Annotated in this window: 54 protein-coding genes and 1 tRNA gene (2 of these 55 only partly in view); 23 read left to right on the top strand and 32 right to left on the bottom strand. The window is 66.7% G+C overall.

Annotation, left to right across the window (positions count from 1 at the left end; genetic code table 11):
• The 3 genes from J3367_RS18865 to J3367_RS18855 all read right to left on the bottom strand — a co-directional run.
• Positions 1-572: the 5' portion of an alpha-E domain-containing protein gene (locus J3367_RS18865; RefSeq protein WP_024351324.1), read on the bottom strand. The gene continues 379 nt to the left of window position 1, outside the view; only the first 572 of its 951 coding nucleotides appear in the window; the start codon lies at positions 570-572; its stop codon lies beyond the left edge, outside the window.
• A gap of 10 nt (positions 573-582) precedes the next feature.
• Positions 583-1,977, bottom strand: a complete 1,395-nt coding sequence (locus tag J3367_RS18860) for a circularly permuted type 2 ATP-grasp protein (protein ID WP_024351323.1) — start codon at positions 1,975-1,977, stop codon at positions 583-585.
• Between the two features lie 157 nt (positions 1,978-2,134).
• On the bottom strand, positions 2,135-3,526 hold the full coding sequence (locus J3367_RS18855; protein ID WP_421462115.1) for a PLP-dependent aminotransferase family protein: 1,392 nt from the start codon (positions 3,524-3,526) through the stop codon (positions 2,135-2,137).
• A gap of 347 nt (positions 3,527-3,873) precedes the next feature.
• Here J3367_RS18855 and J3367_RS18850 point away from each other — a divergent pair, with 347 nt between their 5' ends.
• On the top strand, positions 3,874-4,635 hold the full coding sequence (locus J3367_RS18850) for an SDR family NAD(P)-dependent oxidoreductase (protein ID WP_421462113.1): 762 nt from the start codon (positions 3,874-3,876) through the stop codon (positions 4,633-4,635).
• 175 nt (positions 4,636-4,810) lie between these two features.
• Complete coding sequence (locus tag J3367_RS18845; protein ID WP_024351320.1) at positions 4,811-5,677, top strand: DMT family transporter; 867 nt, start codon at positions 4,811-4,813, stop codon at positions 5,675-5,677.
• A gap of 15 nt (positions 5,678-5,692) precedes the next feature.
• Here J3367_RS18845 and J3367_RS18840 read toward each other — a convergent pair whose 3' ends face one another.
• Positions 5,693-6,262 carry a TadE/TadG family type IV pilus assembly protein gene (locus tag J3367_RS18840; protein ID WP_024351319.1) on the bottom strand — a complete coding sequence of 190 codons (570 nt, stop codon included), beginning with the start codon at positions 6,260-6,262 and terminating at the stop codon, positions 5,693-5,695.
• Positions 6,263-6,269: 7 nt separating this feature from the next.
• On the bottom strand, positions 6,270-6,836 hold the full coding sequence (locus tag J3367_RS18835; RefSeq protein WP_421462110.1) for a TadE/TadG family type IV pilus assembly protein: 567 nt from the start codon (positions 6,834-6,836) through the stop codon (positions 6,270-6,272).
• Positions 6,837-7,042: 206 nt separating this feature from the next.
• On the opposite strand from J3367_RS18835, the gene J3367_RS18830 reads away from it, so the two are divergent.
• Positions 7,043-7,861, top strand: a complete 819-nt coding sequence (locus J3367_RS18830) for a 3'(2'),5'-bisphosphate nucleotidase CysQ family protein (protein WP_024351317.1) — start codon at positions 7,043-7,045, stop codon at positions 7,859-7,861.
• On the opposite strand, the gene J3367_RS18825 is transcribed toward J3367_RS18830, so the two are convergent.
• Positions 7,855-9,384, bottom strand: a complete 1,530-nt coding sequence (locus J3367_RS18825) for an undecaprenyl-phosphate glucose phosphotransferase (RefSeq protein WP_421462108.1) — start codon at positions 9,382-9,384, stop codon at positions 7,855-7,857. The genes J3367_RS18830 and J3367_RS18825 overlap by 7 nt on opposite strands.
• A 297-nt stretch (positions 9,385-9,681) precedes the next feature.
• Positions 9,682-10,242: a polysaccharide biosynthesis/export family protein gene (locus J3367_RS18820; protein WP_024351315.1), complete on the bottom strand. Its 561-nt coding sequence runs from the start codon at positions 10,240-10,242 to the stop codon at positions 9,682-9,684.
• 86 nt (positions 10,243-10,328) lie between these two features.
• On the opposite strand from J3367_RS18820, the gene J3367_RS18815 reads away from it, so the two are divergent.
• Complete coding sequence (locus J3367_RS18815) at positions 10,329-11,297, top strand: hypothetical protein (RefSeq protein ID WP_187390632.1); 969 nt, start codon at positions 10,329-10,331, stop codon at positions 11,295-11,297.
• Between the two features lie 10 nt (positions 11,298-11,307).
• Here the strand turns inward: J3367_RS18815 and J3367_RS18810 are convergent, their stop codons facing one another.
• Positions 11,308-11,547, bottom strand: coding sequence for a DUF2842 domain-containing protein (locus tag J3367_RS18810; protein WP_024351313.1), 240 nt, complete (start codon positions 11,545-11,547; stop codon positions 11,308-11,310).
• A 164-nt stretch (positions 11,548-11,711) separates the two neighbouring features.
• Here J3367_RS18810 and J3367_RS18805 point away from each other — a divergent pair, with 164 nt between their 5' ends.
• Positions 11,712-12,812, top strand: coding sequence for a COX15/CtaA family protein (locus J3367_RS18805; RefSeq protein WP_373279295.1), 1,101 nt, complete (start codon positions 11,712-11,714; stop codon positions 12,810-12,812).
• Between the two features lie 86 nt (positions 12,813-12,898).
• A complete protein-coding gene (locus tag J3367_RS18800; RefSeq protein ID WP_024351311.1) occupies positions 12,899-14,269 on the top strand; it encodes an HD-GYP domain-containing protein in 1,371 nt (456 codons plus the stop codon).
• A 24-nt stretch (positions 14,270-14,293) separates the two neighbouring features.
• Here J3367_RS18800 and argC read toward each other — a convergent pair whose 3' ends face one another.
• From argC to J3367_RS18770, 6 genes are all read right to left on the bottom strand, one after another.
• Positions 14,294-15,349 (bottom strand): N-acetyl-gamma-glutamyl-phosphate reductase, encoded by a 1,056-nt coding sequence (argC, locus tag J3367_RS18795; protein ID WP_421462104.1) that lies wholly within the window; start codon positions 15,347-15,349, stop codon positions 14,294-14,296.
• A 121-nt stretch (positions 15,350-15,470) separates the two neighbouring features.
• Positions 15,471-16,613 carry a DegT/DnrJ/EryC1/StrS family aminotransferase gene (locus J3367_RS18790; protein WP_421462102.1) on the bottom strand — a complete coding sequence of 381 codons (1,143 nt, stop codon included), beginning with the start codon at positions 16,611-16,613 and terminating at the stop codon, positions 15,471-15,473.
• A gap of 185 nt (positions 16,614-16,798) precedes the next feature.
• On the bottom strand, positions 16,799-17,761 hold the full coding sequence (speB, locus tag J3367_RS18785) for an agmatinase (protein WP_421462100.1): 963 nt from the start codon (positions 17,759-17,761) through the stop codon (positions 16,799-16,801).
• A 178-nt stretch (positions 17,762-17,939) separates the two neighbouring features.
• Entirely contained in the window at positions 17,940-18,416 is a 477-nt protein-coding gene (gene rpsI, locus J3367_RS18780) for a 30S ribosomal protein S9 (RefSeq protein ID WP_024351307.1), read from the bottom strand.
• Complete coding sequence (gene rplM / locus J3367_RS18775) at positions 18,416-18,880, bottom strand: 50S ribosomal protein L13 (RefSeq protein ID WP_024351306.1); 465 nt, start codon at positions 18,878-18,880, stop codon at positions 18,416-18,418. Before rplM ends, rpsI begins: the two co-directional genes overlap by 1 nt.
• A gap of 212 nt (positions 18,881-19,092) precedes the next feature.
• The gene (locus J3367_RS18770) at positions 19,093-19,518 is read right to left on the bottom strand and encodes a PaaI family thioesterase (protein WP_421462097.1); all 426 of its coding nucleotides are present in this window, start codon (positions 19,516-19,518) and stop codon (positions 19,093-19,095) included.
• 205 nt (positions 19,519-19,723) lie between these two features.
• On the opposite strand from J3367_RS18770, the gene J3367_RS18765 reads away from it, so the two are divergent.
• Both J3367_RS18765 and J3367_RS18760 read left to right on the top strand, forming a co-directional pair.
• Complete coding sequence (locus J3367_RS18765) at positions 19,724-20,542, top strand: enoyl-CoA hydratase (RefSeq protein WP_421462096.1); 819 nt, start codon at positions 19,724-19,726, stop codon at positions 20,540-20,542.
• 62 nt (positions 20,543-20,604) lie between these two features.
• Positions 20,605-21,099: a CoA-binding protein gene (locus J3367_RS18760; RefSeq protein WP_421462146.1), complete on the top strand. Its 495-nt coding sequence runs from the start codon at positions 20,605-20,607 to the stop codon at positions 21,097-21,099.
• A gap of 40 nt (positions 21,100-21,139) precedes the next feature.
• Here J3367_RS18760 and J3367_RS18755 read toward each other — a convergent pair whose 3' ends face one another.
• A complete protein-coding gene (locus J3367_RS18755; protein ID WP_187390638.1) occupies positions 21,140-21,643 on the bottom strand; it encodes a GNAT family N-acetyltransferase in 504 nt (167 codons plus the stop codon).
• Positions 21,644-21,700: 57 nt separating this feature from the next.
• Positions 21,701-22,807, bottom strand: coding sequence for a Gfo/Idh/MocA family protein (locus J3367_RS18750; protein ID WP_421462094.1), 1,107 nt, complete (start codon positions 22,805-22,807; stop codon positions 21,701-21,703).
• A gap of 197 nt (positions 22,808-23,004) precedes the next feature.
• Between J3367_RS18750 and J3367_RS18745 the strand changes: the two genes are divergently transcribed.
• Together J3367_RS18745 and J3367_RS18740 are read left to right on the top strand one after the other, a co-directional pair.
• Entirely contained in the window at positions 23,005-24,282 is a 1,278-nt protein-coding gene (locus J3367_RS18745) for an O-acetylhomoserine aminocarboxypropyltransferase (RefSeq protein WP_188076185.1), read from the top strand.
• Between the two features lie 127 nt (positions 24,283-24,409).
• Positions 24,410-24,757: a cupin domain-containing protein gene (locus tag J3367_RS18740; RefSeq protein WP_009210007.1), complete on the top strand. Its 348-nt coding sequence runs from the start codon at positions 24,410-24,412 to the stop codon at positions 24,755-24,757.
• Positions 24,758-24,973: 216 nt separating this feature from the next.
• On the opposite strand, the gene J3367_RS18735 is transcribed toward J3367_RS18740, so the two are convergent.
• Complete coding sequence (locus J3367_RS18735; protein WP_421462093.1) at positions 24,974-25,696, bottom strand: hypothetical protein; 723 nt, start codon at positions 25,694-25,696, stop codon at positions 24,974-24,976.
• Between the two features lie 233 nt (positions 25,697-25,929).
• Positions 25,930-26,937: an SOUL family heme-binding protein gene (locus J3367_RS18730; RefSeq protein ID WP_210310180.1), complete on the bottom strand. Its 1,008-nt coding sequence runs from the start codon at positions 26,935-26,937 to the stop codon at positions 25,930-25,932.
• 442 nt (positions 26,938-27,379) lie between these two features.
• Between J3367_RS18730 and J3367_RS18725 the strand changes: the two genes are divergently transcribed.
• Positions 27,380-27,856, top strand: a complete 477-nt coding sequence (locus J3367_RS18725) for an SRPBCC family protein (RefSeq protein WP_187390643.1) — start codon at positions 27,380-27,382, stop codon at positions 27,854-27,856.
• Between the two features lie 148 nt (positions 27,857-28,004).
• On the opposite strand, the gene J3367_RS18720 is transcribed toward J3367_RS18725, so the two are convergent.
• Both J3367_RS18720 and trxB read right to left on the bottom strand, forming a co-directional pair.
• Positions 28,005-28,901 (bottom strand): LysR family transcriptional regulator, encoded by an 897-nt coding sequence (locus J3367_RS18720; protein WP_024351295.1) that lies wholly within the window; start codon positions 28,899-28,901, stop codon positions 28,005-28,007.
• Between the two features lie 57 nt (positions 28,902-28,958).
• Entirely contained in the window at positions 28,959-29,930 is a 972-nt protein-coding gene (gene trxB / locus J3367_RS18715; protein ID WP_421462091.1) for a thioredoxin-disulfide reductase, read from the bottom strand.
• Positions 29,931-30,190: 260 nt separating this feature from the next.
• Between trxB and J3367_RS18710 the strand changes: the two genes are divergently transcribed.
• On the top strand, positions 30,191-31,576 hold the full coding sequence (locus J3367_RS18710) for a TrkH family potassium uptake protein (protein ID WP_187390645.1): 1,386 nt from the start codon (positions 30,191-30,193) through the stop codon (positions 31,574-31,576).
• Between the two features lie 19 nt (positions 31,577-31,595).
• Entirely contained in the window at positions 31,596-32,447 is an 852-nt protein-coding gene (locus J3367_RS18705; protein WP_421462089.1) for a glycosyltransferase family 25 protein, read from the top strand.
• Here J3367_RS18705 and J3367_RS18700 read toward each other — a convergent pair.
• From J3367_RS18700 to carA, 5 genes are all read right to left on the bottom strand, one after another.
• Positions 32,423-33,469 carry a glycosyltransferase family 4 protein gene (locus J3367_RS18700; protein ID WP_228241422.1) on the bottom strand — a complete coding sequence of 349 codons (1,047 nt, stop codon included), beginning with the start codon at positions 33,467-33,469 and terminating at the stop codon, positions 32,423-32,425. The two genes, J3367_RS18705 and J3367_RS18700, sit on opposite strands and share 25 nt — an antisense overlap.
• Before the next feature lie 134 nt (positions 33,470-33,603).
• A complete protein-coding gene (gene greA / locus J3367_RS18695; RefSeq protein WP_024351290.1) occupies positions 33,604-34,077 on the bottom strand; it encodes a transcription elongation factor GreA in 474 nt (157 codons plus the stop codon).
• A gap of 185 nt (positions 34,078-34,262) precedes the next feature.
• Positions 34,263-37,694 (bottom strand): carbamoyl-phosphate synthase large subunit, encoded by a 3,432-nt coding sequence (gene carB, locus J3367_RS18690; protein WP_228241423.1) that lies wholly within the window; start codon positions 37,692-37,694, stop codon positions 34,263-34,265.
• 214 nt (positions 37,695-37,908) lie between these two features.
• Positions 37,909-38,169 carry a helix-turn-helix domain-containing protein gene (locus J3367_RS18685; RefSeq protein ID WP_187390649.1) on the bottom strand — a complete coding sequence of 87 codons (261 nt, stop codon included), beginning with the start codon at positions 38,167-38,169 and terminating at the stop codon, positions 37,909-37,911.
• Positions 38,170-38,398: 229 nt separating this feature from the next.
• A complete protein-coding gene (carA, locus tag J3367_RS18680; RefSeq protein WP_187390650.1) occupies positions 38,399-39,586 on the bottom strand; it encodes a glutamine-hydrolyzing carbamoyl-phosphate synthase small subunit in 1,188 nt (395 codons plus the stop codon).
• Between the two features lie 415 nt (positions 39,587-40,001).
• Between carA and J3367_RS18675 the strand changes: the two genes are divergently transcribed.
• Entirely contained in the window at positions 40,002-40,451 is a 450-nt protein-coding gene (locus J3367_RS18675) for a GatB/YqeY domain-containing protein (RefSeq protein ID WP_024351285.1), read from the top strand.
• Positions 40,452-40,481: 30 nt separating this feature from the next.
• Here J3367_RS18675 and J3367_RS18670 read toward each other — a convergent pair whose 3' ends face one another.
• Both J3367_RS18670 and J3367_RS18665 read right to left on the bottom strand, forming a co-directional pair.
• Positions 40,482-41,201 carry an LrgB family protein gene (locus J3367_RS18670; protein ID WP_187390651.1) on the bottom strand — a complete coding sequence of 240 codons (720 nt, stop codon included), beginning with the start codon at positions 41,199-41,201 and terminating at the stop codon, positions 40,482-40,484.
• On the bottom strand, positions 41,194-41,550 hold the full coding sequence (locus J3367_RS18665; protein ID WP_187390652.1) for a CidA/LrgA family protein: 357 nt from the start codon (positions 41,548-41,550) through the stop codon (positions 41,194-41,196). Before J3367_RS18665 ends, J3367_RS18670 begins: the two co-directional genes overlap by 8 nt.
• Before the next feature lie 159 nt (positions 41,551-41,709).
• Between J3367_RS18665 and dnaG the strand changes: the two genes are divergently transcribed.
• The 7 genes from dnaG (at position 41,710) to J3367_RS18630 (ending at position 49,150) form a co-directional block, all read left to right on the top strand.
• Positions 41,710-43,674 carry a DNA primase gene (gene dnaG, locus J3367_RS18660; RefSeq protein ID WP_187390653.1) on the top strand — a complete coding sequence of 655 codons (1,965 nt, stop codon included), beginning with the start codon at positions 41,710-41,712 and terminating at the stop codon, positions 43,672-43,674.
• 306 nt (positions 43,675-43,980) lie between these two features.
• Positions 43,981-45,978, top strand: coding sequence for an RNA polymerase sigma factor RpoD (rpoD, locus tag J3367_RS18655; protein ID WP_024351281.1), 1,998 nt, complete (start codon positions 43,981-43,983; stop codon positions 45,976-45,978).
• A 256-nt stretch (positions 45,979-46,234) separates the two neighbouring features.
• Positions 46,235-46,528, top strand: a complete 294-nt coding sequence (locus J3367_RS18650) for an HlyU family transcriptional regulator (RefSeq protein WP_187390654.1) — start codon at positions 46,235-46,237, stop codon at positions 46,526-46,528.
• Between the two features lie 135 nt (positions 46,529-46,663).
• Positions 46,664-47,533, top strand: a complete 870-nt coding sequence (locus tag J3367_RS18645; RefSeq protein WP_228241425.1) for an SDR family oxidoreductase — start codon at positions 46,664-46,666, stop codon at positions 47,531-47,533.
• Between the two features lie 47 nt (positions 47,534-47,580).
• Positions 47,581-47,988: a ketosteroid isomerase-related protein gene (locus tag J3367_RS18640; RefSeq protein WP_228241426.1), complete on the top strand. Its 408-nt coding sequence runs from the start codon at positions 47,581-47,583 to the stop codon at positions 47,986-47,988.
• A complete protein-coding gene (locus J3367_RS18635) occupies positions 47,985-48,608 on the top strand; it encodes a GNAT family N-acetyltransferase (protein ID WP_421462082.1) in 624 nt (207 codons plus the stop codon). Before J3367_RS18640 ends, J3367_RS18635 begins: the two co-directional genes overlap by 4 nt.
• A gap of 191 nt (positions 48,609-48,799) precedes the next feature.
• Positions 48,800-49,150, top strand: coding sequence for a hypothetical protein (locus J3367_RS18630; protein WP_024351276.1), 351 nt, complete (start codon positions 48,800-48,802; stop codon positions 49,148-49,150).
• A gap of 74 nt (positions 49,151-49,224) precedes the next feature.
• Here J3367_RS18630 and J3367_RS18625 read toward each other — a convergent pair whose 3' ends face one another.
• Positions 49,225-49,974 (bottom strand): SIMPL domain-containing protein, encoded by a 750-nt coding sequence (locus J3367_RS18625; RefSeq protein WP_421462080.1) that lies wholly within the window; start codon positions 49,972-49,974, stop codon positions 49,225-49,227.
• A 169-nt stretch (positions 49,975-50,143) separates the two neighbouring features.
• Here J3367_RS18625 and J3367_RS18620 point away from each other — a divergent pair.
• Positions 50,144-50,220, top strand: a tRNA-Ile gene (locus J3367_RS18620).
• Positions 50,221-50,383: 163 nt separating this feature from the next.
• On the opposite strand, the gene J3367_RS18615 is transcribed toward J3367_RS18620, so the two are convergent.
• From J3367_RS18615 to J3367_RS18605, 3 genes are all read right to left on the bottom strand, one after another.
• Positions 50,384-50,950, bottom strand: coding sequence for a DUF1993 domain-containing protein (locus J3367_RS18615; protein WP_421462078.1), 567 nt, complete (start codon positions 50,948-50,950; stop codon positions 50,384-50,386).
• 417 nt (positions 50,951-51,367) lie between these two features.
• A complete protein-coding gene (locus J3367_RS18610; protein ID WP_228241431.1) occupies positions 51,368-52,753 on the bottom strand; it encodes a sensor histidine kinase in 1,386 nt (461 codons plus the stop codon).
• The gene (locus tag J3367_RS18605; protein WP_228241436.1) at positions 52,750-53,427 is read right to left on the bottom strand and encodes a response regulator; all 678 of its coding nucleotides are present in this window, start codon (positions 53,425-53,427) and stop codon (positions 52,750-52,752) included. Before J3367_RS18605 ends, J3367_RS18610 begins: the two co-directional genes overlap by 4 nt.
• A 593-nt stretch (positions 53,428-54,020) precedes the next feature.
• Here J3367_RS18605 and J3367_RS18600 point away from each other — a divergent pair.
• Positions 54,021-54,746, top strand: a complete 726-nt coding sequence (locus tag J3367_RS18600; protein WP_187392536.1) for a phosphatase PAP2 family protein — start codon at positions 54,021-54,023, stop codon at positions 54,744-54,746.
• Between the two features lie 354 nt (positions 54,747-55,100).
• Here J3367_RS18600 and J3367_RS18595 read toward each other — a convergent pair whose 3' ends face one another.
• Positions 55,101-55,208, bottom strand: partial view of an SDR family oxidoreductase gene (locus tag J3367_RS18595; RefSeq protein WP_421462075.1) — the 3' end only. The gene runs 648 nt beyond the window's last position; 108 of the gene's 756 nt are visible here — the last part of the coding sequence; the start codon falls outside the window, past its right edge — the gene reads right to left on this strand; the stop codon is at positions 55,101-55,103.

Here is a 55,208-nt window from a genome sequence, read left to right as displayed (position 1 = left end):
GAGTGTTCCGGCAGGAGCACCCAGTATTTCACGTCGAGGATGCGGGCGGTGTTGTCGGCCCGCTCGATGAAGGCGCCGAGAGAGCAGAAGTCGAAAATCTCGTTGCGCAGCATCGTGCCGTGGAAGACGCCCCGGATCAGCGCCGTCTGGCGTTTCACCAGTTCCAGAATGGCCGTCAGTTCGAGCGGGTTCAGCGGCTTGTCGAGCCGGCTTTTGATGATCAGCCAGCTCTCGTTGATCGTCTCCCACAGGTCGCGGGTGAGGGCGGTCCGCACCATCCGCCCGTTCATCCGCGCCGTGTCGATCGACGAGCGCACGCTCGACGGATTGTCCCGGTCGCGCAGCAGGAAGTCGATGATCGAGGCGGTGTCGTATTCGGTGTATTTGGCCAGATAGGCCGCCTCGACGCCGGCCGAGACCAGCACCGACTGCCATTCGTCGGGTTCGTCCGAGGAGAGGTTGGTCATCGACAGCCGCTGTCCGGCGTCGACGAGGCGGGCCATGTTCTCGGCCCGCTCGATATAGCGGGACATCCAGAACAGGCCGTTGGCGGTGCGTCCGAGTAGTGCCATGTGCTTCGCTTCAGTCCCTCAGTACCCAGGTGTCCTTGGTGCCGCCGCCCTGGCTGGAATTGACCACGAGCGAGCCCTCCTTGAGAGCCACGCGCGTCAGTCCGCCGGGTATGATCCGGACCTTGTCGGAGACGAGGACGAAGGGGCGAAGATCGACATGCCGCGGGGCGAGGCCATGCTCCGCCAGGATCGGCACGGTCGACAGCGCCAGCGTCGGCTGGGCGATGTAGTTGCGCGGCCTGGCCCGCAGCTTCGCCGCGAAGGCCTCGCGTTCGGCCGTCGAGGCTGCCGGTCCGACCAGCATGCCGTAGCCGCCCGAGCCGTGCACTTCCTTGACGACGAGGTCCTTCAGATTGTCGAGGACGTAGGCGAGGCTGTCTTCCTCGGCGCAGCGCCAGGTCGGCACGTTCTGCAGGAGGGCCGGCTTGCCGGTATAGAACTCGACGATTTCCGGCATGTAGGAATAGATCGCCTTGTCGTCGGCGATGCCCGTGCCGGGGGCATTGGCGATGGTGATGCCGCCGTTCTTGTAGACCTCCATGATGCCGGGAATGCCGAGCATGGAATCGGGCCTGAACGCCTCGGGATCGAGATACTCGTCGTCGACCCGGCGATAGAGGACATCGATCGGCCGGTAGCCCTCGGTGGTCCGCATCTGGATGCGACCGTCGATCACCTTGGCGTCGGCGCCCTCGATCAGCTCGACACCCATCTGGTCGGCCAGGAAGGCATGTTCGTAGAAGGCGGAATTGTGGATGCCCGGCGTCAGCACGGCAATGGTCGGCGGGCCGTCGCAGGCGGGCGGCGCGACCGCGGCGAGCGAGCGGCGCAGGTGATGCGGGTAGGTTTCGACCGGCCGCACGCGGTTCTGCGCGAACAGCTCGGGAAACATCTGCATCATCGTTTCGCGGTTCTCGATCATGTACGAGACACCGGACGGCGTGCGGGCGTTGTCTTCGAGAACGTAGAATTCGTTCTCGCCGCACCGCACGATGTCGGTGCCGATGATGTGGGTGTAGACCCCGCCGGGCGGCCGGAAGCCTTCCATCTGGGGCAGATAGGCCTCGTTGCCGACGATCAGGCGTTCGGGCACCTTGCCCGCCTTCACGATCTCCTGGTCGTGGTAGATGTCGTAGAGAAACGCGTTGAGGGCCTGCACCCGCTGCTCGATGCCCTCGGCGAGAAGATCCCATTCGGCCTTGGCCATGATCCGCGGCACGAGATCGAAGGGGATCAGCCGCTCGGCCGCCTCGGCCTCGCCATAGACGTTGAAGGTGATGCCCGTGCGCCGAAAGAAATCCTCGGCCTCGTTGGTCTTGGCGGCCAGTTCCTCGATGTTCTGCTGCCGGAACCACTCGTTGAAGCGCGCATAGGGTTCCCGGACATTGTCGTCATCGAGAAGCATTTCGTCGAACGCCGTCACCTGCACCCTCCAGACCTGTCTTCTGAATAAGAGAAAGCGACAGGCCGGAAAATCAAGGGTCTCGCAGGCTGTGGCGGTCGATTGACGTGCGTTTGTGCAATCTGCCTCCGCCGCTGCCGCCCGATCGGGCAGGCGGCGCCTATCGCGCGAGGGTGGAACCGCCGGCCCACGGCAGCGCGGCGGGGCGCGCGCCGAAATCGGCAAGAATCGCCAGCGCCGTGTCGAGGTCAGCACGCGTGGGGGCGGCGGTCAGCGAGGCGCGCACGCGCGAATGGAAGGTGCGTCCTGAGGCGAAGGTTTCGGCCGGCACCACGGCAACGCCGCATTGGCGCAGCTGCGTCGCGGCCTCCTCGGCATCGCCGTCGACACCGAGCCAGACATGGGGTGCGGCCACCGCGTCGGACGGGCCCAGATGCTGCCCCATCTGCCGCCAGCGCTCGCGGACCGCGTTGGCCTGCCAGGCGGTGCGCGCGGCCGCCGTGCCATCCTCGATCCAGGCCGATCCGGCCCGGAGGGACAGCGGCGTCATCATCCAGGAGGTGAGGTGCAGGTTGCGCTTGAGGGCGGCCAGCATCGGATGGTCGCCGGCGACGAACCCGAAGCGCAGTCCCGGCATGACCGTCATGGACAGGCTGGAGACGACGATGCCACGCGAACCCAGATCTTCTGCCAGCGGCGGCCGGCCGGCTAGGGCCCCGTAGGCGTCGTCCTCGATGATCGTCAGGTCGCGGCGTTCGGCAATCTCGGCGATTGCCCGGCGCCGGTCGTCGCCCATGACCGCGCCGGTCGGGTTGTGAAGGTTGGGCATCAGCACGGCCAGCCTGGCCGTGGAACTGCGCGCAGCCGCGTCGAACCCCTCCGGGGTGACGCCTTCACCGTCCAGTTCCACCGGGATCAGCCGCAGCCGCAACTGCCGCGCCAGCGCTTTCAGGCCCGGGAATGTCAGGGATTCCACGAGGATCGCGTCGCCCTCGCGGGTGGCATGCACCAGCAGCGCCTGCAGCGCCGCATGGGCCCCGGCGCACGACACCACCGTCGCCGGTCGTCGCGTCATGCCGCGCCAGGCCATCCAGTCGCCGACCGCTACCGCGGCACGATGGACGAGGGCGCAGCCGGGATAGCCGCTCATCTGCGCCCGCTCGGTGGAACTCAGGCCGTCGATCAGCGACGCCATTGCCGTGTCGTCCGGCACGGGGACCGGCACGTTGGTGGACAGGTCCACCAGCCGCTCGGCCGACACGTCGGGTGCGAAGAGCAGCGAATCGGAGCTGGATGCCAAGACGTAGGTGCCGCGACCGATCTCGCCGCCGATCAGGCGCCGCTGCGCCGCCTCGCGATAGGCGCGGCTGATCGTGGACAGCTTGACGCCGAGCCCGTTCGCCAGCTCGCGCTGGGGCGGCAGACGGTCGCCGGGGCGCAGCACGCCGGCTTCGATGTCCTGCGCGATCCGCTCGACGATACTGGCGACGTCGTCCAGACCGTGTTCGTATTGCGCGTTCCACATGACGTTGCGAGCCTGTGCGGTGGGCAATTCAGACAGCCCGAAATCACCTTGTTATATCACATGACGAGGTTGCCTAATCCTAAGCTAGGCTTGCGGACGTGCAATAGTCCGAAAGTCGAGTGAGCACTGCAACATAGCCGCCCGGCTAAAGGCTTCCGGCTTGACCGGACGCGGCGCATTCGGCCCGCACGGCCGGAATCACCATCTGTCATCGTCAGCATCCGGCGGGCAGCTGCCGGAGGCGCGGCGCGAACGGCAGGGGCCTGCGCCGCAGTAAAGCGCGGCCGGCAGGCTCGCCCGGTCATGGCCGGCATGCTACCAGCCCCCGCAACAGTTCACTATCGAGCTTCAACCGGATTCAGAGGGGACGATCCATGCGCTTTGCCAGCTATCCCAGTCTCGAAAACGCCAGCGTCATCGTCACCGGCGGGGCCTCGGGCATCGGGGAGATCATGGTCCGGGCCTTCGCCGAACAGGGCGCCCACGTCGGTTTCGTCGATCTCGACCGCGATGCCGGCACGGCGCTGGCCGGCGAGCTGACGGGCGCCGGGCGGCAGGTCCGCTTCGAGGCCTGCGACCTGCGCGACATAGACGATCTGAAACGCGCCTTCGCGGCCCTTGCCGAGGCCAACGGGCCGGCCACGGTGCTGGTCAACAATGCCGCCCGCGACGATCGCCACGGCTGGGAAGACGTGACGCCGGACTATTTCGACGAGCGGATCGCCATCAATCTCCGCCACATGTTCTTCGCCATCCAGGCGGCCGCGCCGGGGATGATCGCGGCCGGCAAGGGCTCGATCATCAACATGGGGTCGAACTCCTGGTGGGAGGCAGCCGGCAACATGCCCGCCTACACCACCGCCAAGTCGGCCGTGCACGGCATGACCCGCTCGTTCGCGCGCGATCTCGGCCCGCACCGGATCCGCGTCAACACCGTGGTGCCGGGCTGGGTCATGACCGAGCGCCAGAAGCAGCTCTGGGCCAACCCGGAGGCGCTTGACAAGCACAAGGCGCGCCAGTGCCTGCCGGACCTGATCGAGCCGGTCTATGTGGCGCGGATGGTGCTGTTCCTGGCCTCCGACGACGCCGCCATGTGCAGCGCCAACAACTACATGGTCGAAGCCGGATCGATCTAATCGGCGTGCCGGTGTCCTCAGCCCCGGCCGCCAGTCCCGCTGCCGGCAAGGCTTCGGGACATGGCGGGGCCGATCGGCCGGGGGACAAACCGGTGGGCCTGATGCCGGCGGGCTCGCTTTCGCGCCGCCGGCAAGGCAGAAGTGATCGTATGCATCACTTATCGCGCAGCCTTCGATGACCCGGCCGAGCGGCGTTCTGGCCGGCATCCTGCTGACGATCCTGTCCGGGCTGCTGCTCGCCACGATGGATACGTTCGGCAAGTATCTCACCGGCGAGCTGCCGGTCCTCGAGATCGTCTGGGCCCGGTATTTCTTCCACACGATCCTGATGACGGCGTGGCTCGCCCGGACGCGTGGCACCAGCTTCCTGCACAGCAAGCGCCCGGGCCTGCAGCTCGCGCGCGGTGCGGCGCTCTTGTGCGCGACGACGCTGATGTATGTGTCCTTCGCCCACGTGCCGCTGGCCGACGCGACGGCGGTGCAGTTCTTCGCACCGGTCCTCGTCACGGTTCTGTCGGTGATTTTTCTCGGCGAGCGCATCGGCGTGCCGCGCATCGCGGCCGTCTTCGCCGGCTTCGTCGGCGTGCTCCTGATCGTGCGGCCGGGCTTTGCCGACACCAGCCCGTATCTCCTGCTGCCGCTTCTGTCGGCGGTGATCCTGTCGGGCTATTTCCTGATGACCCGCGCCCTGTCGGGCCCGGAGGAAAACGCCGCCACTTTGTTCAACACGACGGCGGTCGGCGCGGTGCTCCTGACCATCGCCGTGCCCTTTGTCTGGGAAACGCCGACCTGGCCGGTTTTCGCCATGATGGTGACGATCGGCACGCTGGGGGCGCTCGGCCATTTCTGCATCGTGCAGGGCTTTGCCTACGCCTCGGCCTCGGCGCTCTCGCCGTTCCTCTACGCGCAGGTCTTCTTCGCCAGCATCTACAGCGTGACGCTGCTCGGCGATCCGCTCAGCTGGAACTTCCTGGCCGGCGCGGCGATCCTGATCGCCAGCGGACTGACGATCTGGTGGCGCGAGAACCGCACCCGCCGCTGACCGGCGAGACCCGGCTCAGTTCTCCCAGACGATGCTTTTGCTGATGCGCGGCCGGAAGGTGTATTCCTTGGCCATGGTGGTGCCCGAGAAGAACCCGCCATAATCCATGACCGGCTTGTACGGGTAGCTGACGCTGACCACGACGAGATAGGTCTCGGCGCCGAAGACCAGCTCGGAGGGAACGTCGTAGCGGGCACCCTTGTCGAGCGCCGGGCCGGTATTGGCCTGCGACCAGTCGACCGTGCCCTTGCCCTCGTCGTCGACGCTGACCGTGGTGACGACGATCTTCAACCCGTCGGTGGAGAAGGGGACCATGATCGCCGAGGAGATGTTGTAGATGTTCTCGAGGCCCGTCTCGGTCATCGTGCGGTTGCGGGCGACGAGATTGCCGACCGTCTCCGCCGTCGATTCCACCTTGCGGCTTGCCTCCAGCGCCTTCGATGCTTCGAAGCCGCCGAGATAGATCAGCAGCAGGCCGGGCAGGATGATGGCGAATTCCAGAGCAGCCACGCCGCCGCGATCGCCACAAAAGGCGGCAAGGGCGTTGCGTGCGCGGCGGAGCGGGCCGAAGAATTTGGCGGTCATCGATCCCTCAGGCGCAGTTGGAATTGCTGTTCAGACGATCCCCGAAAGGCTCGTTCATGAAGGCGGCGATGGAGAACATGACGCTGTTGCCGTCGGTTTCGGCCGCCAGCTTGTGCAGGAAGGACGCGGTCCACGGCCATTCGTAATAGGCGCGCAGCACGGTGATCGAATTGGCCGCGCCGGGGTCGAAACAGAACTGGCTGTCGTCCACCTGCTTCAGCTTCATCGGCACGTCGGTGGGGATATCGGCGAAGGCCGGGATGGTGCGCAGGTCGAGTTTCACCTTGTCGCAGCTCAGGAGGAAATCGACCTTGTCGCAGATCTTCTCGCGGAACACCGACGGCTTGATGTCGGACTGCTGGATCTGGCCGGTGAAGACCTGCCGGGCGACGTCGTCGACGGCGGTGTCGAGCAGGATGCCGGCGGCCGAGATGACGAAGGTCTCGACGATGGCGAAGATCAGCATGAAGAGCGGGGCGGCGACCATGGCGAATTCCACCGCGGTCGCGCCGGACGTGTCGCGACCGAAGGTCTTGCGCTGTCTCTTCTTCGGACTGGCGGGTCGAAACGGCACGGTGATCTTGTGTCCCCGGATTGGTTCGCAAGCCGGCATCATCGCCCGCGGGGGTTACTTTTCCCTCAGGAAAGTCGCGCCAAGTGCGCCTATTCGCCCGCACGGTTAGCCAAAGGTGACCGCATGCCGAGCTGCAGGGCCTTGCGGCGGGCGGCCGAACCGGATTAGCCCGGCCGGGGCCCGAAGCACAGAAGGGACGAAAAGCGATGAGCGACGACAGGATCGACACGGCGCTGATGATAGATGCGGTCCGCGCCGGCATGGCGGCGATCCGCGCCCAGACCGGCAGCGGCGTCGACTACAAATCCGACCGGTCGCCCGTGACCGAGGCCGACAAGGCCGCCGAACGGGCCATCGTCGCGGTCATCCAGGGCGGCGGCTGCACCCTGCCGATCGTTGCCGAAGAGGCCTTCTCGGACGGCGAGATCCCGGCCGTCGGCCGGCGCTTCCTGCTGGTCGATCCGCTGGACGGCACCAAGAGCTACATCGCCGGCACGCCCGACTACACCGTCAATGTCGCGGTGATCGAGGACGGGGCCCCGGTCTTCGGCTGCGTCGGCATTCCCGAGACCGGGACGATCTACCATGGCGGGGCAGGGACGCCTGCCATGGTCGAGCGCGACGGGGCCGCGACGCCGCTGGCCTGCCGCAAGGCGGGCGCAGCGCTGGATGTCGTTGCAAGCCGCAACCACCTCGACGATGCGACCCGCGACTATATCGGCCGCCTCGACGTGGCCGAGCGGAAGTCCATCGGATCCTCGCTGAAATTCTGCCTTCTGGCCGAAGCCGAGGCAGACCTCTATCCGCGCTTCGGCCGGACGATGCAGTGGGATACGGCGGCCGGCGACGCGGTGCTGCGCGCGGCCGGCGGACTGACCATCACCCTGGACGGGGCGCCCCTGGCCTATGGCCGCACGCACGCGCCGGACGAGGACGTCTTCGGCAATCCGCACTTCATCGCGCTCGGCGATCGCGCCCTGCTCGATCGACCGGGAATCGTGCCGCAGCCGGCCGGGCGTCAGTAGGCCGACTTCGTCCGCAACAGACTGATCGGCGTCATGGCGAGGATGTAGAGGTCGAGCAGCAGTGACCAGTTCTCGATGTAGTAGAGGTCGTGCTCGAAACGCTTCTGCAGCTTGTCGGGCTGGTCGATCTCGCCGCGCCAGCCCTTGATCTGCGCCCAGCCGGTGATCCCCGGCTTGACCTTGTGACGGCCGAAATAGCCGTCGACGATGGCCACGAACGCCTCGTTGCCGCTGGAAATGGCGTGGACGGCATGGGGCCGGGGGCCGACCAGCGACAGGTCGCCGCGCAGCACGTTGAAGAGCTGCGGCAACTCGTCGAGCGAGGTCTTGCGGATGAAGCGGCCGACGCGGGTGACGCGCTTGTCGCCCTTGGTCACGATCTGCCGGGCCAGCGGATCCGACATCTCGGCATAGAGCGAGCGGAACTTGAACACGTCGACGATGTGATTGTTGAAGCCGTGCCGCTTCTGGCGGAAGATCACCGGACCCTTCGAGTCCAGCTTCACGGCGAGGGCGGTGAGAAGGAAGACCGGAGACAGAAGGACGATGGCGAGGCTGGCGAAGACCACGTCGAAGAAGCGCTTGGCGATCCAGTCCCAGTCCGCCAGCGGCCGGTCGAAGACGTCGATCAGCGGTACGTCGCCGACGAAGGAATAGGTACGCGGGCGGAACCGCAGCTCGGCCGAATGCGCCGACAGCCGGATGTCAAGCGGCAGCACCCAGAGGCGCTTCAGGAGGGACAGGACGCGCTGCTCGGCCGACAGCGGCAGGGTGACGATGAGCATGTCGATGCGGGTGCGGCGGGCGAATTCCACCAGCTCGCTGATATTGCCGAGCTTGGGATAGCCGGCGACGATGGGTGGCGAACGCCGGTCGTCGCGGTCGTCGAAGATGCCGCAGATGCGGATGTCGCTGTCGGGCTGGCCCTCGAGGCTGCGGATCAGGCTTTCGGCGCCGCGGCCACCGCCGACGATGATGGCGCGCCGCTCCATGCGGCCGTTGCGCAGCCAGCGGCGGATCTTGGCGGCCAGCGCCAGGCGGCCGAGCGACAGGAGCACCAGGCCGCAGACGAACCAGCTGCCCATCCAGAACCGGGAATAGGCCGCGTCGTTGAACAGGAAGAACAGGCCGACAGTGAGGAAGCAGAGCGTCAGGCCCCAGGCGATGGCGATCCGCCAGAGCTGGGCGGCCCGACCCTTCAGGACCGAGATCTCGTAGCCGTCGGCCAGATTGATCGCGAGGACGCCGAGCGCCGCGCCGACCAGCGACAGGACGACGTAGGATTCCCACAGATGCGTGGAAACGCCGACATAGCCGACGAAGAGAGCCAGCCCGAGCAGCGTCAGCAGCACGAACTCGACGCCGCGCCAGATGCCCGACAGCATCCGCGGGGTGATGAAATCGTCCTTGTACTGGGCCGCCGCCCGCGCCGCGAAGGCGTTCAGCTCGACCGGCGCATCGGGCTCGGGGAAGCTGACGACCGTTACGTCGTTCAAAGGCAGGCTGGACTCGATCTTCGCCATGTCTGGTCGACTCCCATTCCGCCGGCAGTTCGGGCCGCGACCGCAAGGTCGGCGGCCGACATGCCCACCTCTGTGGGCCGCGCCTGATCTCTCGGCCGCGCAGAATGGAGGCAAAGGGCTAAGATATGCTTGAGCCCTGCCTGGAAATGCGGCGAGGGGCGGGGACGCAATACCTGATCCCGCTTCTCGCGCTGAAACCGATGCCTCGGTTTCGCATGTGTGACCCGCGAACGGCGACCGCCATTAGCCTCACCGGACCGGTGCGGGATCGCCCCGCAGCGGCGCAGTCGGGTCGTGTCAGAACCAGCGCTCCCGGACATAGACCGTGTCGCCGGGCAGGATCGGATCGGAGACCAGCACCCGGCCGGTCAGGATTCGCTTGCCGACCTGGCGGGTGATGTCGACGGTGCCCTGTTCGGCCCGGGGGCTGAAGCCGCCGGCGACCGCGATCGCCTTCTGGACCGTCATCCCGGGGAAATAAGCGTACTGCCCGCCGGTCGCGACTTCGCCCATGATGAAGAAGGGCCGGTAGGTCTCGACCTGCACGGTGACGTCGGGATCGTTGAGATAGCCGTCGCGCAGGCGATTGGCGATCTCGGCTTCGAGCTGGGTGGTGGTGCGGCCGCGGGCCGGGACCGAGCCGACCAGCGGGAACGAGACGTAGCCGGCCTTGTCCACCGGATAGGCATTGGTGAGCCCGGACTGTTCGAAGACTGTGACACGCAGGACGTCGCCGCTGTCCAGGCGATAGGACTGGTTGAGCGCCGCATGGAACGCCGGCGACACCGGCTTGTAGGACGCGCAGCCGGCGAGGGCGCTGATCACGATCGCGAGGATGAAGGCCAGTCTCGGCTTCATGGTCAAGGTTCCCGTGGCACTTCGGCCCAATTGGCATCGCACCGTCATGACCTGTTGTTAGACGGTTAGGGTTAATCGACCGTAAAATGCCGGGCGCCGGGAGCGGGAATTGGCGAGCGCTGCCGAACTGTCCCTTAACGGCACAGTTACCGGCCAATGGCAGGCTGCAGGCGAAGCTCAGGCACCGGAGTGCGCATGTCGCCCTGTTTCCAGACGATCCTCCTTACGCCGCGCGCCGGCATGCCGGCCGCGATGCGTCCCGGCCGCCGTTGCCCCGGTGCGAGGACCCGGCGATGATGGGCGCCGGCATCCATGCCCTCGGCGCCTCGCTCAGCGATTTCGTCGCCCGTGGCCTTGCCCGCCCGTCGGCGCGGTTCGCGAACCGGACGGTCCCATCACGCACAGCGAGCGCTGCTCTCATGCCGCACGACATCCCTGCCGACGCTCCCGCCGCGCCGCGCCATGGCGACGAGGTAGTCACCAGCCGCGAACTCGTCATGGCCCTGCATCGCAGCGCCATCGGCCGCCTGGTGATGCTGTCGGCCGATGGCGGGGAGGGTGGGCTCGGCGGCGTCGAACTCGGCCGTGCCATCGCGCGCGCCGGCATGTCCTGCATCCTGATCGATCTGACCGGCGAGGAGCGGATCGCCGCGGAGACGGGAATTGCGCCGGGCAGTCCCGGCCTGCACGAATTTGCCGAGAACCTGGCGCCGCTCGGCGAGATCATCCATCGCGACAGCCGCGGCGGCTGCCATGTGGTGCTGGCGACGGGCGCGGCGCCGGAGCCGGATTCGCCCGACGTCACGCTGGTGCTGGCCGCCTGCGCCGAGGCCTATGACTGCACAATCGTCGCGCTCGATGCCCGGCGCATGGACGACCTGCCGTCACTCCTCGACGAGGAAACCGCCATCGTGGTGGCCGGGCAGGCGGCAACGCCGGACGGCTACGCGACGATCGCCGGTGACTTGCGGGCGCTGGGCGTCGACGACCTGATTTTCATGCAGTGCGCGGCCACGCGGCGGGCGGGGCGTCGCGCCCCGGATCAACCGGACTGAGGCGGGGCGTTCAGCCGCGCGTCCCGTCGCCGTCCGCCCGATCCTTGCGCGGCACCCGCTCCATCCAGGAGATGATGAACATCGCCGGCACCACCCAGAGAATTCCGGTGAAGAAGAAATACGCCAGATGCACCCAGCCGCTGGCGGTGGGCAGATAGAGCGTCGCCACCGCCGTCGCGACGACGGCATAGACGATGACGAGAACGATCAGCACGACCGCGCCGATGAGCTTTCTGGTTCTGACCGGCATGATCCGCCTCTCCTGTTCGCGCCTTTGCGCCGAGGGCAGGGTGTCGTCCCGCGCTGCCATCGGCCGGCCGTCGCCGTGCCCGACCTCTAGGCCGGCCGGGCCGCCAATGCCAGCCTCGCCCCTGCGACTTTCCTGCGCTTGATCGCCTGGCGCTTTCGGTGCACATGGCACGCGACATGACGACGATCTCCCATTCCGCCGCCGGCCCTGTGGCCCGATCTCCCCGTCTGCGCGACCGCGCCGCGATCCGCTGGTGGCTCTATGTCACCGCGCTCCTGATCTTCGCGCTGGTCCTCGTCGGCGGTGCCACCCGGCTGACCGAGTCCGGCCTGTCGATCACCGAATGGAAGCCGATCCACGGCATCGTCCCGCCGCTTTCTGCCGCCGAATGGGATGAGGAATTCGAGCTCTACAAGCGCATTCCGCAATATCAGCAGCTCAACCTCGGCATGAGCCTCGACGAGTTCAAGACGATCTTCTGGTGGGAGTGGGCGCATCGCTTCCTGGCCCGCGCGATCGGCTTCGTCTTCGCGATCCCGCTGGCCTTCTTCTGGCTGACCGGCCGCATCGAGCCGTTCCTGAAACCCCGTCTCGTCGGCATTCTCGCCCTTGGCGGCCTGCAGGGCGCGGTTGGCTGGTGGATGGTCGCCTCGGGCCTGACCGAACGCACCGATGTCAGCCAGTACCGGCTCGCAACGCATCTGACGATCGCCTGCGTGATCTTCGCCGCAATCATCTGGGTGGCGCGCGGGCTGGCGCCGAAACGCTTCGACATGCCGCCGTCGCGCGGGTCGGCAGGCGTTGCGGCGCTGATCGCGCTGCTGGCGCTCGTCCAGATCTACATGGGCGGCCTGGTCGCCGGCCTGAATGCCGGCCTGACCTTCAACACCTGGCCGCTGATGGACGGCGTCCTGATCCCCGGCGGCCTGTTCGTCATGGACCCGGCCTGGCGGAATTTCTTCGAGAACGTCATGACGGTGCAGTTCATGCACCGGATCGGTGCCTATGTGCTGTTCGTGGTGGTGGTGATCCACGCGGTCGCGTCCCTGCTGCAGGCGGCGGGCAGCGTTCACACCAGGCGCGCTATCTGGCTTTTCGCCGCCGTCTTCGTGCAGGCGCTGATCGGCATCACGACCCTGCTTCTGGCCGTGCCCATCGACTGGGCGCTGGCTCATCAGGCCGGCGGCGTCATCGTCCTCGGATTGGCGGTCGCCCATGCCCGCGCGCTGAAGGGCGAATATCCCGAGCCGGCGCCGGTCGCCTGAGCCGTTTCGCCGCGCGCCGGTTTCGTCGTTCCGTTAACCCGGGACTGCGATGATCCTCGCCATCGGGGCAAGGGCCAGGGCGCGGGATGAGTGTGATCACGGGTGGGGGAGGACGGCAGGCGGTCTCCAAGGCCGAACTCGTCAGCGCCCTGAGCTACGCGCTGGACCTCACCGAAGGCCAGCCCGACGGCCACGGCCTGCGCTGCTGCTGGATCGGCATGAATGTCGGCCTAGCCATCGGCCTGTCCGAGCCGGAAATGGCCGACCTCTATTACACGCTGCTCCTCAAGGACATCGGCTGCAGCTCCAACGCGGCGCGCATCTGCCAGCTCTTCCTGACCGACGACATCGCCTTCAAGCGCGACATCAAGATCGTCAGCGACAGCCTTCCGCACGTTCTGCATTTCGTTCTCAAGCATACCGGCCTGAAGGCCAGCCTCGCCGAGCGCTTCCGCGCCATGGTGGTGGCGCTGGCCAAGGGCGACACGATCTCCCGCGAGCTGATCGAGACGCGTTGCCACCGCGGCGCCGACATCGTCCGCCAGATGCGTTTTCCCGAGACCGTGGCCGCCGGCATTCTCGATCTCGACGAACACTGGAACGGCAAGGGCCAGCCCCAGGGGCTGAAGGGGGAGGCGATCGCCCTGTTCGGCCGCATCGCGCTGCTCGCCCAGGTGGTCGACGTCTTCCACACCAGCGCCGACGCCGACTTCGCCCTGCGCGAAGTGACGGCGCGCAGCGGCAGCTGGTTCGACCCGGCCCTGATCGACGCCTTTACGAAGGTCGCCGCCGCCCCCGCGTTCTGGACGACGCTCAGGGCACCGGACCTTGCTGCAACGGTGATCGGCCTTGCCCCCGACAACAATGCCGAGCTCGCCGACGAGGAGTTCCTCGACAGCCTCGCCGAGGCCTTCGCGCAGGTCGTCGATTCCAAGAGCCCCTATACGGGCGGCCACAGCGAGCGGGTGGCGCTGTTCACCGACCTGATCGCCGAGAATCTGGGCCTGGGCGATCCGCGCCGACGCTTCCTGAAGCGCGTCGCGCTGCTCCACGACATCGGCAAGCTCAGCGTCTCCAACCAGATCCTCGACAAGCCGGGCAAGCTGGATTCCGACGAATGGGCGGTGATCAAGGGGCATCCCGGCTTCAGCGAGGCGATCCTGTCGCGCATCAGCATCTTCGCCGACCTGGCGCGGATCGCCGGCGCCCATCACGAGCGGCTGGATGGTCGGGGCTATCCGAACGGACTGGCGGGTGATGAGATCTGCCTCGACACCCGCATCATCACCACGGCCGACATCTTCGATGCGCTGACCGCCGAGCGGCCCTATCGCGCGGCGATGCCGGTATCGAAGGCGCTGGCGATCATGCGGGCCGATGTGGGAACGGCGATCGACGGGCGCTGCTTCGCGGCCCTGGAAGCGGCGCTCGAGAGCATCGACCGCGCCGCCGCCTGACGCCGCGCGGTCGCTGGCCTCAGCTCAGGGGAACAGCGGCAGCTGGGCGATGCCGGTGGTTTCCTCGAGGCCATAGGCGACGTTGAAATTCTGGATGGCCTGGCCGGCCGATCCCTTCACCAGATTGTCGAGCGTCGAGATGACGATGGCGCGGCCGGGAATGCGGTCGGGCACAACGTTGATCACCACATAGTTCGAGCCGCGGACCATCTGCGTCTGGGGCAGGACGTCCTCGTCCGGAATGGTGATGAACGGGTCGTCCCGATAGGTCTCGATCAGGTGCTCGCGCAGATCCGCCGCGGACTTGCCGGCGGCCAGCCGCACATAGCTGGTGCAGAGTTCGCCGCGGCTCATCGGAATGAGATGCGGGGTGAAGTTGACCCTCAGATCGTCGATGCCGGCGGCCTTGCCGATTTCCTGCTCGATCTCGGCCGAATGCCGGTGCTTGCCGACCGCATAGGGCGACAGGCCTTCGCCGGCCTCGCAGAACAGGGTGTTCTCCTTCAGCCCGCGACCGGCACCCGACACGCCCGACTTGGCGTCGATGACAATGTCTGTGGCGTCGATCAGCGTCGCGCTGGTCAGCGGCACCAGCGACAGCAGCGCCGCCGTCGGATAGCAGCCGGGGCAGGCGATCAGCCGCGCGTCGCGGATGGCCTCGCGGTTGAGCTCGGTCAGGCCGTAGACGGCCTCGCCCTGCAACTCGGTCGCGACGTGGTCGAGCCCGTACCATTCCTTGTAGGCGGCGGGGTCCCGCAGGCGGAAATCGGCCGACATGTCGATGATCTTCGTCTGCGGATAGGTCTCGAAGATCTCCTTGGTGATCGCCTGCGTCGTGCCGTGGGGCAGCCCGCAGAACACCGCGTCGACCTCGCTCCAGGGCGCTTCCTCGATGGTCACCAGATCCGGCAGGTCGATATGGGACAGGTGGCGGAAGACCTGCCGCATGGGCTTGCCGGCGTGGCTGTTCGCCGTGAGGACGGCGATGTCCATGTTCGGGTGACGGGCGGCGAGACGGACGAGATCCGCGCCGGTATAGCCGCTGGCTCCGAGCACACCAATCCTGATCTTGTCGGCCATCAGCCATCTCCTCGCATGGGGTTTCGGGCCCGCAGCGACCTCGCGCGGCGCCCCTGTCATTGCCGGGGTTTATCGAAATCTGGCGCGACGTCCAGACCGGGGCGTCGCGCCGGGGCCGATGTCAGGCCTGCAGCGCGGCCTTCACAGCCGCCACGATGCGGTCCTGCGTCGCCTCGTCCAGATAGGCGTGCATCGGCAGGCTGATGACGTCGCAGGACAGGGCGTCCGAGACCGGCAGTTCGCCGCCCGTCACCGGGAAGTGGCGATAGGCGGTCTGCCGGTGCAGGGGCTTTGGATAATAGATCGCCGTCGGCACGCCGGCCTCGCGCAGGCTGGCGGCGAAGGCGTTGCGGTCGGTGCCCTCCGGCAGGCGGATCGTGTATTGCGCCCAGGTCGAGACGGCGTCGCGCAGGAGCTTCTGCGGCGTCACGACCCCGGCGAGCATCTCCGAATAGCGGGCGGCGACGCGGCCGCGCGTTTCGATCTCGTCCGGGAAGATCGCCAGCTTCTCCATCAGGATCGCGGCTTGCAGCGTGTCCATGCGGCCGTTCATGCCGATGCGGACATTGTCGTATTTGTCCTCGACATTCTGGCCGTGGACGCGCAGCGACGCCATGATCTCGTTGAGTTCGGCATCGTCGGTCTGGACCGCGCCGCCATCGCCGTAGCAGCCGAGCGGCTTGGCCGGGAAGAAGCTGGTGGAGACGACATGCGACCACTTGCTGGACAATTCGCCGTCGATGGTGCCGCCATAGCCCTGGGCGGCGTCAGAGATGAGCTTCAGCCCGTGCGCGTCGGCGATGCGGCGCAGCGCCGGGTAGTCTGCCGGCTGGCCGAACAGGTCGACGGCGATGATCGCCCGTGGCGTCAGCCCGTCCTTGCCGGCGACCTCGGCGATCGCGGCTTCCAGATGCGCCGGGTCCATGTTGAAGGTATCGGCATCGACATCGACGAAATACGGCGTCGCGCCGAGCCAGGCGACGACTTCCGCTGTCGAGGCGAAGGTGAAGCTCGGGCAGAACACCACGTCGCCCGGCTTGATGCCCCAGGCCATCAAGGGCAGCGCCAGCGCGTCGGTGCCCGAGGCGCAGGACAGGGTGTAGGGCATCTGGCCGAATGTGCCGAGCGCCGCCTCGAGCTCGCGGATTTCCGGGCCCATGACGAAGGCGCCATGGTCCAGCACGGTCGCGATGCGGTGATCCACCTTGTGGCGGATCCGGTCACGCTGGGTGGCGAGGTCGATGAAAGGGATGTTCTGGGTCATGGGGCTCGTCTGGGTCGGGTGAATCGCCGCCGCAAAGGCGCGATGCCGTGGTGATCGAAAAGCCGGCGTCCGGCTACTCAAGATTCGTATCAGTCGCTTACGGAGCGTCGTTTCAACGGGTTAGGCGCGTGTCCTGAATCAGGAAGGCAGCGTGTTGAATCACTTTGTCAGCGCGCCGGGCCGCATCATCCCGCCTGCTTCTGCGCCAGCAGGCCGAGCACATACATGGCGACCGTTGCGCCGGCGATCGCCGTCATGTCGCTATGGTCATAAGGCGGCGAGACTTCGACCACGTCCGCGCCGACCAGCCGGAGAGCGCCGAGCCGGCGCAGCACCGCCAGCATCTTGGCGCTGGACGGGCCGCCTGCGACCGGCGTGCCGGTGCCCGGCGCAAACGCGACGTCGAGGCAGTCGATGTCGAAGCTGAGATAGGTCGGCGCGCCGCCGGTGCGCGACAGGATCGCCTCGGCGATGGCCGCGCTGGTCATCTCCTCCACCGCTTCGCCGTCGAGGATCGCGAGGCCGCAATGCTCCGGCGCGTGGGTGCGGATGCCGACCTGGATCGAGGTCGCCGGGTCGATCAGGCCCGCATCCACGGCCGCCTTGACGAAGGAGCCGTGATCGACCCGGGGCTGGCCGTCACCGCCGGTGGCGACGGGCCAGGTGTCCTGATGGGCGTCGAACTGCACCAGCGACAGCTTGCCGTGCCGCGCCACATGCGCCTGCAAGAGCGGGAAGGTGATCGAATGGTCGCCGCCCAGCGTCATCAGGAAACCGGTCCGCGCGATCAGGGCCGCCGCCTCGGCGCGGATGGTCTGGTGCGCCGTCTCCGGCAGCCGGTAGTCGAGCAGGCAGTCGCCGTAATCGACGACGCTCAGGGTTTCGAAGAGATCCGTGTTGAAGGGGAACTGCGGATCATTGTCGAAGATCGCCGAGGCGCGGCGCAGCGCCTGCGGGCCGAAGCGCGTGCCCGGGCGGTTGGAGACCGAGGCGTCGAAGGGAATGCCCCAGACCGTCACGTCGGTGCCGTCGACCGCCTTGGTCTGGCGCCGCCGCATGAAGGAGAGGGCTCCGGCATAGGTCGGGTCGCCCGCCGCGCCGTGGGCGCTGTCGGCGGTGAAGGCATGGTCGATGGACGTGCTGGGCATGGTCACTTCCGCGAGGGAGCGTCGGGGAGGCGGCGGGCCGGAGGTGGCCGGGGCCGGGCGCAGCTCCGATGCGCCAGACCAGCCTGTCGGGCCCACATAAGCAAAAAGCCGCCGGGCGACCACCCGGCGGCTTTGAACTTCGCGGGAGAAAGGGCGGCGGCAGACGCCGCCGCGCCGATCAGCGCTTGGAGAACTGGAAGGACCGGCGGGCCTTCGCCTTGCCGTACTTCTTGCGCTCGACCGTACGCGAGTCGCGCGTCAGGAAGCCGCCCTTCTTGAGAACCGCGCGCAGGCCCGGCTCGTAATAGGTCAGCGCCTTGGAGATGCCGTGGCGAACCGCACCGGCCTGGCCGGACAGACCACCGCCGGCCACCGTGGCGACGACGTCGAACTGGCCGTCACGAGCCGCGGCGACGATCGGCTGGCGCAGCACCATCTGCAGGACCGGACGGGCGAAATAGGCCGTGAAGTCGCGGTCATTGACGGTGATCTTGCCGGTGCCCGGCTTCACCCAGACGCGGGCAACCGCATCCTTGCGCTTGCCGGTGGCATAGGCGCGACCGTACTGGTCGAGCTTCTGCACATGCACCGGGGCTTCCGGCTGTGCGGTGACTTCGGCCGTGCCGAGTTCTTCGAGCGAAGAGAGCTGGGACATTATGCGGCCCTCGAGTTCTTGGAGTTCATGGCCCGGACGTCGAGCGTCTCGGGGGACTGCGCCTCATGCGGGTGCTCGGCACCGGCGTAGACGCGGAGGTTCTTGAGCTGGCGACGGCCGAGCGGGCCGCGCGGCAGCATGCGCTCGATGGCCTTCTCGACGACGCGCTCCGGGAAGCGGCCCTCGAGGATGTGGCGCGCCTTGCGCTCCTTGATGCCGCCGGCATAACCGGTGTGCCAGTAGTACGTCTTGTTCTCGTACTTCTTGCCGGTCAGGACGATCTTGTCCGCATTGATGATGATGATGTTGTCACCATCATCGACATGCGGCGTGAAGGTCGGCTTGTGCTTGCCGCGGAGGCGAAGCGCGACGATGGAAGCGAGGCGGCCGACGACGAGCCCTTCGGCGTCGATCAGGATCCACTTCTTCTCCACCGTCTCGGTCTTCTGCGAGAAGGTTTTCATGTTCTGCCCTTGGGTGTTCGTGAGCATCGTTGCCGGCCGCTGTGGCCGTCGATCTTGGGAAGGCGGCGCGAGCCGGCTCTTCGTGGAGCGGGACATACGGGGCCGCACCGCGTCTGTCAACGTCAAAAGGCGTATCGGCACCCTTCGCGAGCCCCTGTCATGCAGGGGATCGCGGCATTAAGGTATCATGATACCGCAGTGCCGGGCGTGTCTCATCGGGGCGGGATCGAATAGGTCGCCACCGCATGGGCGACCAGCGCCTCGTCCGCGGCATTGGTCAGGGAGATGTCGACGACCGCCAACCGCTTGCCGAGCTTCAGGAGCCGTGCTTCGCCGAGGATGCCGCCGGGCTCGGGCTTGCGCAGGAAGTTGATCGACAGGTTGGTGGTGACGGCGAGCGCCACCGGCCCGATATGGGCGAGGATCGCGACATAGGCGGCGACATCGGCCAGCGCGAAGAGGCTGGGGCCGGAGACGGTGCCGCCGGGCCGCAGATGCCGGTCACTGGCGTCGAGCCGCATGGTCGCCGCGCCCGGGCTGACATCGACGATCGAAAAGCCGCCGTCGCGCCCGCCGAGCTGTGGAAAGTCGCTGTCGAGAAAGGCCTCGAGCTCGGTCAAGGTCATGATCGGCTGCATGCGCGTTCCTCCCGCTCCTGTCCGGGCCGGGCAGATGCCGCCTCCCGACCTGCACCGTCCTAGCTTCGGGGCCCTGCAATGGCCAGTCGGACTGAGGATATCGGCGGGGAGCATCTGCCGGAGCGCGGCGACGATCTTGCGGAAGGCGGGGCGATTCTGTTGAAGGTGGCGGTAACGCCTTCCTTCAGTCGACCGGAACCGATCCATGGCAGACATCTTCGAAATCGCCGATGCGGGCCAGCATCCCGTCGAAATCCAGCGTGCGACGGGCCTGACCCGGATCGTCCTGTCCAGCCCGCCGGCGAACGCCCTGTCGATGACGATGATGGACGCGATCCTCGCCGCGCTTGCCGATGCGGCGGCCGATACCGACAACCGCGTGGTGGTCATCGCGGGGGCGGGCAAGATCTTCTCGGCCGGCCATGACCTGAAGGAACTGACCGCTCATCGCGCCGACGCCGATCGCGGCCGCGCCTTCTTCGAGGCGACGATGCGCAAATGCTCCGAGGTGATGCAGGCGATCGTGCGCCACCCCGTGCCGGTGATCGCCGAGGTCAACGGGCTGGCGACGGCCGCCGGCTGCCAGCTCGTCGCCTCCTGCGATCTCGCCATCGCCTCCGAGGAAGCGCAGTTCTGCACGCCGGGCGTCAATATCGGCCTGTTCTGCTCGACGCCGATGGTGGCGTTGTCGCGCAATCTCAGCCGCAAGCACGCCATGGAGATGCTGCTGACGGGCGAGACCATCGATGCCCGTTCGGCCCGCGAGTTCGGCCTGGTCAACCGGGTCGTGCCGCCGGAATATCTCGGCACCATCGTCGGCAAATACGCCACGACCATCGCCTCCAAGTCGGCGATGACGGTGAAGACCGGCAAGGAGGCGTTCTACCGGCAGGCCGAGATGGGGCTCTCGGACGCCTATGAATATGCCGCCTCGGTGATGACCGAGAACATGCTGGCGAAGGACGCGGAAGAGGGCATCGGCGCCTTCCTGGAGAAGCGCAAGCCGGAATGGACGCACGAATGAGCCCGGCGGAGAGCGCCCCGGGTGCCGCTGCGCCGGCGCCGCTGGTCTATGACGATGCCGCCATGCGTGGCCTGCTCGACCGGGTGCAGACCATCGCCCTCGTTGGCGCCAGCGCCAAGCCGGTGCGCCCGTCCTATTTCGTCCTGAAATACCTCTTGGCCAAGGGCTACCGCGTCATTCCGGTCAATCCGGGCCTCGCCGGTAAGGACCTTCTCGGCCAGCGCTGCCATGCCGACCTCGCCAGCATTCCTGAGCCGGTCGACATGGTCGACATCTTCCGCTCCGCCGATGCCGTGCCGGGGATCGTCGAAGAGGCGCTGGCGATGGATCCGCGGCCCTCAATCATCTGGATGCAGCTCGGCATCCGCAACGATGCCGCCGCGCGAATGGCCGAGGCTGCCGGCCTGACCGTCGTCATGGATCGCTGCCCGAAGATCGAATATGCGCGCCTGTCGGGCGAGATCGGCTGGAACGGCGTCAATTCCCGCGTCCTGTCTTCGAAGAAGCCGGCCATGGGCAAGGGCTTCCAGAGCTACGGGCTGAACCGGACGAAATAGGCGAGGGGCGCCCGGCCCTGCGATCTGGGCGCCGGCCCGATCATCGCGCCGCAAAGCCGGCATGATAGGCGACGCGGCCCGCCGGGATCTCGGGACCGAAGGCAAGGCGCATGAAATACGGCGCCGGCGCATCCGGGTAGCGAAGCTGCGGATCGGCCGCAAAACCGAAGCGGCGATAATAGCCGGGATCGCCAAGCACCACGCAGCCCCTGGCGGCTTGGTTGCGCAGGCGGTCGAGACCTGCCCGCACGAGCGCGCCGCCGATCCCCTGCCGCTGGCGATCGGGCGAAACCGCCACCGGTCCGAGCCCGAACCAGCCGACATCGCGGCCCTCGATCGTCACCGGCGAGAAGGCGACATGGCCGGTGATCTTCCCGTCCGCGACCGCGACGAGCGACAATGTCAGCGCGTCATCGGCGCGCAGCGCATCGACGATGGCACCCTCGGTGCCGTCGCTGTGCGGCGCATCGGCAAAGGCTGCGGTGACGACCTGCCGGATCTCGGCGGCGTCGTCCGGTCGTTCCGGGCGGATGTCGTAGGTCATCGGGGGAGTATAGCGGCGGCGAAGCGGGGCACCACACGATGTGATGCCCCGATGGCCTTATCCGGTGGGCGTCGCCGCGTTGACGAAGTCTGGCACGTCGGCGAGCGGGAAGTCGCGGACCTGGTCCTTGCCCATCCGGCGCTGGCGATTGCGCGGCTCCAGCGCCTGCGGCTGACCCGTCTCCAGCGCCCGCTCGATTGCCTCGATGACGATCATGTCGAGAACGCCTTCCTCGCCGTTCGGCTCGGGCTCGCGGTCTTCCAGGATGCAGTCGGAGAAATAGGCCGTCTCGCCGGCGAACTGGTCGACCACCGGATGGGTCCGCTCCTCGGTCTTGCCACCCCGCGTCAGCCGGAAGTCGATGGAGACGCCCTCGCCGAAGCCGAAGGCCTGGTTGGCCTCGATGATCCCCTCGCTGCCGACCACATGCAGCCGGTCGACGCTGTCGCCGGAATAGCTGACGGTGAAGCTCGCCGCGCGGCCCTCGGTGAAGGAGAGGATGACGCTGACCGTGTCGGCGCAGCCGAGGCCGCGCTCGGGCACCTTCGACGCGACGGCCGTCACCGAGATCGGCTCGGCCTCGAAGAAATTGCGCACGGCGTTGATCGGATAGGCGCCCATGTCGGGGATCGGCCCGGCCCAGAAGCCGTTCTGCGCCCGGTGGTTCGCAGCATCGACATTCTGCGCGAAGGTCGCGGTGAAGAAGCGCGGCGTGCCGATCTCGCCGGCGCGGATCGCCGCCAGGATCGCCTGGGTGCCGGGCTCGGAATGCAGGCGATAGGCCAGCATCAGCCGGGCGCCGGAGGCGCGGGCTGCGGCTTCGATCGCCTCGGCGTCGGAAAGGCTGCCGGCCATCGGTTTTTCTAGGAGCACGTGAATGCCGGCCTTCAGCGCCGACTCGGCGAACTCCCGGTGGCGGAAGTTCGGCGTCGCCACATAGACCGCGTCGATGTCGCCGCTGGCCAGGAGCGCGTCGTATTCGTCATAGCCATAGGGCTTGATGTCGTAGCGCTCGCCGAGCGCGCCAGCCTTCTCAGGGTCGCCGGTGACGATCGCCGTCATGACCGAGTTCGATGTCTGGCCGACGCCCGGCATGAAGGCGCCCTGGGAGATCCAGCCGCCGCCGACGACGGCGTAGCGGATCTGTCCGTTGGAATTCGGCATGCGTGATGTCCCCTGGTGGTTCGTTCGATCCTCGCAGAATGGCTGGCATGCGCGGCGGTTGCATTCCCGGTCCTGCGACATTTGGAAAATCCGTGTCGGCAACTCGCCGCCCCGGGCGCGGCATGCTAGAGCGTGCCGAGCACCGGAGGGCCCGCAAGGGCTGTCCGGAACGCCATCATGGAAGGGGAGAGCGACAGATGAGCGGACCGAATTTCGAGACCTTGGCGATCCACGCCGGCGCGCAGCCGGACCCGGCGACGGGCGCCCGGGCGACGCCGATCTACCAGACCACGTCCTTCGTCTTCGAGGATGTCGACCACGCCGCTTCGCTGTTCGGCCTCCAGCAGTTCGGCAACATCTACACCCGCATCATGAACCCGACCCAGGCGGTGCTGGAAGAGCGCGTCGCCGCGCTCGAGGGCGGCACCGCGGCGCTGGCCGTGGCCTCGGGCCATGCCGCGCAGCTCATCATCTTCCAGGCGATGATGCAGCCGGGCGACGAGTTCGTCGCCTCGCGCAAGCTCTATGGCGGTTCGATCAACCAGTTCGGCCACGCCTTCAAGTCGTTCGGCTGGACCGTCAACTGGGCCGACCCGGACGACCTCGCCAGCTTCGAGGCGGCGGTCACCCCCAAGACCAAGGCGATCTTCATCGAGTCGATCGCCAATCCCGGCGGCATCGTCGTGGACATCGCCGGCATCTCGGCGATCGCCCAGAAGCACGGCATCCCGCTGATCGTCGACAACACCATGGCGACGCCGTATCTGTGCCGGCCGATCGAGCACGGGGCCGACATCGTCGTGCATTCGCTGACCAAGTTCATGGGCGGCCACGGCAATTCCATGGGCGGCGCGATCGTCGATGCCGGCACCTTCGACTGGTCGGCGAACGATCGCTACCCGATGCTGTCGCAGCCGCGGCCCGAATATAACGGCGTCGTGCTGCACGAGACCTTCGGCAATTTCGCCTTCGCCATCGCCTGTCGTGTCCTCGGCCTGCGCGATCTCGGACCGGCGATCTCGCCCTTCAACGCCTTCATGCTGCTGACCGGCATCGAGACGCTGCCGCTGCGCATGCAGCGCCACTGCGACAACGCCAAGGCCGTCGCAGCGCATCTGCAGGGCCACGAGAAAGTCAGCTGGGTGTCCTATTCGGGGCTGCCGGACCATCCGAACCACGCGATGATGCAGAAATATTCGCCCAAGGGCGCCGGCGCCGTCTTCACCTTCGGCCTGAAGGGCGGCTTCGAGGCCGGCGTCACCTTCGTGGAAGCGCTGGAGCTGTTTTCGCATCTCGCCAATATCGGCGACACCCGCTCGCTGGTGATCCACCCGGCATCGACCACCCACAAGCAGCTCGCCGACGAGCAGCGGATTGCCGCGGGCGCCGGGCCGGACGTGGTGCGCCTGTCGATCGGCATCGAGAATGTCGACGACATCATCGCCGATCTCGACCAGGCGCTCGCCAAGGTCTGATCGCCGCACTCGAACCATCCGGAAAGGGCCGGTCGCTGCGTGCGGCCGGCCCTTTTCTCTGCGGTGGCGGGAACGCCTCGCGCGCGCCGCGCTTTCTGGCCGTCGCTGATCGACGAAGGAGACCGACATGACCGAACATTTCGTCCGGTTCGACAAGGCGCTGGTGCCCGTCGAGACCGGCGCGCCCGACAAGGACAAGATCCGCAGCGGCCGCCCGAGCAACAAGACCTGGAACATGGAGGAGACCGGCGACGGTCTCTACGCCGGCATCTGGGAATCCTCCGCCGGCGAATGGGACATCGACTATGACGAGTGGGAGTTCTTCCACATACTGGAAGGTGTCTCCGTCCTGACCGAGGACGGGTGCGAGCCGGTCAAGCTCGTCGCCGGCGACAGCTTCGTCATCCGCCCCGGCTTCAAGGGGCGCTGGAAGGTCGTGGAGCCGACCAAGAAGCACTACGTCATCAAGGTCTGAGCGGTTTCCGGCAGGCCGATCGGCCGGCGGGGCAGGGGCGCGCACCGTCGCCCGCGTTGAATCGATCCGTGAAGACCGCCGGCCAGCCCTTTGGCCGGACTCGCGAATGTCCGTGGATCGCGGCCGCCCCGCATGGCGTCTGCCGCAAACGCAAACTGGCCGGACGATGCGCCCGGCCAGTTCTCATGTCGATGGTATGCGTGCGGCCGGCCTGCCTCAGCAGGAGTTGCGCAGATGCACCTGTTGCCAGCCGGAGCGGCCTTCCCGCACCTTCACCCGGCGATGGCGGGTGTCGTATTCGGCCGGAATGGTCCGTGCGACCGAACGCGCCGGTTCCAGCACCACCGTCTCGCGGACCGTCTCGTAGCGCGCGGGAATGACATGCTCGCGGGTGCGGGCCGGCTCGACCTCCACCCGGACATGCTCGACGCCGTATTCGGCCGGGATCGTCTCGGTCCAGCTGTCGCCGGGATCCACGACGACCTTGCGATACCGGGTGGCATAGCGCGCCGGCACGGCGACGCGGCAATAGACCCGGTGGCCGTTGATCACCCGCCATTCCCAGCGCTCGGTCGCCGGATGCACCATCACCGTTTCGGCAACCTTGCGATAGACGGGCGGGGAAGAGCGGTGGACGGTCCGGGCCGGATGGATGAGCACCTTGCGGGCGACGGTCTCGTAGCGGGCAGGCACGACGCTGCGCACAACGCGCTCCGGCTCGACGAGGACGTGGCGCTTCTCGGTGCCATAGACCGGCGGCACCGTCTCGTAGACGGTCTCGGCGGGCCGCACCATCACGGTTTCCGCGACCGATGCGTATTCCGCCGGCTCATGCACCGGTTGGTAGCAGGAGATGGCCCGGCTTCCGCCCGCCATGGATGGCGAGACGGCGAACAGCAGGCTGCTCCCCGCGGTCAGCAAAGCAACAAGTCGCTTCATACTCATACACTCCAGCGATTGTTCAGATGAGAACAGTCAAGACGAGCGCAGAAGAAATTGCAACATGTTCAGTGGCGGCCTGAGCGGAAAGCCGATCTCTAGTTAATGTGTCGAATTGTACGGATTTCCTGCCGGACAGCAGAAAGCCCGCGCGCGGCGGGCTTTCCGGTCTTGCTCGGGATCGGCGCGGCAACCGGGTTTCCGTAGGGTTCCGGTCACTGCTGCGATGACTGTTAGCGCATGATCTCGATGAGGATCTCGTTGCGCTTCATGAAGCCCGGCGTCCAGGGTGGGTTGTAGAAGGCGTATTCCGGATCGCCCTTCTGGGTCAGGTTGTTGTCGGCCAGATAATTGTAGAGCTTCATCAGCTGCTTGCTGGCCAGCGTGGCGTTGAAATTGCCGGAGAAGGAGATCGACACCATGCGGCGCGCCGGCACTTCCTTCAGCGTGACGCCGGTATTGGTCGGCTCCGGCAGGCTGGCCCGCGTGTACTTCTTCGGCATGATGAAGCGGACGGCCCAGCCCTTGGTATGGCCGTCGCCCTCGGCGAGCTGCTGCAGCACCGGGCTGGTCATGGCGATCTTCTTGCCCGACCGGCTCTTCGCGGCGATGTAGTCGTACAGCGTCTCGAAGCCGCTGCGACGCGCCTTCTCGTGGTAGCCGCTCTTGACCGTTTCGGCGACGACCATGCCGTCATAGTCGCGGATCTGGATCTCGCCATCGTCACGCACGACGTCGTAATCGGGCTCCTCGGTGTGCTCCTGCACCTTCTTGGTGACGAAATACGCCGCACCGACGACGGCGATCGCGCCGCCGACGACGAGGAGGCCGGTCAGTTCTGGCCGGGCGCGCAGGCTGTCGAGAACCCGCTCCGGCTCGCTGCGGCGGATGGAGCGCGGCAGGCGGACGCTGGAGAGATAATTGCGCGCGTCGTCGAAATAGCCGCGGGCGTCATGGGCGCCGTGCTCGGCGCTGTCGCGCAGCGAGCGCGCATGGCGACGGGCTTCGTCCGTGCTCGGCAGGCTCCAGCCCGTGGCGAAATCCGGCAGGTAGCGGGCGAGGCCCGTCGGCTCGGAATGGAACGGGTTGGCACGATCGAACGAACGGCGAAGGCGCTCGGTGCGCGTCGGGCGCGGGCGGACCGTCTCGACCGCACGCTCCTCGATCTCCGCGAGACGCTCGCCGATGTCGCTGAGTGCGTCGGACAGGCGATCGTAGGCGGTAGGCTTGTCGCGAAACATGAATGTGACTCCTGAGGTCGAAATTTGACTGCGCCGTCTTGCCACTGGGCGGGCGACTGCCCGCCTGCGGTCGTAAGATCGCGCCCCGCTCCCCTAACGCCACCGTGCTGCATTGGTTGCGGGTGCGAACAGTTCCGCCCTCGCTTTGGCCGGAAACCGCATGATTCACGGAATCGACGGCCCGGATGCAACCATCCGGTATCGGCCACGTTTGAACGGCATCAGGTTTTCATGGCCTGATACTCCAGCCAAATTTCGGGCGGCCTCAGTGCCGCCCATTTTTTTGCCTGCTCGCCGGATCTTGTCGGGGAGGGGCGGCCTGCGCCTCATCCGCCGCGGCGATCACCTGTCTCGCCCTTCCAGTTCCAGTGGTTCGAACTAGCTTGGATCACGGGCACTGCAATGACGCGCGGCCGTGCCGTGCGTGCGGAGGAGACGACATATGCGCAAACTGACCTTGGGAGTGGCCGCGGCGACGATGATGCTGGCGGCGCCGGCCTACGCGCTCGATATCGGCCGGACGGTCGAGGTCGACGCCAAGCCGGCCGCGGTCTGGGCTGCGATCGGTGATTTCTGCGGGATCGGCGCGTGGCATCCGGCGGTGGCCAAATGCGAGGAGGCCGAGGCCGACGGCAAGACCCGCCGCACGCTGACGCTCGGCGACGGCGCCATGATCGTCGAGGAACTCGTGGCCTGGGACGAAGATGCCATGAGCTACACCTACACCGCCGTGGAGGGCCCGCTGCCGGTCGACAATTACGAATCGACCATCACGGTGACGGAAGCGGGCGAGGGCTCGCAGATCAGCTGGACCGGCAGCTTCGATGCCAAGGGCGCGACCGATGCCGAGGCGGAAGAGGTCATGCTCGGCATCTACGACGCCGGGCTGAAGGGCATCACCGAAAAGGCCGGAATGTAGCAATCGGCGGGGACCACCCGGTCGGTTCCCTTCGCGGCGGTGATCGCCGCGCGGCACGGGGCGCTCGCTCGCACCGTGCCGATCGCCGGGTTTCCAGCAACGCACGTCGCGCCTCCCTACTGCGGGGGAAGGCAGCGCAGACCGTCCTTCAGAAGGCCCAGGTACGCGCCTTGGAAATCAGGAAGTCGCGAAACACCTTGAGCTTGGCGGCGTTCCGCATCTGCTCGGGATAGCAGAGATAGGTGTCGAAGGTCGGCATCTCCATCTCCGGCAGCACCTGCACCAGCTTCACCCGCTTGTCGATCATGTAGTCCGGCAGAAGCGCCAGGCCGATGCCGCTTTCGATCGCCGACCGGATCGCCATCAGATTGTTGATCTGCAGGATCGGGCTGCGGCTCTTGCCGTCGGGCAGGCCCACCGTCTCCAGCGTGTTCAGGTTGCGCAGATAGTTCGGGGCCGGTTCGCCGAAGGTGATGATCCGGTGGTTGTCGAGATCCTCGACCGTCTCCGGCGTGCCGAAGCGGTTCAGATAGGCCGGCGACGCATAGACATGCAGATGCACCGTGAACAGCCGGCGCTGGATCAGGTCCGGCTGCTGCGGCTGGCGCAGGCGGATCGCCGCGTCGGCCTTGCGCATGGTGAGGTCGATTTCCTCGTTGTCGAAGACCAGCTGCAGCTCGAGATCGGGATAGAGCTCGAGAAACTCCTTGGCGCGCTCGGTGAGCCAGCCGGAGCCGAGGCCCACGGTGGTCGTCACCCGCAGCTTGCCGGTCGGCTTCTCGCGCGTCTCGGTGAGCTGCATGCGCACCTGCTCGAGCCGCTTCAGGACGTCGCTGGCGGTGTGGAACAGCAGTTCGCCCTGTTCCGACAGGACCAGGCCCCGGGCATGGCGGTGGAAGAGGGGCGTCCCGACTTCCTGCTCCAGCGCCGCGACCTGCCGGCTGATCGCCGACTGGCTGAGATTCAGGACGTCCGCCGCATGGGTGAACGATCCCGCTTCGGCGGCGGCGTGAAAGATCCGCAGTTTATCCCAGTCGAGAGCCATAGGTCGTTATCCCCGGACGGCCTGAGGCCCGGCAGGCACGATGCCTGCCCGCATCAGCTACTCGGCAGCCTGCCGCTTGTCTTCCACGGCCTGAACGGCCAGCCATTTCTCTGCTTCGAGCGCCGCCATGCAGCCCATACCCGCAGCCGTCACCGCCTGACGGTACACGTCGTCGGCGACGTCGCCCGCCGCGAAGACCCCCGGAACCGAGGTCTGCGTCGTGCCCGGCTCGACCCACAGATAGCCGGACGGCTTCTGCTTGAGCTTGCCGGTGAACAATTCGACCGCCGGCGCATGGCCGATGGCGACGAAGACGCCATGGGTCGCCCGCTCGCTGGTCTCGCCGGTGACGCGATCGCGCAGCTGCACGCCGGTGACCGACTTCATCGGCTTGGTCTCGCCGAGGATCTCGTCGATTTCGCTGTTCCAGACGATCTCGATATTGTCGGCCTTGAAGACGCGCTCCTGCAGGATCCGCTCGGCGCGGAACTCGTCGCGGCGATGCACCAGCGTCACCGACTTGGCGATGTGCGACAGATACAGCGCTTCCTCGATGGCGGTGTTGCCGCCGCCGACCACGACCACGTCCTTGCCGCGATAGAAGAAGCCGTCGCAGGTGGCGCAGGCCGAGACGCCGAAGCCCTGGAACAGGCCCTCGCTGGGCAGGCCGAGCCATTTGGCCTGGGCCCCGGTCGCGATGATCAGCGCGTCGCAGGTGTAGACCGTGCCGGAATCGCCGGTCAGGCGGAACGGCCGCCGGTCCAGATCGGCCGACACGATCAGGTCGCTGGCCATCTCGGCACCGACATTGAGCGCCTGCGCCTTCATCTGCTCCATCATCCAGGGACCCTGGACGGGATCGGCATAGCCCGGATAGTTCTCGACATCGGTCGTGATCGTCAGCTGGCCGCCTTCCTGGAGGCCGGCGACGAGCAGCGGTTTCATCATCGCGCGCGCAGCGTAGATGGCGGCAGTGTAGCCTGCCGGGCCGGAGCCGACGATCAGGATTTCCGCATGGCGTTCGGTCATATGGGCCTCGCTGGATTGGCGTCCGGCAGATGGCGACGGCCGCCCGCCCGTTCAATAGACGAGGGGATGCTGGGCTGCAACATGATCGCCTGCCGTAGCGTCGGTCATCCCCCGCTCGATTGCCGAGCGCGCGCCGAGGGGGTAAGAGACCGCTTTACGCGAGGCCTTCGCCTCCCGAAGATGCCACGTCCCGGAGCCCTTCCATTTTCAGGACCATCGCGTACGTCACCTCGAATTTCGGGCTGGGACTCGCGGCCGCGATGCTCATTCCGGCACTCGTCGACCTCGCCGACGAGAACGAGGACTGGCGCGTCTTCGTCGGCTGCAGCCTGCTGGTCGGGATGATCTGCATCCTTCTGGCCACAGCCACCCGCGGCGATCGGCCGAAATTCACCCAGCGGCTGGGCTTCCAACTTGTCACCAGCGTCTGGCTCTTCGCCACGCTGATCGGCGCGCTGCCGATCTATATCGCCTCCGTCAACGTGACCTTCGCCGGGGCGATCTTCGAATCCATGTCCGGCCTGACGACGACCGGCTCGACGGTGATCTCCGGCCTCGACGCCCTGCCGCGTGGCCTCCTGTTGTGGCGCTCGCTGCTGCAATGGCTCGGCGGCATCGGCATCATCGGCATGGTGCTCCTGGTCCTGCCGTCGCTGCGGGCCGGCGGCCTGGCGCTGTTCCACATGGAAAGCTCCGACAAGTCGGACAAGGTGCTGCCGCGGGTGAACCAGCTGACCGGCGGCCTGATCGCGGCCTATACGGTGCTCACCATCCTGTGCACCGCCGCCTATACCTCGCTCGGCATGAGCTTCTTCGATGCGGTCAACCACGCCATGACCACCATGGCGACGGGCGGCTATTCCACCCACGACGCGTCGATGGGCTATTTCGAGAGCAACGGTATCCTCGTCGCCGCGACGCTCTTCATGATCCTCGCCGCACTGCCCTTCGTCATCTATATCCGCGCCTTCCTGCCGCGCCGCTTCCAGCTCTGGCGCGACCCGCAGATCGCCGTCTTCCTGATGATCTGCCTCGTCCTGAGCTTCGCCATCGCGGTGACCCGGCGGGTGGTCAACGACACGCCCTTCGGCGAGGCGCTGATTTCGTCGGCCTTCAACCTCGTCTCGGTGATCACCACCACGGGCTTTGCTTCGGAGGATTATACGCTGTGGTCGAACGCCGCGATCGGCCTGTTCTTCCTCGCCACCTTCCTCGGCGGCTGCGCCGGCTCGACCTCGGGCGGCATCAAGGCCAACCGTCTCGTCATCCTCTATCGCCTCGTGCGCTCCAGCTTCCGCCGGCTGGTGCGCCCGCATGCCATCATCCGGCTGAAATACGGCAATGACGACATCTCGTCCGAGACGATCCAGACGGTGACGATCTTCTTCTTCCTGTTCTTCGGAACGCTGCTGCTGGGCACCGTCCTCTTAACCATGTTCGGGCTCGACCTGATCACCGCCTTTTCGGGCACGCTGACCGCCATCGCCAATGTCGGTCCGGGCTTCGGGCAGATCATCGGCCCGGCCGGCAATTTCGCTACCTTGCCGGACCCGGCCCTGTGGACCCTGTCGGTCGTGATGCTGCTCGGCCGCCTCGAACTGGTGACGGTGCTGATCCTGCTCTTCCCGTCGGTCTGGACGGACTGAGACAACAACGGTGCGCGCCATGCCCGACATCTGGTTCATCAATCTCGCCGGCGCCCGCGAGCGCCGGGCGCTCATCGAGGTGCAGGCCGAAGCTCTCGGGCTGGACGTGCATCGCCAGGAGGCCTGCACGGTCGCCGATATCGACGACGCGACCTATCGGCGTCTCTCCACAAGCTGGGAGCGGCCGATGACCCGGCCGGAGCTGGCGGCTTTCCTCTCGCATCGCAGGCTGTGGGAGCGGGCGGCTGACAGCGAGGACGGCCTGATCGTCCTGGAGGACGACACGGTCTTGGGCACGCATGTCCCGCAGGCCGCCGCAAACGCTGCGGCCAGCGGTTTCGACCTCGTCAATTTCGAGACGGTCGGTCGCCGCAAGTTCTTTCGCAGGGGCGGCGGCAGGACGGTCGGCGGGGTCCGTTTCACCGAACTGGTGCGCGAGAAGTCGGGAGCGGGCGCCTATTTCGTCTCGCAGAACGGCGCCCGCGCGCTGCTGGCGAAGGCCGAGACGCAGGCCGCCCCGGTGGACGCCTTCATGTTCGGCGTGTGCCGGCTGCGCTCGGCGCAGGTCGAGCCGGCGGCGACCATGCAGGTTCATCTCCTGGAAGAGCGCGGCTTCGATGTCGGCCTGTCGACCCAGACGTCGATCCATCAGCCTCGTCAGCGCCTGCCGCTGAGCTGGGCCAATCTGCCCTATACCGGCCGGCGGATCGGCACGCAGCTACGGCTGGCGCTGGTGCAGGCGCGCCGTCTCGCCGATGTCGAGTTTCGCCCGGCAGGTTTCGACGCGGCGGCGTTCACGGCCGTCCTGCCGGTATCGCGCGACGCAATGGCCGCGCGCCTTGGCCGCTACGACGACCAGAGCGTCTCGTAGACCTCGCGGATTTCCGCCGCTTCCCGCGTCAGCGGAAAGGCGTCCCTGACCCGCACGAGGCCCGCCTCCGCGGCGCTTTGGCGAAGCGCGGCGTCGTCCAGATAGGGGGCGATGGCATCCGCCAGTGCGCCGGCGTCGCCCACCGGCACCACGCGGCCGGTCACGCCCTCCACGATCTGCTCGGCAAAGGCGCCGGCGTCGCTGGCGACCACCGGCGTGCCACTCGCCATCGCCTCCAGCGGCGTCAGGCCGAACCCCTCGTTGCGCGGCGGGGCCACATAGAGGTCGAACCGCCGGAACCACGCAGTCACATCCGCGACTTCCCCGAGAAGGAGGATGCGGTCGGCAAGCCCGGCATCGGCGATGCGTTGGCGAAGACCTGCTTCGTAGGCGGCGTGTTCGGCGGTGGTGCGACCGGTGATGACGGCGGTCCAGTCCGGGCGCGCGGGCAGGAGCGCGATCATCGCCTCGACGAAGAGGTCGGTGCCCTTCTGGTGCCGGATGCGTCCGGAGCATCCGACGATCCTGCGGCCTTCGAGCGCCTGCCCATGCGGGCCCTCTGGGAGCGGACCGTGCGGGGTGAAACGCTCGAGATCGATGCCGTGCATGACGATTCGCGCCGGCACCTGCAGGAAGGCGGCGCTGCGTGCGCTGGTGGCGATCACCGCATTCATCCGGCGGATGAGGAAGCGGGTCAAGCCCTTGTGATGGCGCTGGGCGGCCGAGGTGAAGACCAGCTTCAGGGGCATGCGGAGAATGTCGCGCAGGACGATGCCGGCGATCATCTCGATATTGCGGCGGGCATGCCAGATGCGGTGGCGGCGATGGCGCGGCCGGGTCCACAGCTTCGGCAGCGCCGAGCAGGGCAGGCGGGGAACGCCGGACGGCAGCACGTCCGGACCCATTGTGGCGATGCCGAGGGTGCGGGCCTGCAGTGGCAGCAGCTGGACGATGGTGGAGGTGACGCCCGACAGCCGGCGCTTGAAGTTCGGGGCGATGACCTCGACGTCCCGGATGTCCATGGCGGCCGTTCTTCTGCGATTGCCGGGCAGGGGCGGCGGGCGCGCAACGCGTCCGCCTGCCGGTCTTGGAAGTGCCCGTCCGTGTCAGTGCGCGCCTGGGCGCGGCGCCGACAGGCGGGCGGAGACAGAAGCGATCAGGCCCAGCGGACCTCGATGATCTCGTAGGAGCGGGCACCGCCGGGGGCGGCGACCTCGATCGTGTCGCCGTCGGTCTTGCCGATCAGCGCACGGGCGATGGGCGAGGAGATCGAGATGCGGCCCTTCTTCACGTCGGCTTCCTGATCGCCGACGATCTGGTAGGTCTTCTCTTCCTCGGTGTCCTCGTCGATCAGCTTGACCGTGGCGCCGAACTTGATCGTCGCGCCGGACATCTTGGTCACGTCAATGACCTCGGCGCGGGCCGTCAGGTCTTCCAGTTCGGAGATCCGGCCCTCGTTCAGGCTCTGAGATTCCTTGGCGGCATGGTACTCGGCGTTCTCCGACAGGTCGCCATGGGCGCGCGCCTCGGAAATCGCCGCGATGATCCGCGGACGCTCCTCCTGCTGGCGACGACGGAGCTCCTCGCGCAGAGCGTCGTAACCGTGGTTCGTCATCGGGACCTTTTCCATGGCCTCCACCTTTCCGATGCGCGGCCCTGCCGCGGCATCTGCATTATTCTTTGATTGCCGGACGGCGAACGCGCCAGGCCGGAGCACAATAACAAACCGGTCCCATACGACCGGGGTCGCTGGAACCAGCTTGGTTATCCGGATTGAAGTACGCCCGGGCGCCAAGGCGTCGGGCGCCGTTTCAATCAGGCAGCATTAAAGTACGATTGCAACGGCCGAACTTCAAGATTGCCCTTCCGCAGGGCCGCGATGGCCTCCGCGGCCGCCACCATGCCGGCGAGCGTGGTGTAGTAGGGCACCTTGTGGATCAGCGCGGCGCGGCGCAGCGAGCGCGAATCCGACAGCGCCTTGGCGCCCTCCGTCGTGTTGAGGACGAGCTGCACCTGCCGGTTGCGGATGGCGTCCTCGATATGCGGACGGCCTTCCAGCACCTTGTTGATCTTCTCGGCCGCGATGCCGCGATCGGCGAGGAAGCGATGGGTGCCGCCGGTCGCGATGATCTTGAAGCCCATCTCGTAGAGCCGGCGGACCGGCGCGAGGCTGCGCTCCTTGTCGGCTTCCTTCACCGAGATGAACACCGTGCCCTCCTGGGGCAGGTCGACGCCGGCGCCGAGCTGCGACTTGGCGAAGGCCACGGCGTAATCGTAGTCGAGACCCATGACCTCGCCGGTCGACCGCATCTCGGGGCCGAGCAGCGTGTCGACGCCCGGGAAGCGGGCGAAGGGGAAGACCGCTTCCTTGACGGCGATGTGCCTCAGGGCGCGCGGGTCCGGTGCGCCGCCATAGGCCGCGAAGGCCGCGTCCAGCGTCTCGCCGGCCATGATCCGGGCGGCGACTTTGGCGATCGGCGCGCCGATGGTCTTGGCGACGAAGGGCACAGTGCGCGAGGCGCGCGGGTTCACTTCGAGGACGTAGACCACGTCGTCCTTGATGGCGAACTGGACGTTCATCAGGCCGCCGACCTTCAGCGCCAGCGCCATCTCGCGGGTCTGGCGGACCAGTTCGTCGGTCATCTCCGTCGACAGCGAATGGACCGGCAGCGAACAGGCCGAGTCGCCCGAATGGATGCCGGCCTCCTCGATATGCTCCATGATGCCGGCGACATAGGTCGAGGTGCCGTCGCTGAGGCAATCGACATCCACTTCGATGGCATCCGACAGATAGGAGTCGATCAGCACCGGCGACTTGCCGGACACGACCACGGCCGTGTGCATGTAGCGCTCGAACTGCGCCTCGTTGCGGACGATCTCCATGGCCCGGCCACCCAGCACGTAGGACGGGCGCACGACGACCGGATAGCCGATGCGGGCGACGATCTCGCGGGCCTCGTCCACCGAGCGCGCGATGCCGTTGCGCGGCTGGCGCAGGCCGAGCTCGTTCAGGAGCCGCTGGAAGCGGTCGCGGTCCTCGGCGAGATCGATGGCGTCCGGCGAGGTGCCGAGGATTGGGATACCGGCCTTCTCCAAGGCTTCGGCGAGCTTCAGCGGGGTCTGGCCGCCGAACTGCACGATCACGCCATGCAGCGTGCCGGCGGTCTGCTCGGCCTTGAGGACCTCGAGCACGTCCTCGGCGGTCAGCGGCTCGAAATACAGCCGGTCCGACGTGTCGTAGTCGGTCGACACGGTCTCCGGGTTGCAGTTGATCATGATGGCTTCGTAGCCGGCATCCTGTAGCGCGAAGGCCGCGTGGCAGCAGCAATAGTCGAACTCGATGCCCTGGCCGATCCGGTTCGGGCCGCCACCGAGGATGACCACCTTCTTGGCGTCGGTGACCGCGGCCTCGGAGCGCATCTCGCCGGCAAAGGCCCGCTCGTAGGTCGAGTACATGTAGGGCGTCGGCGAGGCGAACTCGGCCGCGCAGGTGTCGATCCGCTTGTAGACCGGGTGCACGTCGAGCCGGTCGCGCAGGGCCGAGATATCGGCCGTCTCGCCGCCGATCAGCTTGGCCAGCCGCGCGTCGGAGAAGCCCACCGACTTCAGGAAGCGCAGATTGTCGGCGTCGTCGGGCAGGCCGTGGGTGCGGATCTTCTCTTCCAGGTCGATGATCGCCTTGATCCGGGCGATGAACCACGGATCGATCTTGCACGACTGGTGAACCTGCTCCGGCGAGGTGCCCATGCGCAGCGCCTGGGCGACCATCAGCAGCCGGTCCGGCGTCGGCGTGCCGAGCGCGGCGCGGATGGCGTTCTTGTCGTCGCCTTCGCCGATGCCCGGAATCTCGATCTCGTCGAGGCCGTCGAGGCCCGTCTCGAGGCCGCGCAGCGCCTTCTGCAGCGATTCCTCGAAGGTCCGCCCGATCGCCATGACCTCGCCGACGGATTTCATCGCCGTGGTCAGGATCGGCTCGGAGCCGGGGAACTTCTCGAAGGCGAAGCGCGGGATCTTGGTGACGACATAGTCGATCGACGGCTCGAAGGAGGCCGGCGTCGCGCCGTCGGTGATGTCGTTCTCCAGCTCGTCGAGCGTGTAGCCGACGGCGAGCTTGGCCGCGACCTTGGCGATCGGGAAGCCGGTCGCCTTGGAGGCAAGCGCGGAGGAGCGCGACACGCGCGGGTTCATCTCGATGACGACGAGGCGGCCGGTCTGCGGATCGACGGCGAACTGCACGTTCGAACCGCCGGTCTCGACCCCGATCTCGCGCAGCACCGCGATCGAGGCGTTGCGCATGATCTGGTATTCCTTGTCGGTCAGCGTCAGCGCCGGCGCGACGGTGATCGAATCGCCCGTATGGACGCCCATCGGGTCGATGTTCTCGATGGAGCAGACGATGATGCAATTGTCCGCCTTGTCGCGGACGACCTCCATCTCATACTCCTTCCAGCCGAGGACGCTTTCCTCGATCAGCACCTCGGTCGTCGGGGAGGCGTCGAGGCCGCCCTCGACGATCTCGAAGAATTCCGAACGGTTGTAGGCGATGCCGCCACCGGTACCGCCGAGCGTGAAGGACGGCCGGATGATCGCCGGCAGGCCGACTTCCTCGAGCGCTTCTGCCGCCGCGGCCAGCGCCCGCGTCATGTAGCGCTGCTTGCGGTCGGGCTCGCCGATCAGCCACTCGTGCTCCAGCGCGGCGAGCGCCGCGTCCTGCTCGGCCTCGTCGGTGATGGTCGCGATGATCTCGGCGCGGCGGGTGTCGTGGACCTTGCGGTCGGCCGACTTGGCGTCGGTGGCGTTGGCCAGCAGCGAGCGCGGGGTCTCCAGGCCGATCTTGGCCATGGCCTCGCGGAACAGCGCGCGGTCCTCGGCCTTGTCGATGGCGTCGGCATCGGCGCCGATCATCTCAACCCCGTATTTCTCCAGGACGCCCATGCGGCGCAGCGACAGGGCCGTGTTGAGCGCGGTCTGGCCGCCCATCGTCGGCAGCAGCGCGTCCGGCCGCTCCTTGGCGATGATCTTGGCGACGACTTCCGGGGTGATCGGCTCGATATAGGTCGCGTGGGCCAGATCCGGGTCGGTCATGATCGTCGCCGGATTGGAGTTGACCAGGATGATCCGGTAGCCCTCCGCCTTCAGCGCCTTGCAGGCCTGCGTGCCGGAATAGTCGAACTCGCAGGCCTGCCCGATGATGATCGGGCCTGCGCCGATGATGAGAATGGACTTGATATCGGTACGCTTTGGCATGGCGAGGCTTCGTCCGGTTATGTTGCGCGCCAAAAGCCCGGCTGCACGATGTGACGGCCGGTCGCTTCAGGTTCTGTCGAGGCTGAGGCCGGCTTATAGGCAACCGGCGTGGATGGCGAAAGGGTGGATCGTCCGGAATCTTGTGCGCGACGCGATCGGCCGGTCGGCAGGGGCGGGAAGACGGCATCCCATGCCTGTCTGGCCGGCACGGCGCTCACGCGTCCGGGCGGGGCGGTTTGGCCGAAATCAGTTCGGAGGCACTGCGCGGCAGGCCGCGGCCGTCATAGGTCTCGATGCCGAGCGCCAGCGCCAGGCACGACAGCTCCACGGTCTTCGGGATCTCGACGCTCTTTCCGTCGCGAGCTCCCTTTTCGTAATACTGGATGACCCGCTTCTTCAGGCCGAGTTTCTCGGCCGCGTCTTTCTGTTTGAGGCCGAGCGCCTTGCGCCAGGCCCTGAAGTCATCAGCGTTCATGGGCCCTCCCGTGACCGGACCGGCGCGTCTGCGGCCGGCGGCTGCCGGTCGGCCCGCAGTACGGGGTCCGGGCCCATGCTATCGCGTCGGCCAGGGCGAGAAAACCGACGGGCGTGCCGACGGTGCGGCGGTGCGTCGCCGCCCGCCTGACCCGCCATCCCGTCCGCGAGTTGGGACGGCGGTCGGTCAGCCGGGTTGCGGTGTTTGTCGCCATCGCCCGTTGCCGCGCTCAGGCGGCGGCCTTGCGGCCCTTGTGCTCGTCGATCATCCGGAAGAACCGGTCGAAGAGATAATGCGAGTCCTGCGGGCCGGGCGATGCCTCGGGATGGTGCTGGACCGAGAAGACCGGCTTGCCGGTGAGGCGCAGGCCACAATTGGAGCCGTCGAACAGCGAGCGATGGGTCTCCTCGACACCCTCGGGCAGCGAATCGGCCGCCACGGCGAAACCGTGGTTCATCGACACGATCTCGACCTTGCCGGTGGTGAAGTCCTTCACCGGATGGTTGGCGCCGTGGTGGCCCTGATGCATCTTCTCGGTCTGGGCGCCGAGCGCCAGCGCCAGCATCTGGTGGCCGAGGCAGATGCCGAAGACCGGCACGTCCTTCTCGATCAGCGTCTTGATGGTCGGCACGGCGTAGTCGCCGGTCGCCGCCGGATCGCCCGGGCCGTTCGACAGGAACACGCCATCCGGATTGTGGGCGAGGATGTCCTCGGCGCTGGTCGTCGGCGGCACCAGGATCACCCGCGCGCCTTCGCCGGCCATGCGCCGCAGGATGTTGCGCTTGGTGCCGTAGTCGATGGCGACGATGGTGTAGCGCGGCTCGGCCTCGGAGGCGTAGCCGGCATTCCAGACCCAGGGCTTCTCGTCCCAGATCACCGCTTCGGAGCCCGCCGCTTCCTTGGCGAGATCGAGGCCAACAAGGCCGCTCCAGGCGGCGGCGCGCGCCTTCAGGGCGTCGAGGTCGAACTGGCCGTCCGGCTCGTGCGCGATCACGGCGTTCACGGCGCCCTTTTCGCGAATCAGCGCGGTGAGGGCGCGGGTGTCGACGCCGGACAGGGCAATGACGCCGCGGTCCTTGAGCCAGGCATTGAGGTGGCCGGAGGAGCGATAGTTCGATGGCTCGGACACGTCGGCCCGGAAGATCGCGCCGACCGCGCCGGTCGCATTGGCCGGGACCAGATCCTCCTGGTCCTCGTCATTGGCGCCGACATTGCCGATATGCGGGAAGGTGAAAGTGACGATCTGCCGCGCATAGGAGGGATCGGTGAGGATCTCCTGGTAGCCGGTGAGGGCGGTGTTGAAGCACACCTCGCCCTCGATCGCGCCGGTGGCGCCGAGCCCGAAACCGTCAATGACCGTCCCGTCTGCCAGCACCAGAACTGCGGTCGGCTTGCGGATTGTCCAGCCTTCGGTCATGGGGCGCCTCTTTCGTCTGTGGGTCCGTGCCGGGCCAGCCATCGCGGCCGCAGCGTCGCATCGGCAGGCCTTCAATCGGCGCCGGCAAGTCCCCGCGATATCTGCCGAGACGGCGGTCGTTGCAAGGGACCTTGCGGAGTCTTCCGCGATTTTCTACATGCGCGCCACGCTGCACGGCAGGAAGCCGGCGGGTGCCGGACCGGCATTCGCGCAGATCGTCACGATGACAGGATTGCAAAACGGCGGCCTTGACGGCCCGATCAGACATGGACCAGCGGCGCTCTCCTGTGCCGAGGCTGGAATCGCCGCCCGGACCCGGCTTTACCTTTTCATCCGTTAGGTATGGATTAGTATCGGACTGGTGGCATTCGTCGGTCATGCAGACTGTTCACGAAACCTGAAAGACAAAGATCCCATGCGCGAGCATCTTGCGGACGCCCTCAAATCCGCGACCAATGGCCAGGACAAGACCCGCTGCTCCACGCTGCGGCTGATCCACGCCGCCATCAAGGATCGCGACGTCGCCAATCGCACGGCCGGGCGTGATCCGGTCAGCGACGAAGAGGTGCTGCAGATCCTGTCGAAGATGATCAAGCAGCGGATCGAATCGGCCAAGGGCTTCGACGAGACCGGCCAGCCGGCGCTGGCCGACCAGGAGCGCCGCGAAATCGCGGTGATTCGCGAATTGCTGCCGCCGCAGCTCGATTCCGGCGAGATGGAACAGGCCTGCCGCGAAGTGGTGGAAGACACCGAGTCGCGCGGATTGCGCGACGTCGGGCGCTGCATGAACGCGCTCAAGGAGCGCTATCCGGGCAAGATGGACATGGGCAAGGCCTCCACCGTGGTGAAGGGCCTGCTGCGCTAGGCGCGGCGACCGAACGACGATCTCCCCAAGCTAGAACAGAAACGTCCACAGCAGCGGCAGGATGATCGCCGTCGCCAGGGCGTTGAGGCCCATGGCGAGGCCCGAGAAGGCCCCGGCGATCTCGCTCTCCTGCAGGGCCCGGGCCGTGCCGATGCCGTGCGAGGCGGTGCCCATGGCAAAGCCCCGCGCCGCCGGATCGCGAATCCCCATCAAATCCAGCAGCACCGGCCCCAGCGAGGCGCCGAGAATCCCCGTTGCGATGACGAAGACCGCGGTCAGCGAGGGCAGGCCGCCGAGCTTCTCCGCGATGCCCATGGCGACCGGCGCGGTGACCGATTTGGGCGCCATCGAGACCAGACTCACCGCATCCGCCCGCAGGAGAAAGCCGAGCCCGATCGCCGAGGCGAGGGCCGTCAGCGATCCGGCAAACAGGCTCGCCGCGACCGCCAGCCCGCTCTCGCGCACCCGGTCGAACTGGCGATAGAGCGGAATCGCCAGCGACACGGTGGCCGGCCCCAGCAGGAAATGGATGAACTGCGCGCCCTCGAAATAGGTCGGGTAGCTGGTGCCGGTCAGCGTCAGCACCGCGACGATGGCCGCCACGGTCAGGAACACCGGGTTCAGCAGCGCGGTCGAACCGGCCTTGCGATAGAGCCAGGTCGCGGCCTGATAGGCGACCAGCGTCATGGTCAGGAACAGGAGCGGGCTGGCGGCCAGATAGACCCAGACGTCGACGAGTGTCTCACCCACGGCGCGCCGCCTTCCGGCCGGGACCGAAACGGTTCATCAGGAAGGCGGTGACGGCGATGGTCGCCAGCGTCGAGACGACGAGCGTCACCCCGACCGACAGGATCTCCCCCTCCAGCCGCCCGACATGCATCATGATCCCGGCGCCGGCCGGCACGAACAGCAGCGACAGATGCGACAGCAGGCCGTCGCCGACCTTGCCCAGATCGTCCGGCACCTTGCGCTTGATGAGAAGGAGGGCGAACAGCAGCGCCATGCCGATGACCGGGCCGGGCAGGGGCAGGCCGGTGGCGACCGTGATCGCTTCGCCGGCGAGCTGGCACAGGAAGATGGCGGTCAGGGCTTGCAGCAAGGGGGCACCTCTTCGTCGCGACACGGATCAGCTATCATCGCCCCAGGCACGCTTCGCAAGGCTTTGGCGCCCCCTCGCGACGACCGGCGAGGGCGATCCGTCCACCCCCGCGTCGAGAGTCGATGACAAGCGGTCGTCAAAGGCTGTATCAGGCACCTCATGCGCTTCTCTCCCGCCTTTCTCGACGACATCCGCGACCGGATCCCGATCTCGGACGTGATCGGCCGGCGTGTGACCTGGGACCGGCGCAAGTCGCAGCCGGGTCGCGGCGACCACTGGGCCTGTTGCCCGTTCCATGGCGAGAAGACGCCGTCCTTCCACTGCGAGGATGCCAAGGGGCGCTATCACTGTTTCGGCTGCGGCGTGTCCGGCGACCATTTCCGCTTCCTGACCGAGCTGGAAGGCCTGTCCTTTCCGGAGGCGGTGGAGCGGCTGGCGGCCGAGGCCGGCGTGCCGATGCCGGCGCGCGACGCCCAGGCCGAGCAGCGCGAGGCGGCCAAGGCGACCATCGTCGACGCCATGCGCCATGCCAGCAGCTTCTTCCAGGCCATGCTGCAGGAGCCGGAGGGCGCCAAGGCCCGCGCCTATCTGCGCGACCGCGGCCTGACCCCGCACACCCAGAAGAAATTCGGCCTCGGCTATGCGCCCAATTCGCGCAACCGGCTGAAGGAATATCTGGCCTCCAAGGGCGTCGGCCGCAGCGAGATCGAGGCGGCCGGGCTGGTCGTCCATGGCGAGGGGATCGCCGTCTCCTACGACCGCTTCCGCGACCGCATCATGTTCCCCATCGTCGACCTGCACGACAAGCCGATCGCCTTCGGCGGCCGCGCCATGTCGGCCGAGGCCCAGGCGAAATATCTGAACTCGCCGGAGACCGAGATCTTCCACAAGGGGCAGGTGCTCTACAATCTCGGCCAAGCCCGGCGCGCGGCGAAGGCGGCCGGCACGCTGGTCGTCGTCGAGGGCTACATGGACGTGATCGCCCTGGCGCAGGCCGGCTTCGAAAATGTCGTGGCGCCCCTCGGCACGGCGCTGACCGAGCGCCAGCTCGACCTTCTGTGGCGCTCGACCGGCGAGCCCATCCTGTGTTTCGACGGCGACGCCGCGGGGCTGAAGGCCGCCCATCGCTCCGCCGAACTGGCATTGCCGGCCCTCAAACCGGGGCGGTCGCTGCGCTTTGCCCTGATGCCGCCGGGCAAGGACCCCGACGATCTGGTGCGCGAGGGCGGGCCGGACGCGTTCCGCGAGATCCAGGGCGCGGCCCGGCCGCTCGCCGATCTCCTGTGGATGCGCGAGACCGCCGGCGGCGATTTTGACACGCCGGAGCGTCGCGCCGATCTCGAACACCGGGTCAAGGCGCTGCTGCGCCAGGTCGGCGACGAAAGCGTGCGCCGGCACTATCTGCAGGACGTCGAGGAGCGACTGCGCTCCTTCTTCGGCGGTTCGGCCAAGACGGCCGGCTACGGCAATCGCCGCGACGGCCGCGACAACCGGGGCGGGGGCCGGGACAGGGACGATCGCGGCGGCGGGCAGCGCCGCGGCGGCGCGGCCGGCGGCCGGCGCTCGGCGATCTCGGACCGCCTCGCGCGCTCCAGCCTGATGCGTCCGCAGCAGGGGCCGCAACCCTCGCTGCGCGAAATCGCCATCGTCCTCGGCTTCGTCAATCATCCGGCGCTGATCCACGAGGAGTTCGATTATTTCGCCGATCTCGACCTGCCGACGGGCGATCTCGACCGGCTGCGCTCCTGCGTCCTCGACGCCTATGCCGAAAGCCCGCCCGCCGATCGCGACGCGCTTCTGGCCGAGCTGCAGGCCCGCGGCGCCCGCGACATCTTCGAGAGCTACGAGAACAAGGCCCGCATGGTGCGCCTCTGGCCGTTCCTGTCGGACGCCGCGCCCGAGGACGCGCGCGAGGCGGTTCGCCAGGCGTTGCACCTGCATCATCGGTCGCGGGCGCTGGCCTCGGAGCTGAAACTTGCCGAGGAGGCGCTCGGCCGCGAATCCTCCGAAGCGGCCTTCGCCCACCTGATGGAGGTCAAGCGCGAACTCGAGCGCGTCGACGGCACGGAAGCCCTGATCGAGGGCTTCGGCACCTTGTCGGGGCGGCCTGCGAAGGCCATATAACCATTCTGACGGACGGCCCGCAGCCTGGAGCACTGCCGCTGCGTGCAGGTAGACCATTGCTTTCAAGCACTTGACTCATCATATGGATGAGGTCGTGGGCAATCGTCCGGTCTCCGCGCTTGAAATTGCCGCTACATGCCCCTTCTTGGGGGCGTCGTCCTGCTTGATCAGCGCCGTGTGGCACGGCGCTTTATGGTTAAGCGAAAGTTTACGGCTCGTGCCGCATGGTGGCGGGCGAGATGACCGCAGCGTCCGCGGTCCGCGACGGCGGACAGCGCGGTACGCGCGAATTGGAGAATGACACGCATGGCGATCAAGGCCAAGGAAAGCGAGGCACCGATCGAGGAGCGGAACGAGGGTGCTCCCGATGGACCCTTGCTCGACCTGTCGGATGACGCTGTCAAGAAGATGATCAAGGCCGCCAAGAAGCGCGGCTTCGTGACCATGGACAAGCTCAACTCGATGCTGTCGGCGGAGGATGTCACCTCCGAGCAGATCGAGGACATGATGACCAATCTCAACGATATGGGCATCAATGTCGTGGAGAGCGACGAAGAGGGCGAGAACGAGGAGCAGTCCGAGTCCTCCGAATCGACCGAGGTCGCCGAGACCGGTCGCACCCAGGTCGCCACCACCACCAAGAAGGAAGCCGGCGACCGCACGGACGATCCCGTGCGCATGTATCTGCGCGAGATGGGCTCGGTCGAGCTTCTGTCCCGCGAGGGCGAGATCGCCATCGCCAAGCGCATCGAGGCCGGGCGCGAGACGATGATCGCGGGCCTCTGCGAGAGCCCGCTGTCCTTCCAGGCCATCATCATCTGGCGCGACGAGCTCAACGAAGGCAACATCATGTTGCGCGAGATCGTCGATCTCGAGGCGACATATGCCGGCCCCGAGGCCAAGACCCCGACGCCGCCCGCCGTCGAGGGCTCCAACGGCTCGGTGAGCGGCGTTCCCAACGGCCCGCCCCATTCGACCGGTGCCCGCGCGCCCGGCGAAGAGGAGGACGAGGAGGACGACGACCTCGAGAACAACCTCTCGCTGGCCGCCATGGAGGCCGAGATCCGGCCGCAGGTCATGGAGACCTTCGACCAGATCGCCGACGCCTATCGCCGGCTGCGCAAGCTGCAGGACCAGCAGGTCGAGAACCGTCTGGCCGCGCAGGGCACCCTGTCGCCGAGCCAGGAGCGGTCCTACAAGAAGCTCAAGGAAGAGCTGATCACGGCGGTCAAGAGCCTGTCGCTGAACCAGAACCGCATCGATGCGCTGGTCGCCCAACTCTACGACATCAACAAGCGGCTGGTCGGCAATGAGGGCCGTCTGCTGCGGCTCGCCGAATCCCACGGCGTCAAGCGCGACGAGTTCCTGAACGAGTACCAGGGCACCGAGCTCGATCCCAACTGGACGCGGCACATCGCCAATCTGTCCGGCAAGGGCTGGCTCAAGTTTGTCCAGGCCGAGAAGGAGCAGATCAAGCGTCTGCGCCAGGAGATCCAGAATCTGGCGACCGAGACCGGTCTCGAGATCACCGAGTTCCGCCGCATCGTCCACATGGTGCAGAAGGGCGAGCGCGAGGCCCGGCAGGCCAAGAAGGAGATGGTCGAGGCCAATCTCCGGCTCGTCATCTCGATCGCCAAGAAGTACACCAATCGCGGACTGCAGTTCCTGGATCTGATCCAGGAGGGCAACATCGGCCTGATGAAGGCGGTGGACAAGTTCGAGTACCGCCGCGGCTACAAGTTCTCGACCTACGCCACCTGGTGGATCCGGCAGGCGATCACCCGTTCGATCGCAGATCAGGCCCGCACCATCCGTATTCCGGTGCACATGATCGAGACGATTAACAAGATCGTCCGCACCTCGCGCCAGATGCTGCACGAGATCGGCCGCGAGCCGACCCCGGAAGAGCTGGCCGAGAAGCTGGCGATGCCGCTGGAGAAGGTGCGCAAGGTCCTGAAGATCGCCAAGGAGCCGATCTCGCTCGAAACGCCGGTCGGCGACGAGGAGGATTCGCATCTCGGCGACTTCATCGAGGACAAGAACGCCATCCTGCCGATCGACGCGGCGATCCAGGGCAATCTGCGCGAGACCACCACGCGCGTCCTCGCCTCGCTCACTCCGCGCGAGGAGCGGGTGCTGCGCATGCGCTTCGGCATCGGCATGAACACCGATCACACGCTCGAAGAGGTCGGCCAGCAGTTCTCGGTCACCCGCGAGCGCATTCGCCAGATCGAGGCGAAGGCGCTGCGCAAGCTCAAGCATCCGAGCCGTTCGCGCAAGCTGCGCTCCTTCCTCGACAGCTGAACGATCATCGGCGGCGCGTCGGTTCCGGACATCCGGGCCGGCGCGCCGTTTTCCTTGGCGGCGCTGACGCCCGCCTGCTGCTTCCGGCAGCCCTGCGCCCGCTCCCTGCCGCCGCCGCGCGATCCCTTCGCGTCCCGCACGATCCCCCCAATGACACGGCCGACGCCCGTGCGGACTTGCCGAACCGGCAGGGCCGCTATCTCCTCCTGTCGACGGCGCGTCTGCGCCAGGTGCCACCAGCGCGCGAAGGAGAGCCATGTCCTTTCTCAAGAAGCTGTTCGGCGGAGGTTCCGCACCGTCCGCGCCGAAGCCGGCGCGGGTTGCGGCCGAAGAGACCTATGACGGGTTCCACATTGCCGCGACGCCGATCGCCGAGGGTGGCCAGTTCCGGCTCTGCGCCACCATCACCCGGACCATCGACGGCGAGACCCGCACGCACCGGCTGGTGCGCGCCGACCTGTTTCAGAGCGAGGAGGAAGCTGCCCGCTTCGCGCTGATGAAGGGCCGGCAGGTGATCGACGAACAGGGCGAGGCGATCTTCGCCGGCTGATGCCGGGCATCGGCAGGGTGATTGCACGCTGCCGTGGAGCGATCGCCAAGTCCCGACGCGGCCCTGGGGCGGCGGTCGACACGTGCCGGTGAGTATGATGATGTCCCGCCGGTCAGGCGAACGGGGAGGCCAACCGTGACACTTCGAAACAAGACCATCTTCATGTCCGGCGGCTCGCGCGGCATCGGCCTCGCGATCGCGCTGAAGGCGGCGGCGGACGGTGCCAATGTCGTGGTGGCGGCCAAGACCGACACGCCGCATCCCAAGCTGCCGGGCACCATTCACACCGCGGTCGAGGAAATCGAGGCGGCCGGCGGCAAGGGCCTCGCCGTCGTCTGCGACATCCGCGACGAGGACCAGGTGCAGGCCGCGGTCGACCAGGCGGTCGCCCGCTTCGGCGGCATCGACATCTGCATTAACAACGCCTCGGCGATCCAGCTCACCGGCACGCTCGACACGCCGATGAAGCGCTACGACCTGATGAACGGCGTCAATGCGCGCGGCACCTTCCTCGTCTCCAAGACCTGCATCCCGCATCTGAAGGCAGCTGCGAACCCGCATATCCTCAACCTGTCGCCGCCGCTCGACATGGACCCGAAATGGTTCCGCAACAACGTCGCCTACACCATGGCGAAGTTCGGCATGTCCATGTGCACCCTCGGCATGGCCGGGGAGTTCCGCCGCGACGGCATCGCGGTCAACTCGCTCTGGCCGCTGACCGCCATCGACACCGCGGCGATCCGCAACGTTCTGGGCGGCGACCAGATGGCGCGGATGAGCCGCTCGCCCCAGATCGTCGCCGATGCCGCCCATGCGATCCTCACCCGGCCGTCGCGCGAATGCACCGGCAATTTCTTCATCGACGAGGTGCTGTTGCGCGAGACGGGCGTCACCGATTTCTCGGTTTACGGACCTGAGGGCGTCGGCGATCCGGTTGCGGATTTCTTCGTGCCCGACGCGGTGATCGAATCCCTGCCGACCAAGCTGCAGCGCCTGCTCGGCTGAACCCGAGCCGGCAGCAACCCACCCAGCCCAACCGACGGAGCCTTCCGATGAACGACAATGCGGCGCTGATCGAGCGCTATCTCGCGGCCTTCAATGCCAGCGACTGGAGCGCCATGCTCGACTGCCTGCACGAGGACGTCGCCCATGATTTGAACGAGGGAGGCCGCGAGATCGGCCACGCCGCCTTCCGCGACTTCCTTGCCATGATGGCCCGCCATTACCGCGAGACGCTGAGCGACATCGTCGTCATGACCGCCTCGAACTCCGGCCGCGCGGCCGCCGAATACACTGTCCATGGCGAATATCTGGCGACCGCCCCGGGCCTGCCCGAAGCGAACGGCCAGCGCTATGCGGTGCCCGCCGGCCAGTTCTTCGAGATCGACGACGGCAAGATCACGCGGGTGACCACCTACTACAATCTCAAGGCCTGGATTGCGGCTGTCTCGGCGCGATGACGCGAGACGACACCGGCAGCCTGTCGGTCGCAACGCTGCGAGGCGCGGCCGCCGAGGCCGTGCTGGACAAGCTGGCGGGCCTGCGGATCTCGGTCTTCAGCGCCTTTCCCTATCTCTATGAGGGCGACCGGGACTACGAGCGGCGCTACCTCGCCACCTATGCCGCCTCGCCGGGGGCGGTGATCGTCGCCGCACGGGCAGGGGACGGCCGGCTCGTCGGTGCCGCGACGGCGGCGCCGCTGGGCGATCACCAGCCGCAGCTCGCCGCGAGTTTCGCCGCCCACGGCATCGACCCGGCCGGCGTCTTCTATCTCGGCGAATCGGTCCTCGATCCGCAATGGCGGGGCAGGGGCATCGGCCACCTTTTCTTCGACGGCCGTGAGGCGGCCGCGGCCGAACAGGGCTTTGCCGTCACTGCCTTCTGCGCCGTCGAGCGGCCCGTCGACCATCCGGCGCGGCTCGCGGACTACCGGCCTCTGGACGACTTCTGGCACAAGCGCGGCTATCGGCCGGTGCCTGGCCTGACGGCGACCATGGCGTGGCGCGATCTCGGCGAGGCGGCCGAGACCGACAAGACCATGCAGTTCTGGATGCGCGCCGTCCCGGCGGATGCCGGCTGAACCGTCGATGAACGGCCGGTTCCGGCAGCGTTCAGTCCCGCTCTCCTAATCTCGGGGCACTCCTTGCCGAACGGGCGGGGAGGCGATCGCTCCTTCCGCCGCACGCTGTCCGGCGGCCTTGCGATCGGACTTCGGCCAATGCGGTCCGGGCGGCGTGTCTGCCCGCCGGACCCCAAAGAGGAGACGCCCCGATGTTCCAGTCTTTCGCCCGCTCGATCTGTGTCGTTGCCGCGCTCGCCACCGGCGGTGTCGCGACCGCCACCGCCCCGGCCGCCGCCGATGGCCTGCGCTTCGGCGTCACCATCGGCTCTGGCCATGCAGCCCAGCCCGTGCGCCATGTCCGCCGCGGCCACCACGGCCGTGTCGCCTGTTCGCCGCGCCGCGCCGTGCGCAAGGCACGCAACATGGGCGTCCACCGGGCCCATGTTCGCCGGGCCAACCGTCGCGCCGTCGTCGTCGCCGGTCACTCGCGCGGCCACCGCGCCGTGGTCCGCTTTGCCCGCGAGCGCGGCTGCCCGGTGATCAGCTTCCGCCGTCGCTGACCCTATCGGCCCCCGCGCCCGGAAGATGCCGGGGCGGGGGCCGCTGTCCTGTCCGCAGCGCGGACCGCGGCGTGTCAGTCGGCGATGGAAAAGACCATGCGCACGCTGGCATTGAAACTGTTCTCGCCGGTTTCGACCGGAACGCTGGGCGCCGCTTCCGCCGCCATCATCTTCATCGACCGGCCCATGGGCTGCGGCGGCATCTGGCTGCCGCTTTCGCTGATCTCGCGCACCGGGCCGAGCGTCACGCCCGCCGCCTCGGCCAGCACCTTCGCCGTGGCCATGGCGTCGCTCACCGCCTCCTGCCGCGCCGCATTGCGCGCCTCCTGCGGCTCGGCAACGTCGAAACTGATCTCGCCGCCCTGATTGACCCCGAGCGTGACCGCCCGGTCGAGGATCTCGCCGAGCTTGCCGATGTCGCGCACCCGCACGGTCAGGCTGTTGCGCACCTCGTAGGCGACGATCTCCGGCGGCTTCTGGGTGCCGTCATTCTGATTGTCGTAGCGATATTGCGGATTGATCGAGAAGCCGGAGGTCTGCAGGTCGCGGTCCGCGACGCCGAGCGCCCGCATGCCGGACGTGACTTCCCGCATCGCGGCATTGGCCGCGTCGAGGGCCGCGCGTGCGGTCTCGGCCGAGCGCAGCACGGTGAAGCTGGTCATGGCGACGTCGGGCGTCGCCCGGGCCTCGCCGGTTCCGGTGACGACGAGGGTGCGCGCGGCCGCTTCGGCGGCGGGCTGCGGCGCGCCGGTCTGCGCCAGCGCAGCGGCCGGCGAAACGACGAGAATCAGGGTGGCGATCAGGGGACTGAAGCGGCGGTTCATGGACGCTGACTCTCCGTTGATGGAAGGTGACAGGGACCGCTCTTCTATGGTCGCATTGCGGCGTCAACACGAAATCATCTGCAGGCGCCCGCAGAACCCGCACGACATCACTCGCCCGCCGCGCTCCCGCTTGAGTGGCGCCAGCCTTTGCGCTACGCCCATCCCCGGCGGGCCTGTAGCTCAATTGGTCAGAGCCGGCGGCTCATAACCGCTTGGTTGCAGGTTCGAGTCCTGCCGGGCCCACCAAAATCTACCTAAGTGGTTGCAATCGCTTGCCAGTTTGCGCGAATTCGGCTCTCGGCAGAGCCCGAACTGCGTAACAAGGAAGATGATTCGGTGTTCTTGCCTAGTTACGTCGCCTCGCGACAGCCAGCGCGCTTGACCCCAGCTGCTGTACGCTCCTCGCTCCCTACTGCGACGGCAAGGTGCCGGGACGCAGGTAGGCGAACATGTGAGCGACATAGTCGGCCTTGCCCAGTTCGACGCCTTGGCTACGCAGGATCGAATACGCGGTCATTACATGAAAAAAGAACTGCGGCAGCGCCCAGTCACGGGCATACTGCTCGGCAGTGAGATCAAACACCATGCCCTGAGGCAGCGCATGAGCGATCTGGGTGGAAGGATCTACAGGGTGGATGTCTGCCATGGCGGCCTCTACCCCGGCGATGGTCTCGGCGATGCGCGCACGCGCGTCCGCGATGGTACCAGGATGCTCGGCTGCGTTCCGCCCCTCGTCCAGAAGGACCCCCACGGAGACAGGGAAGGTCTCCCCTCGGAGCCGGAACAAACCCTCCTGCGCCTGCACGCAGGCGAAGCGGATCTGCGTGGACAACGGGAACATGTCTGGAGCGAGACGCGCGGCTAGCAAAAGCTCGGCCGCGCCCCCTAGCCTCTGTGTCTCCGCTTTACCGAGCCAAGCAGAAAGCGCCGTCAGCATCTGCACGTAGGTTGGTATCAGGAGGTCATGCAGGGGCATCGGGTTCTCGCTTATGATATCTCGGCTCGAGGACGCGTCGAGTGCTTGCCGCTTGTTTATCTCAGGTCAAGCGTCGGTGCCACGTACCCCAAGCTCGGCCGCCCGTTTGCGCGGCCGTACAGGCACCCAGCGGGCCAAAGACATCATCAATGCCTGACATCAACGGCAGCTACGAACGCCTCGCCATGCCGACGCGCGTGTCGTGGAAGGGTCGTGAGTGGTACGACGGCTTTCATGGCGACAGTGCGGGAAGCTGCCTGTCGGCTTTCGGCCCATTGTTGCCGCCTGCAAATGGATTGGGCGGGCGGAAGGCGATCGTTCTACGGCCGCTGCCACGCAACCCGTTTCCGGCGCATTGTGGTCGTTCAGGGTCGGACCCGGTTCGGGACTTGAGGACGATGGGTTGCTGGGGCTGTCCTAAACTGCACCATGGTCCAGGCTGAAGGTCATTCGAAAGGTAGCGCCGCCCACTGCGGGTTCTCGGCTGAATGTTCCCCTCATGCGCCGCATGGCAGTTTCACATATCGAAAGTCCCAGTCCGCTTCCGGACCGAGCATCGTCATTGCCCCGGACGAACCGTGCGAAGCCTGAACAGGGAAACTCCCGCGGCAATCCCGTACCCGTATCGGCAAATAGAAGCGTTCCGTCGTTGGATATGGAAACTTTTACACACGTGCCACTTGGTGTGTGTTTACGGACGTTATCCAAGAGATTTCGCACGATCATACCGATCAGTGTCGAATCGCCGATGACCCGAACGGGCAAGTCCAGGCCGTCCGCCTCGAGCGACCATCCCGCGGACACCAGGCGCGGGGCCGCATCCTGCAGGATCTGGGCGACTGTCTCACCGAGGCGGAGCGATTGGAGGGAGAAAGCCGTACTCCCATCTAACCGAGCGATTTGCAGCAACTGCTCGATTAGACGGGCCATTGCATCGATGTCCTGCATGGCCGCATCCCGGTCCGGGTCAGATGCTAGGCCTTCCAGCCGTAGCTTGAGGTCGGCTAGCGGCGTCCGAAGCTCATGAGCGGCATGGATCGAGAAATCGCGTTGAGCAACTGCACCGGCCCTTATGCTGTCCAAGGCGTGGTTGACGGCAGCGATCAATGGCTGCACCTCCGCAGGTGCCGATGAGCCGGCAAGCCGCTGATGCCCCAAATTGTCAAAGGTGATCCGTTCGGCCTGCGCAGCCACTCGCCGCAGTCCCAGCAGACTGAAGCGAACGATGCTCACTGCAGTGATCACCATGACGACAAGCATTGCCAGCGCCGCCCAACCCAGCTCTTCGAGAGATTGGGCAAAGAAAGTGTTGGTTAGGGCGGTGACATCCGAGCGCGATCGCGCCAGCCGGAGCCAAACCCCAAACTCCGGGACGTAAAGTTCGGCGATCAGGACTGGTCCGGTACCGTCAAGCGTCGGTCCACTTGAAAGAACCGGTTCTGCGTCTGCTGATTGAGGGCGTCCGGCTGGAGCGTTGGCATCGGAGCGATCTAGTACCGCCCCGGTTTCATCGGTGACGGTGTAGCCGTAGACTGGCCGTGTACCTGACAGAAGCCCGGTATAGGGTGGATCAACCTCTGATGATGGCTCCGCCGGGCGGTCGAGTACGACCGTGCCGCCAGGATTGCGCCGAAGCAACCCCGCCCATTCCTCGACTTGAGTGGATAGCCCGCGTTCTTCTATCGCGAATTGGCCGCGCGTGAATTCCAGGGACAGGATCGTACCGGCACCAATAAGGGTCAGAACGGATATCACCGTCACGACCACCGCGAGCCTCACGTCGAGGCGATAGGCCCGTCTCATGATCGGGTCTCGCACAGGATGTAGCCGAGGCCGCGCAGCGCCTTGAGTTCGACAGTCGCCCCGGCCTCCGAAAGCTTCCTGCGAAGTCGATGAACCAGCGTCTCGACCGCGTTGTCCGACCAGTCCTGGTGAAGCGCATAAAGATGCTCGCCCAGCATCCGCTTCGGCGTCACGCGGTCGCCGGCACGGATCAGCTTGTCGAGGGCAGCATGTTCCTGGGCCGTCAGCCTCACGTCTCGATCAGCCACGGTCAGGCTCGCACTTTGGGGATCGTAGAGAAGATTCCCTATCCGCAACTCGGTCGCCGCGATTTCCGCGGAGCGTCTTCGCAAAGCCCTTAGTCGTGCCAGCAGTTCTTCAGTTGCGAACGGCTTGACGAGATAGTCATCAGCCCCCGCATCCAGTCCGGTCACCCGATCCCCGATCTCGTCCCGCGCGGTGAGCATCAATGTCGGCGTCCGCAGACCGGCGGCACGGGCGGACCTGACCAGCGCCCGCCCATCGCCGTCATCGAGCATGACGTCCACGATGCAGAGGTCGTATACCGCTATCTTCCACGCCGCGTCGGCGTCCGCGACCGTCGCGAACACATCGACCGCATGACCGGCCTGGGTCAGCCGTTGAGCCAAGGCCTCGGAAAGTAAGCGATCATTCTCGACGACCAGAATTCGCATCACAACTCTCCAGAACCTTACGTCGGCGAGGCGACGTGAAGCTCTCACTTTGCTGACGGGCTGAGCGTGTCCCAACGATGTCGCCCCGGCACTCCGAGGTGGGGCCGCCCGGGATGACGGGATGATGTCGCCCATCCTTCCAGAGCCGCTAGCCTACGATTTTCCTGTCACTCAAAGCTTGCCCGGTCAATCTCTCCATGCGGGGCGCAAAGCGCGTTCGCGCCTTGCTGTCGGCGTAGGTCACGTGCCGATGGCCCCATGTTGAATCTGACCAGTGCCGACGGACGATCTCCGTCCGGCTCGGTCTTCGAAAACGAAGAGAAGGGGCCCCTAAACAGCCTGCAACGAGATTCTTATCGGGCCACTTTCAATCGAAACGGCGGTCACCACCCGGAACTGCGTGCGACACCGCTCGGAATTCGCAGAGCTGACGGAGGCTGAGTCCGCCGGGGTGTGATGGCGGCGCGTGATCGCCACAAGCAAGCCATTACGACCAACACGTGCGGCGCCCAACTTCGGCGGCTTCGTCCAGCAGTTTGCAGGGCTCAAATCTGCAAGTTTTCTGCAAGTTAGCCAGCGCATCCGCCGGGGTCATGAGCGCACCCCTATCCAGCCCCTTTTCATCCGCCGCGAAATCGGACCGTCTGATTATCGCGTTCCTGATCGCCACCTTGGCAGCCAGCATGTTTTTCTGGATTTTTCCAGAACTCGACTTAGTTGTGAGTCGTTGGTTTTTTAGCCCTAACGAAGGCTTTATCTCGTCGAGCAATACAAAACTTCAAGGGCTCCGAAGGAGTTCCCGTTGGGCCTTGGCCGGAGTTATTGTCGTTATACTGCTCCGCATGATCTGGGATACCATCAACGGCGCCTTGACCTGGTCACGTGTGCGGAAGCCGATCTGGCTGCTGGCTGGACTAGCTCTTGGGCCGGGCTTGCTTGTGAACGGCCTCTTGAAAGCGCACTGGGGCCGACCCCGACCAATCAATGTCGACGTTTTTGGAGGGGACGCAGTCCACCAGACGGTCTGGGTCATCAGCGATTGGTGCGATCGAAACTGTTCGTTTGTGAGCGGAGAAGCGTCCTCGTCAGCCTGGCTTGTCGCTGCGGCCCTCGTGACGCCGAAGCCAGTAAGGCTGGCGGCAACAACAGTGACGCTTGTCTACGCTGGATCATTATCGCTTAACCGGATCGCCTTCGGCGGACATTTTCTTTCAGATGTTGTGCTTGCCTGGTTGATCTGCGGACTGATATTCGCAGTTCTTTATCGGCTTATCCCTGACAAGGCTCATCCTTTCTGCTCGGGCGGGACCCATCCTTAGCGAAGCCGCATGCGGGTGGAGCCAATCTGCCGGCTTCTGCCGATCTCCCGTCGTCGTTGACGATCATGCCGCTCCTAAGCGGTGGAGACTCGCAGGCCCGGACAGGATCGCCGCGGAGGCAAGTTCTGCACACCGCCGAGCGGATCTCCAAGCGTCTGCGCTTAGAACAAGGCTCTGGCGGGGGCCTGACGGCGGTGGAGGACTATGTCCTGATAGCTTAGGGGCGGCTGCGCAAGACTTTCCGCACCCGCCGGGGCGATACATCTGAAGTCTCCTGCGGCTCGGTTGGGTAGAGATGTCTGGTCCCTATCGGGGCCAGACATCATCATGCCGGCAGACAATACCGATGTGGATTCAGGCGTCCCAGTCGGCCGCGGCCACAGCATCGGCACCGGCCGGAAGCTTCATCGGGCAGTTCGGATCAGTCGCGGCCCGCCATACGGCTTCTGCCACATCTATCGA

It is taken from the genome of Aurantimonas sp. NFXS3 (assembly GCF_049132005.1).
In the GTDB taxonomy this organism is placed as follows: Bacteria; Pseudomonadota; Alphaproteobacteria; order Rhizobiales; family Rhizobiaceae; genus Aurantimonas; species Aurantimonas coralicida.
The sequence above is the reverse complement of the archived record's forward strand: the minus strand, read 5'-3'. Positions and strand labels throughout refer to the sequence as shown.

Excerpts from the sequence above, each read along its gene's own strand:
- J3367_RS18685 (WP_187390649.1), bottom strand. The coding sequence starts at position 38,169 with ATGAACGCTGATGACTTCAGGGCCTGGCGCAAGGCGCTCGGCCTCAAA.
- J3367_RS18860 (WP_024351323.1), bottom strand. The coding sequence starts at position 1,977 with ATGCTTCTCGATGACGACAATGTCCGGGAACCCTATGCGCGCTTCAAC.
- rpsI (WP_024351307.1), bottom strand. The coding sequence starts at position 18,416 with ATGTCCCAGCTCTCTTCGCTCGAAGAACTCGGCACGGCCGAAGTCACC.
- J3367_RS18650 (WP_187390654.1), top strand. The coding sequence starts at position 46,235 with ATGTCCTTTCTCAAGAAGCTGTTCGGCGGAGGTTCCGCACCGTCCGCG.
- J3367_RS18805 (WP_373279295.1), top strand. The coding sequence starts at position 11,712 with ATGGCACGCGACATGACGACGATCTCCCATTCCGCCGCCGGCCCTGTG.
- J3367_RS18635 (WP_421462082.1), top strand. The coding sequence starts at position 47,985 with ATGACGCGAGACGACACCGGCAGCCTGTCGGTCGCAACGCTGCGAGGC.
- J3367_RS18700 (WP_228241422.1), bottom strand. The coding sequence starts at position 33,469 with ATGGACATCCGGGACGTCGAGGTCATCGCCCCGAACTTCAAGCGCCGG.
- J3367_RS18735 (WP_421462093.1), bottom strand. The coding sequence starts at position 25,696 with ATGAAGCGACTTGTTGCTTTGCTGACCGCGGGGAGCAGCCTGCTGTTC.
- J3367_RS18800 (WP_024351311.1), top strand. The coding sequence starts at position 12,899 with ATGAGTGTGATCACGGGTGGGGGAGGACGGCAGGCGGTCTCCAAGGCC.
- J3367_RS18710 (WP_187390645.1), top strand. The coding sequence starts at position 30,191 with ATGCTCATTCCGGCACTCGTCGACCTCGCCGACGAGAACGAGGACTGG.
- J3367_RS18610 (WP_228241431.1), bottom strand. The coding sequence starts at position 52,753 with ATGAGACGGGCCTATCGCCTCGACGTGAGGCTCGCGGTGGTCGTGACG.
- J3367_RS18605 (WP_228241436.1), bottom strand. The coding sequence starts at position 53,427 with ATGCGAATTCTGGTCGTCGAGAATGATCGCTTACTTTCCGAGGCCTTG.
- J3367_RS18770 (WP_421462097.1), bottom strand. The coding sequence starts at position 19,518 with ATGCAGCCGATCATGACCTTGACCGAGCTCGAGGCCTTTCTCGACAGC.
- J3367_RS18705 (WP_421462089.1), top strand. The coding sequence starts at position 31,596 with ATGCCCGACATCTGGTTCATCAATCTCGCCGGCGCCCGCGAGCGCCGG.
- carB (WP_228241423.1), bottom strand. The coding sequence starts at position 37,694 with ATGCCAAAGCGTACCGATATCAAGTCCATTCTCATCATCGGCGCAGGC.
- argC (WP_421462104.1), bottom strand. The coding sequence starts at position 15,349 with ATGGCCGACAAGATCAGGATTGGTGTGCTCGGAGCCAGCGGCTATACC.
- J3367_RS18765 (WP_421462096.1), top strand. The coding sequence starts at position 19,724 with ATGGCAGACATCTTCGAAATCGCCGATGCGGGCCAGCATCCCGTCGAA.
- J3367_RS18730 (WP_210310180.1), bottom strand. The coding sequence starts at position 26,937 with ATGTTTCGCGACAAGCCTACCGCCTACGATCGCCTGTCCGACGCACTC.
- J3367_RS18640 (WP_228241426.1), top strand. The coding sequence starts at position 47,581 with ATGAACGACAATGCGGCGCTGATCGAGCGCTATCTCGCGGCCTTCAAT.
- trxB (WP_421462091.1), bottom strand. The coding sequence starts at position 29,930 with ATGACCGAACGCCATGCGGAAATCCTGATCGTCGGCTCCGGCCCGGCA.
- J3367_RS18675 (WP_024351285.1), top strand. The coding sequence starts at position 40,002 with ATGCGCGAGCATCTTGCGGACGCCCTCAAATCCGCGACCAATGGCCAG.
- J3367_RS18760 (WP_421462146.1), top strand. The coding sequence starts at position 20,605 with ATGCGTGGCCTGCTCGACCGGGTGCAGACCATCGCCCTCGTTGGCGCC.
- J3367_RS18615 (WP_421462078.1), bottom strand. The coding sequence starts at position 50,950 with ATGCCCCTGCATGACCTCCTGATACCAACCTACGTGCAGATGCTGACG.
- J3367_RS18825 (WP_421462108.1), bottom strand. The coding sequence starts at position 9,384 with ATGGCGAAGATCGAGTCCAGCCTGCCTTTGAACGACGTAACGGTCGTC.
- J3367_RS18625 (WP_421462080.1), bottom strand. The coding sequence starts at position 49,974 with ATGAACCGCCGCTTCAGTCCCCTGATCGCCACCCTGATTCTCGTCGTT.
- J3367_RS18720 (WP_024351295.1), bottom strand. The coding sequence starts at position 28,901 with ATGGCTCTCGACTGGGATAAACTGCGGATCTTTCACGCCGCCGCCGAA.
- J3367_RS18630 (WP_024351276.1), top strand. The coding sequence starts at position 48,800 with ATGTTCCAGTCTTTCGCCCGCTCGATCTGTGTCGTTGCCGCGCTCGCC.
- rpoD (WP_024351281.1), top strand. The coding sequence starts at position 43,981 with ATGGCGATCAAGGCCAAGGAAAGCGAGGCACCGATCGAGGAGCGGAAC.
- J3367_RS18725 (WP_187390643.1), top strand. The coding sequence starts at position 27,380 with ATGCGCAAACTGACCTTGGGAGTGGCCGCGGCGACGATGATGCTGGCG.
- J3367_RS18845 (WP_024351320.1), top strand. The coding sequence starts at position 4,811 with ATGACCCGGCCGAGCGGCGTTCTGGCCGGCATCCTGCTGACGATCCTG.
- greA (WP_024351290.1), bottom strand. The coding sequence starts at position 34,077 with ATGGAAAAGGTCCCGATGACGAACCACGGTTACGACGCTCTGCGCGAG.
- J3367_RS18810 (WP_024351313.1), bottom strand. The coding sequence starts at position 11,547 with ATGCCGGTCAGAACCAGAAAGCTCATCGGCGCGGTCGTGCTGATCGTT.
- carA (WP_187390650.1), bottom strand. The coding sequence starts at position 39,586 with ATGACCGAAGGCTGGACAATCCGCAAGCCGACCGCAGTTCTGGTGCTG.
- speB (WP_421462100.1), bottom strand. The coding sequence starts at position 17,761 with ATGCCCAGCACGTCCATCGACCATGCCTTCACCGCCGACAGCGCCCAC.
- J3367_RS18815 (WP_187390632.1), top strand. The coding sequence starts at position 10,329 with ATGCCGGGCGCCGGGAGCGGGAATTGGCGAGCGCTGCCGAACTGTCCC.
- J3367_RS18790 (WP_421462102.1), bottom strand. The coding sequence starts at position 16,613 with ATGACCCAGAACATCCCTTTCATCGACCTCGCCACCCAGCGTGACCGG.
- J3367_RS18840 (WP_024351319.1), bottom strand. The coding sequence starts at position 6,262 with ATGACCGCCAAATTCTTCGGCCCGCTCCGCCGCGCACGCAACGCCCTT.
- dnaG (WP_187390653.1), top strand. The coding sequence starts at position 41,710 with ATGCGCTTCTCTCCCGCCTTTCTCGACGACATCCGCGACCGGATCCCG.
- J3367_RS18830 (WP_024351317.1), top strand. The coding sequence starts at position 7,043 with ATGAGCGACGACAGGATCGACACGGCGCTGATGATAGATGCGGTCCGC.
- J3367_RS18750 (WP_421462094.1), bottom strand. The coding sequence starts at position 22,807 with ATGCCGAATTCCAACGGACAGATCCGCTACGCCGTCGTCGGCGGCGGC.
- J3367_RS18850 (WP_421462113.1), top strand. The coding sequence starts at position 3,874 with ATGCGCTTTGCCAGCTATCCCAGTCTCGAAAACGCCAGCGTCATCGTC.
- J3367_RS18755 (WP_187390638.1), bottom strand. The coding sequence starts at position 21,643 with ATGACCTACGACATCCGCCCGGAACGACCGGACGACGCCGCCGAGATC.
- J3367_RS18820 (WP_024351315.1), bottom strand. The coding sequence starts at position 10,242 with ATGAAGCCGAGACTGGCCTTCATCCTCGCGATCGTGATCAGCGCCCTC.
- J3367_RS18740 (WP_009210007.1), top strand. The coding sequence starts at position 24,410 with ATGACCGAACATTTCGTCCGGTTCGACAAGGCGCTGGTGCCCGTCGAG.
- J3367_RS18745 (WP_188076185.1), top strand. The coding sequence starts at position 23,005 with ATGAGCGGACCGAATTTCGAGACCTTGGCGATCCACGCCGGCGCGCAG.
- J3367_RS18600 (WP_187392536.1), top strand. The coding sequence starts at position 54,021 with ATGAGCGCACCCCTATCCAGCCCCTTTTCATCCGCCGCGAAATCGGAC.
- rplM (WP_024351306.1), bottom strand. The coding sequence starts at position 18,880 with ATGAAAACCTTCTCGCAGAAGACCGAGACGGTGGAGAAGAAGTGGATC.